The following is a 57,671-nucleotide window of genomic DNA, read 5'->3' as shown; positions in this document are numbered from 1 at the left end:
GTACCTATATTCGGAATCCAAATCCGTGATGACCTCCAAAGTTCTGGCCGCTGCCAAGTTTTGTATCAATTCATTACTTGGAAAACCCATTCCCCGTATGACCTCTTGATCCGAAGTTTCCCATTGAAAGGTGGCTCCCATGAGCATATCCAAAGAAAAGGCCCCCAACCCTTTTTTCCACTGTATCTGTGGCTCCACGATCCAGGACTGCCTTTGAGATCCATTAGTGATGAGATTCGAATAGCTTTGGGATGTATAGCCCAAACTTGGGTTCCTTGCAGAACTTGGTATGGTCCGGTAGCTATCCAATCGGTAGTCGGTAAATCCCATACTGGACCGGAATACAAGGTCTTTCAGAATGGAATAGGAAACAACAGCATTGGCAATAATGGTATTGGGCCTGGCCACATAATTTTCCTCCAAGGACGCAATGGGGTTATCCCATGTATTGTTCTCCCAATTGATGTTCCCTTCATCGTCATATAGTGCTGGGGCATTGGGCTCCAAGGAATAGGACTTGGAGGTGAAGTCCGAACCCGGCATCTTGTTCTTCTCATTGGAATAGCCCATCGACAGGTTCACCTTGAACTTGCCATTCTCTGAACTATGATCCAACTGGCTCCGAAGGGTTCCTCTCTTATAATTGGAATCCCCTGGGAAAACAGTTGTTTCCTTCTGATAGGCCCCACTGATCAAAAAATGGGTGTTCTGGCTCCCGCCGGAAATAGATAGCTGGGCATTGTTCCGATAGGCCGTGCCGCCGATCAGTTCATCTTGCCAATTGGTATATCTACTATTGTCCCATGATTTTATATCTGGCCAAACATAATCCAAGGCCGGGTTGTCCAAAAAGGAACCATACCCATCATTTATGACCCCCTCTCGTCTCACTTCAAGATATTGTTGGGTATTCATCAGTTCCAAAAAGTGGGACACTTTACCCAGCGCAGTACTCACATGGGCATCAAATCTGGTCTTCCCCTCTTTTCCTTTTTTGGTAGTGATCAGGACCACTCCATTGGCACCGCGTGACCCATAAATGGCGGTGGCATCGGCATCCTTTAGCACCTCTATACTCTCTATATCACTGGGATTGATAGCATTCAAGGGACTGACATTGGCACCCAATATTTCATTGGAGACCCTTAATGCACCAAGGGACTGGGAACCAAAGGGCACACCATCCACAATAAACAAGGGATCGGACACCCCGGAAAGAAAGTTCCGACCTCGCACCTCTACAGTAAATCCGCCACCTGGCACCCCTGTGGACTGAACGATGTTCACCCCGGACATGTGCCCTTGCATGGCTGCCAATGGATTGGCCACTGGTTGCTTGTCAATAACACTTGCTTTGATTGTGGCAATACTTCCGGTCCGCTCTTTCTCGGAAACTGTATAATAACCCGCATTGAGTACCACTTCTCCCAATGCAGTAACATCCTCCTCTATTTGTACAATCATTTCACCCCTTCCAGACACAGGAACGGATAATGTTTTAAATCCCACCATGGAGAACAAAAGGACATCGGTCGGACCAGCTTGGATACTAAAGGATCCATCCATATCGGTGATGGTTCCAATATTCTTGGACTCCACCACAATATTGACCCCTGCCATAGGCAAGCCTTGGGTGTCGGTCACCATTCCGGTGACAATAGTTTGATAAGGCTTCATTGCAAAGAGTTGCCCTGAAACCAGAAAAGACAATAAAAAATAACAGAACAAGTATGGATGTAACCTGCCCAAACAATAAGATAATTTCTTCATAATTTTGAGTTCGTTTGATTAAAGAGTTAGTTTTAATTGAATTCCCCTGGACTCTTACTACCCTGTCCCGGGTTTTTTATGCACACTGCCCAAGAAATCACCATAAAATCGTAACTTCCCTAGAGCATCAAGGTTCGGACAAAGGCCACCCTGCCCAAGTGGCAAATGCACTTGGAAAAAGGATTCCTTATCGAAAAAGACTATGAAAATGTGCTGGGGCCGGATACCCAAAAACGAATGCGTCAGTAATGGGACAAAGGATAAATCAAACCGAAAAAGTGTAGCATGTATCCCATAACTATAGTCAAAAAAGAAATCAAATGGGATTCTTGGGCTTTTTCTTGAACAGGATGTCGAACACCGAATGTGATGTCCCAAAAACAGGGCAAGTACACGGTGTGAACCCTACAAAAAAAAGTTGCCAAATGTTTCCCATAACCTAAAAGGTTAGCGACACATCGAATAACTAATAAACAAACGCTAAGAAAAAGTTGAAGAAAAAACCAATCACCCAAAAAAAGGCGCGGAACCCAACTTATCGCACTGGGGTACTGGTATACCTTGCACCGATAAGAGAGCCCACGCCCGGGTCGTGAGCCAATCTGCTTATCATCTCAGTGCAAAAATTACCAGTTTTCAGTGTGAGATTCAAAGCGATAGCTTCAAGTATGTTTTAAACGAAGAATCGCAAATATATTTCTAACTCCAAACATAAACAATCGAACTTAAAAGACAAAATTATATTATAAGTAATTTTTTGTCTCTAATTCTATTGCTCACTTTGGCTTATGTCTAGATATAAGAAGACAACTGCCCTTAAAGCAATAGGTAAACGGTTAAAAAGGCAGAGGGAAAAGGAAAAACTCCAAATTGAGGATGTTGTTGAAATGACCGGGTTTACTTATAAAAAAATTTCAGACGTAGAATCTGGGGAAGAAACTTCTTTGTCATATTTTATTGAAATTTGTCTTGCAATCAACATTCAACCAAAAGATATTCTTGATTTTAATGTCGGAACAAAACCTAGATTTAACCTTTCTTCGACAAGAAAAGAAAAAACAAGATTAACATCAAGGTTAATTGAATCCATAAACCAAGGCTTTTTTAAAAAACCAAGATATAACAGTGAAGTTGTCATAAAATTAAAAGAAGACTTTGGTGTTGTATCATCTTCCTCAAATGTTTCAGCAATTCTACGACGGTTAGTTGACGAAGGGTCTTTAAAAATAACTAAAGGCCAAAATCGTAATCAATACTATCAAAAATAGCAGTTTGTTTTTCCTTCCCACCTTTAGTTTTTTTTAGAAAATTCTTACATTTAAAATCATCTCCCCCAAAAATTTTATTGAATACTAGCAGATATGTGTTGCATTATAATGCAAAATCTGGGCATAGCCGATCCTTTTGGCTGTGTATGCTGAGTAAAGTTGGAGATAAAAACTAGTTGCCATTAATTATAAAAACCAATCACAGAAAATAAATGGAATATTGGAAAGAAGAACTTTTTAAAACTTTTTTGGTTAAGTTTCCAAAATATTATGAAGACTCAAGTGCTGATTATTTTCAAAGTCAAAATTTACCGAGTAAACTAAACAAAAAAGAGCAAGAACTATTGAACAATAAAATTAATCTTGCGGAACTTGTTGGTTGTGAGAAAAAATTGGTTTTAAATGAGCTTTTAAAAGATAAATCAAAAGATAACTTCACTTTTTACTTAATACAAACACTTGAATTAGATTGTGAAGTAAACGCATTTGATAAAACAAAAAAGACTGTATTTATCGAAATCGCTGGACGATATTTTGAGCAAGAAACTTGGATTTCGCCTTATTTAATTTCCAAACTATTTGAGCGTGGTTATAAAATAAAAGAAGAGGATAATCAATTCGTACTTGAATTATACAAAAAAATCCGAAAACAGAATGATTTGGATAAATGGGCAACATTAAGGTTTGCAACAAAATTAGATGATAAAAACAAATTTGAGATAGCCCAAACTCATACGAGAGAATTGTTTTCAATTTTATCATTCAAAATGGGCAAACCAGTTCATTTTAACTTCCCGAACCTTATTGGAGTTGCTAACAATGCAATTTCACATTATCGTGAAAGCGGAGACTTGATTTTAAAATCAATTGACAAATTTGGACTTACAGGAAAAATAAATCAATTGGATAGAAGGAAAGGAACTTTTAAAAGAAAAAGATTAGAATATTTAGAAAACAAACCAATTCAAAATAAAGAGTTTGAGGAAATAGCTATTGAACTTTTTCCTGAACTAAAATAACTAATGGTAACAAAGAACTGAGTTAAAAAACAAGTCTTTTTAAGCCAATCTCGACACATAGTTCTCATTATAGGGCAGCCCTGATTTTGCAATGGCAAATGCCTGCTTCAACAGTTTGTTGGATACCGCTATCAAAGCCAGCTTCTTGCTCTTCCCCTTCCCTGTCAAACGTTCATAGATTTCCCTACATGCCTTATTGTGCTTGCATGCCGAGAAGGCACATAGAAATAGAAGATTCCGCAATTTCCTATTCCCTACCTTGCTTATCCTGCTCTTTCCCCGTACACTGCTGCCCGAACGCCTGGTCGTAGGAGTTATACCGGCATAATTGCAAAGCTGCCCAGCATTCTCGAATTTCGTGAAGCCCTCTGTTAGCACGATCAGAAGAGCCACTGTTTTGTCCCCGAGTCCAGGTATGCTCTTCAGGTTGGTAAGCTGCCGTTGCTGCGTTTTCTTGACCAATCCGAGCAATCGTGATTGAAGGGCTTCCAGCTCCCTGTCCAGGCTTTTCAATGAACGCAACAAGGATGAATGGACCGCCCTTGAAGGGATGCCCAGTACCTTTTCACCGTGCAGCTTGTTCTTTACCTGTGTCCGCTGTTTGAGATAGATGTCCATCAAGGCCAATAATTGGAGGCTCTCAGCTTGGTCCTCGCCCTTGCCGTCGTACAGTGGAACATCGTTGACCTTGGCGTACTCCGCTATGGCCTTGGCGTCGCTCTTGTCCGTCTTTACCTTGGAAAGCTTCATCTGCACAAAACGTTTTACGGACAAAGGGTTGACGACCGATACGGCCATGCCCTGGCCATAAAGGAACTGGGCCAATAGATAATGGTAGTAACCAGTGGCCTCCATCACCACCAGACTGTTGGAATTTAAACCCCTGAAATAATCCTTGAACCCCTTCAAGGTGTTCGGGTACTGGTGGTGAACACCCTCATGGTCGAAAACATCAAATACATCCTTGCTGATGTCCACTCCGTGGATTTCTTTATCTTTATTCATAGGAAAATGTTTTGGAAAGGACGCTCCACTTAAGCTTCAACAACTTGAAATCGAGATCTAGGTCTCACAGAACTGAACGAATTCTTGAGTGGAAAAGAGAGGGGGTCATCAATGTTGACGGAATCGATACTTCCTATGGCTATATTGACCTTGTTCCTCTCTTTTGTTCTTTCTGATTTATGACTATAATTTAATCAGAATCAAACTTAAGATGGCTATAAGTAATTGCTTGTTCTCGCCTTCTTCTGAAAATCCTCGCAGATTTTCAGTTTGGTGTGTATTTAAAAGATTAAATGCCAAACCACACAACTACGCATAGGAAGTTAATTGCTATCACATATTGAGAAATGAACATTCAATTGACCAAAGAACAAGCCCTAAAGGGAGACAATTTTCTAAGAAAATTACTCTCTGATGGAGCATTACAAAGACAAGCGGTTTACGATTTTTTTAATGATCGTGATTTAGCTATTGTTGTTTGTAAAACTCTCGAACAAGTAGGAATTATATCTTTAAATGGACCCACTTATAATGATCCTTTTGCAATTATTGGTCCTGAAGACGGTATTTCTACATTTTTAAAAAATGGTGGGCTTACAAAAATTGCAATTGACCTAGAAAAACAAAATATAACAAAGGCAAAAGATGATGAAATAAGAAACCTAACTGCAAAAAATCTTCTTTTGCAAAATAAACAAATGAAAAGAGCGGTTTTCTATTCAATTATAGGTTTTATTGCTGGAGCCATAATCACCAATTTAAAGGACATTTTGATTCTGTTTAACCTAATTAGCTCTGATTAATTAAAAAACTCAGAAACAGCAAAATCGATTGAGTTGCACATTAGAAATTATTTTTATGTGTGAAACCCATCAAAGCTATTCAATAATTTTGGTGAAAAGTTGTGGACTTTCGGTAAGCGCAAGCTCTGAAGCAGAAATAGTCTCCCCCTCAAGGGTGATTCTTTGTCCATCCACAGATTTCCATAAATGATAGGATTTTGCGGTCCGATACATTTTATCATTAAAGGTGGAACCATACTTCACGCAAATAAGGATAAGAAACTGACCAGAAAACCCTTCATGTTCTTTCGCCTTTTCAAACAACTCACCATTAGCTTGAATATTTAATACTCCCTTTTTTGACTCATTTGGAAACAATATCTGTCCAAAACCCATTTTTACCCATTCTTTGTCTTCGGGAATTTTACAAATATTTTGCAATTCTTCTTCGATATTAGTTCCAGGTAATGGGTTACCTTGTGGGACATTGTTCACGATACTTTGTTTGGGATACACCGAAATATTAAAGGGTATCATTTGTGCATAAAATGACACCATAGTCCCCGGGCTTTTACCAATATTTATTAAACTGTAATCAATTGGAAAATACCAACCTTTTTCATCCGAATAACTCAATGGTCCCCCAATGCCAACCTTGTGATTTATCCAAGGACGTTGCTCGGCAATCATAATTTGCCTGCTAATACTATTACTTTCCACGGCCGCTTCGGAAGCCCTCAACGCAGCCTCTGAGGCCCGATTTGCCTGCCTATTGGATTGGATGAATAAGTAGATTTGAATGGCAGAGATTACTGCCAAGACTACAGTAAAAATAAATAGTCCTAGAGTATAAAGCTCAGTTGGGTTTGTTGGCTTCCACATAATGGTTTTTTTATTGCGTTTCTTAAGTGACTTATTTGTAAATCGCTTCCCTTGGTAATAATTAGGACTTAATTTTTGTAAAATCTTACTATACTGTATTTTGGACACCTTATTTGGAGCCATATTAAAAAAGTAAATTTCTGAAGTTATGTAAATGTAAGATTTTTCTATTTTCCGCCATTTCATATGGTTATGATTAACCACATGTCCAAAGAAAATTTAATTATGTCTCAAGCAAAACGCTTAAGGTGCTGAATTGGCCTATTGAACATTTCAAGTCTATTTTGATACATTGGTTCGACACAATATTGTAGTTCATTTGTTGGGTATCAAAACTTAAAAGACACTTTTGTTAAAAAAAAGAGTAATAAAAGTATCGAACTTTTCACGCCACTAATGGTTGTTTAGGTGTAGAAAGGGTTAGACCATATCAATACACTACCTTTTATTGCCGGTAGAAAAAGGCAGCCATTTGCCATTACATCTAATTTCTGGAAAATTCTTACATTTAGTTCCCATACCCCCCAAAAGATTTATTGAACCAATAATTAGGTGATGCTTTAAAAGCAGCATAAAAAGTTGGTCATCCCCCTCAATATGCTGAATTAATTTGGAGAAGTAAACTAGTTATAACCAATTAAAACAAACAATATGGAAATTAAAAATATTATTACCAGACTAAAGCAAGCAGATTATAAATATTCTGAAGCGAGGCGAATTAAAGAAGAATTAAAAAGAAGACCTCTTTCAGAGCAGTTCGAGATTGTAAGCAAACTTCGTGAGGAATCCCGAAAAAGCGATAATTCGGATATTATTGATGTCATTAATGATATAATAAATGACTTAGATAAAAAGTAATGTAGATGGATTATATTCTTGAAATAATCGCTTTGGTAGTTTCAGTATCCGCATTGATTATCACATATCTAAATCGGGTTGACAACAATAAACAGACAAAAGAATCTAACGATAAAGCAGATAGAGCAATAAAGTTATCAGAGGGAAATGTAGAAATGGGATTGCGTAATTCGATTAGTAATGCACGAACAAATGTAAACTCTGCGATTAGAGATTTAGAAAACTTTAGACTGCAAAACCCAGATGCTGACCTGAATATAATGACTAAATTATTTTGGTCCTCAGTAGAGGACTTATTAAATCAATATGAGAGAGCATGTATGCTGTATTTAGACGACAAATTAGATAAAGTTCGATTTCGAATTGAGTATTCGTCCGAAATCAGAAACGTGGTTGAAAAAGGCGAATACAAAGAGAAATATTTTCCGGCTCACACATCAAAGTACAAAGCAATTTTAAAAGTCTATGATGAGTGGGAAAATTTAGAAAAATAACTGGCTACAATAATGCTTCTAGAAAAATCATAGTCGAGTCCTTCTAAATTATATTTTATCCTTTACCTATCCCGTTTAAACTCCTTAGTAACTTCTTTGACTATGACCTACATTTCATACTAAGCTTTATATCAAAAACACTAATATTTCTACTAACCATGACCCTCATCCACGGCCAAATAGAATCCCTCAAACGAATCAGGAAAACTTTGGACGAAAAAGGAATCACCAGATTCAATTCCATTGGTGACATAAATCAGTTCCTTAAAAACTTCGATAATGAAAAAGAGGAACTGTTCTTTAAGATTGAGCGCGACTTTGACCTAGAACTGGAAGACCTCCAAACCAAAGGAGCCTATCTTCAAAAGGAACATGTAGAACTAAAGAATAAAATCGAAACCAACCTTAACAAAAAAATCTCCCAGTTAAAAACAAAATGTTTGACCCTATCCTATCCCGCAAAGAACGCAGTTTTGGATATCCTCAATTGGTACCAACTGCAGATTCTATTCGCCTACAGGTTCATTTTGAAAAAAACTTTTAACCGTATAGTCCATCTCCAGACCCGTGATTCTAAAACCAGACTGTCCACCGTCCTGGAACAGGTGAATGCGAACACTAGAAACCGCCAAGAGATAATCTCAGCACGTTGCGCCCCCAAGTTCCAGGAGTTAGAGCACATTAAAAAAGTAGCAGAAGATCTTTATCCCATCATTGCCGGTGCCATTGGTGAACATCTGGTGGCCAAAGAACTCAAAAAGCTTTCAGATGATTTTGTCCTGTTCAATGACTTTTCCCTAAAATTGGAGAAACCCATCTACAACAAAAGGCAAAACGACCTTATTCGGAGTGTCCAAATCGACCATCTGCTAGTCTCTCACACAGGTGTATTTATCATCGAGACCAAAAACTGGAGTAAGGCATCCTTGGAACGTTATGACCTCCGCTCACCTGTAAAACAGGTTCAACGGGTAAATTTTGCCCTTTATACCCTGCTCAATAGCAGGAACACTGCCAATAGTGTACTCAAACCACACCATTGGGGACAACGGGAATTGCCCGTATATAATATTGTGGCGATGATTCGCTATAGGCCTAAAGAAAGATTCAAGTATGTTGCCATCAAAACGCTAAAAGAACTCAATGGGTACATTAACCGTTTTGAGCCTGTTTTTGATAATTCGGAAGTACATCGGATTGCCGATTATTTGATAGAGATTAAAAACCAATGAAGTTATAGTTCCTAAAAAATACCAACTAACTTAAACTGACCACTCTTTTACCTCAATGATTTTCTGTACTAAAATTTGTACCTTGAAAAACAGATTGAAACAATGTCCACGGTCTTTATCAAAATCCCAATAATACATGATAAATGAAGAGCAGTTCTTCCATGTTTTACTGAAGGAAACGGAAGAAGCCTATATGAAATCCGAAGTGTACCATAAAAACAAGGACCGAAATTGGTATTACTCCATTTGTAATGGACCTATTTTCAAAAATAAGCCCATTGTATTCGGTCTTAATTGGGGTGTCGAAGGGGAGCATGAACCTCAACGGACTTACCCAAGGAACATAGATACAAATACTTGGAAATTCAAGACCCATGTCAATCGGTATCTTCCAAAATACTTTGGGAATACCTTTGACGAAGTAAACTATAGCAATCTATGTTTTTTCCGTACCCCAAACACAAAATATTTAAGCTATTCTGATTGGAGGAACGCCATACCGTTATTCAAGCGGTTTGTGGAATATATTGACCCTCCCTATACCATTATGCTGGGAAAACCACAATTTTTTGACCCAAAAGAGTTGACCGATATAACAACGATAGCATATCGGCCAGAGGGTAAAAAAAGAAGGGCGTTCGCCCACACCGGGCTCCTTTTCGAGCAATATCCTTTCGGCTCTGTTCCCCATAGTGAGGCCCATATTCCACCTTCGACCCATGATGTGCTCTGGAAGAAAATCTCCAACTTGCTATTACCTCTAAAATAAATCAAAACTATGGAAAAATGGAAAAGACAGCTAAAGGAAAGTCTCGAATCAAAGAGGCAGATTGATTTGGATATTCTATTTGGAGAAATGGAGGAGTTTCCAGGTATTTCAAAAGATGATAACATAGAAAACTATATGAAACAGCTCCACTCATTGGTCTATAACAAAAGATTGGTCTATTTGGAATCCTTTACAGAGGAAACTCCTCTAAAAGGGAAGCTCGAAGATTATCCGCAAAAGAATATAAAATTCATTTTGGAGGCCTGGGATATTCAGAGGAAGGTGAATCATTGTTTCTTGGAGAAGTTTGACGAGAATGTAGAATCATTCTGGAACAGAAAGATATTCCAAATCTAAAGAAACGATTTTAGGGAATGAAGAACAGAAATCCAGAAGTGCTCGAAAATCAAATTAAAAAATTGATTGAGGATGATTCACTCGAACAGCTCGTGAAGGACTACTCAGAAATTGGCTTGGACAATCTTATCCAGGATGAGTTATTGAAGGAAGTCCCATTAATAAAAAGTTTTTTTGCCATTTTTAAGTTCGGCAAAAAAGTGGAGGATTATTTTTTTGCCAAAAAACTGATTGCCTGCTTACAGGAAATATCGGAGGTAAATGTCGTAAAAAGAAAACGGTTTATTGAAGAAATTAACGGAAGTAATGACACAGAGGAAAAGGTAGGCGAGACCTTCATCTTAATAATCTCAAGGGCGGACAGCATCTCAAAGGCCAAATTGATAGGCAAGCTTTATAAGAGCTATATTTCTGGCACTATAGATTATACCCAATTGAGGAGACTTTGCCATCTTGTGGACAAGGCGTTTATAGCTGATCTGGAAAGCCTTTATTCTTATCATAAGAATCATCAAATTCCACCCATTGCAAGGGAAAGTCTTATTAATTCCGGAGCGATAAAATTGACTGGATTCGCTGGCCAAACAACCCATGGAATGTCGCAAGGAATGCCACATTTCGAAATAAGTGAATTGGGGATTCTGTTCATAAAAACCATTTATCAGGACACCCCATGTATTTGATAAAGGTATGGATTAGCAACAGTTTTGAAAAAGGGTTCCCTCTCCAAAAATCCAAATCGTGACAAATCAAACAACTTTTCCAATCCATTTAAAAGAAACGGCATTGTATCATTTAAAAATGGTCCCAATATCATGATGCACCTTCAAATAATGCTGCTCCAGTTCCAATTCTGAAATCTTCAATGGTTTTGGCAATCCCCTTTCAATTGTTGGTTTCTGAAACTGTACCTTTCTATCCTTGCCATCAGCAAACACCACAAACTCCCCCTGTCGCAACCGAAAGAACACTTCTGCCCTCCTTTTGGATACTTCCTTCTCACCTTCCGTTATCCGTCGTTCCAGGTTCAACCCTGAGCTCTTGCTCACACTACGAGTGGGAATCTTGACCAACTCAAAGAACCTTTCATAATATCTCGCCGTGTCCGGATCGTTCACCTTTCCAAAGAACTGATAAGACAGATTTGAGAGTATCGCTTTACTGGCCTTCTCTCCGTACATCATATCATTTTGGATCTTGTCCTGCAGCACATACACACTCACAATATCATAACTCCTTAGTGTGGCCGGTATCCGGTGCATGTTCAATAGCCGTAATGTCGAGGCCTCTTCCAACAACATAAAGGAAGGTTTCCGATGGCGTTGGCTCATCTGTTTGGAGATGGTATGGATTATTGTAGCGATCACGGGCGAAAGGGAAGCATCCTTTTGGGGATTGTTCACCAAGGCGATTACGGATGGGTGATCAGAATTATTGATATCCAAGGAAATCTCATCTGCAGAAAGCACCATAAAAATCTTCCGGGTACTGATCTTCTTAAAACCGTTGGCCAAGGTACTGAGCACCCCTGCCGTCTGTCGTTCCGACCCAATACCACTAATAAAGGCATCCGCCATTGCACGGGAGGTAATATTCCCCTTTAAAAACTTGATCAGGCTTTTGGTGGCCAATTGCTGGAAAACGGCCATTAAATGAGGCAAGGTACAATAGTGCGGATAATCCGTCTTCAACCGCCAAATCAACCCGCTGATCAAGCCCTCAGCAGCATCCTTAAAGAACCGGGAAGTACTGTTCTCATCCGAGTCCCTGTGTTCCATCAAATTCTCCAACAGCACCCGGGACACCTCGTGTACACTCTCCTCATCGTGTAGGTATCGGGAAGCGATGGGATTCACCCGATTGTAGATGGGCCCGAAGGAAACAATCTTAAAGGGAATCTCTTCACTATTCCATAAGGGATATGCCATTTCGGTGATCTCAAAATCCTTGTAATCATGGATGACCCCGGAGAAATGCTCCTTTTGAAAATGCTTTAAAAAATTATAGATGACGCTCTCGGTCTTTCCGCTCCCTGCTGAGGCCATAACCGACACGCCTCGACGAATATTACCCAACACCAGAGGCCTACCCCTTACCTTCATTTTCACCTCAAAAACTTTGGAGGGTTTGTTAATGTCTTTGTAGTGGTCCACCAAACCATAGATCACCACATGGACAAAAAACAGAGGTAACCAAAGAGTCAATGTCCCTTTAGATAAGCCATCCCATCCAAATACCAAACCATTAACAATCGCCATGGTGATAATCCCCATTAACCAAATCACAAGCCCATATTTGAGATACCGATTGACCACCAAGGAGATTCCTCCTCCTGTCACTAAACAAACTACTATTCCAATCCATCCAAAATGTTCCATATTCCTACTATTTATATTCCAATCGAACCTGATTCCATGGCCTTTCCGATACCTTTTTTAAGTTGCATCATCGCCTTATAGGCCAATTGTACCTTGTTGGTGGGAATGCTCGGCACTTTTATACCGGCCTTGAACAACAATTGTTTGGCTGCCTGTTTCTCATTGGTCGGCAGTCCCAAAAGAGCCGCAAAGAAATGTTTGGGATCCTTGTCGAGAAGGTTTCTGGCATGGTAGGTCTCCACAAAGTTCCTGCGGTAGCCGAACTGTTTGTCAAAGGCCTTTTCCGCAGCCCGGTAGAACTTGTCCCGGTCAAAGCCCTGTTTGACCTTCTCCCCATTGAGGGTGGTCTCGGAAGTACGGAACTTCGACCCTGGGGAAAGGCTATGGGAGTTGGTCACATCCTTGCGGCTGACAATGATATGGATATGGCTCTGGTGGCCTTCCTTGGCCATTCCGGGAACAATGCGTTTGCCATTCTGTTTATGGGGTGCTTGGCTTTCCAAGACTTGTATCTTTTCCTGAAGCTTGACCATGTCCCCTTGCTCCCGTCCTTCCTTGATAGCCCTGATCTGGTGCTGCAGTTCCAGAATCTTACTGGCAATGGCTTGGTTTTCCTTGACTTTCTTATCCTTTTCGGAATAGGTCCGCTCCCTTTCCAGCTTCGCGAAATACAGCACAGCATTTACTGAAACTTCCTTGTCCCTATAAAAGGAAGCCGCATAGGTCTTCATCAGTTCCCGGGTGTACTGTTTTAACTTTTCGGGATCATTTCCGATATGCTTGAGCTCGGCTTGGGAGGGGCTGACCATGATGGAATAGAACTTCGGATCTCGTTTCGAAAGTTTGGCCGTATTGGCATCGATCTCGGCAATGACCCTCTGGGCATCGATATCATTTTCCGTTTGGTTGAAAAAAAGTTCTTGATCTTCGGGGAGCTTGCCTTCGTTCTCCTTTTCGAGATACTTGACAAAATCACTGGCACTGCCGTGATAGTTATCTCCCAAGTGTTGTCTTGTGATGGCGATGTACATGCTTATAGATTTTTGAGTTTTGTGCGGTACTGTTCAATGGCGCCGGGTTTGAGTTCCACTTTGAGGTGGTCCTTTCCAAAGCGGTTCTTGGTCACGGACACATGATCCAGGACATGCCCAAAATCTTGTTTCAGTTCTTCCATTTGTTCCTTCAACCGATCATGGACGATCCTAGGTACCGTAGTCTCGATATCCAACAGCTCGGGATTGGTGGGGGCATTGATCTCGGTCAATTGTTTTTCAAAAAATTCAAAGTCCCCTTCCCATTCGTCCCCCTCCTCGGGGTCAAGTTCCTGTTGAAAGAGGGCCTGCATCATACTGACGGTGGGCAGGGTCTGTTCCTTTTCGATACTCCTCATGATGGCCACCATGGCATTGAAGCGTCGCTTTATGAACAATTTCATACTGGCGATAGTCTCCCCAAAATGTTGGTCCGGGGAAATCCCATGGCGTTCAAAAAAGTCCATCATGGCCAAAAGGGTCAGGGATTGGGACTTTCCAAAGAGCTTTGAAAACCGCCTAAATTTCCTGGCCACGGAAACTTTGACCTTCATGGCCGCAAACTGTTCTTTTTCGTATCCTTTATCCATTTTTTCACCAAAAAATCCTTGTTTTTACTGGCCTCGGGGCGCTTTTTCACCAAAAGCTGAATACCCGAAATCTTCAAGATTCCCCGAAACCCCCATAATCAGGGCCTTGCGGAGCAATCATGATCGGTAGCGCTGCGCCAGCACGCTATCCTCTTGCTTCTCCGATTTGTCCCGAAGGGACAAAATCGTATCGCACAACATGGGTCAAGACCCAGTTGCCTAATCTGTAAAAGCCAAATCGATGGGTACAGAACAAGGAAAGTCAAACCGATATGCTAGGCATATCAAAAGAATTCCGCACTTTAATTGCTGTTGAAAACCAACCCTTTAAAGATATAAAAACCAAGGTTCGGGACATAAAAAAAGCCCATCATAATGGATGGGCTTCGATGGTGTGTTTTAGGTTTTACATATTGAATACAAAATCATAATTGTATAGATTTCGCATGGCTTCCTCTTCCAAGAGGGCATCATAGTCCTTATCGTGGATTTCTGCAAATTGGCGCATTTCAGTCCCGGAACGGCTTTCCACATCTTCCTTGGAAACAGAAAGCAAACGTTCCTGGGTTTCGCTATCAAGGTTGGTAAAATTCAAATAGACCATAATTCAATGCTTAAAAATTTCATTGTTTATAAATCATAAAGGCTAGGGTCAAATCCATCGGGGTAATCCCCTAAGTCATGTTGTAGTCCTGACCCTATTTCAAGACCGTTCATTTCCGTATCCGCTTCCATCGCCATTGGATTATAAAATTCCATTATCGGCAAAACTGTAATACCGTCCATCGGGCGCAAGGATGATATGGTCCAAAACCTTGACATCAAAAAGCTGGGCGGCTTCTTTGATCTTTTGGGTCAATTGTTTGTCCTGATAACTCGCCTTGAGTTGCCCAGAAGGGTGGTTATGGGTGAGGATAATCCCAACGGAAAGGGTCTTAAGGGTAATGGCAAAAAGGATGCGCAGATCCACCATGGTGCCCGTGATACCCCCATGGGATAATGGATAGATACCCTTGACCTTGTTGGACTGGTTCAGCAGCACGATCTTAAAGGTCTCGTGCAGGCCTATGGTCTTGTTGTCCCAATTTTGGAACAATAGATTCGCCACCTCGTTGGAATTGGTCACGGAAAGGGATTTCAAGGTGCTGAGCTTTTCCCTATAACTGATCTGTATTTCATTGACACGGTGTTCCATTTCAATAGTATTAAGGATGAAAAAGAAAGGGATGCCCAAAAGTTGGACACCCCTATCCATTTTACTCGGTGGTATTGTTCTCGCCACCACCCAGGAGCAGGATCTCACTGGCCACCACTTCGGTCACATACTTTTTAGTACCCTCTTTGTCCTCATAGGAACGGGAGGTCAATTTCCCTTCGATGGCAACTTCCTTGCCCTTGGTCACAAAGCCTTCGATGATGTCGGCAAGCTTACCCCATCCAATGACGGTATGCCATTCGGTATTGGTCACCCGTTCCCCTTCGGAGTTCTTGTAATGTTCATTGGTGGCCATGGTGAACCGTGCCACACGTTTGCCTTTGTCAAGGTCTGTGATGGTGGGATTCTGCCCCACGTTTCCGATAAGTTGCACTTTGTTTCTCAATGTACTCATGATAAAAAGTTTTAAAGGCCTGCCGTCTTCCAGTATGGATAAATCAGCAAACAGGGTTAAAAATTTCCCCTCTATTTTTTGGTTTTTGTTTCCCAAATTTTAAGGGGCGTTTGTTTGCTTCTTACGTGCGTAGCACAATAAAAGAAGGGGGTTCTGTCAAGGCTTTTGGACAGAAATCGGGAGGCTCCGCGACGTAGCAAAACCTTAAGGTTTTCAAGGAAGTGGAAACCCTATTTATGGACAAAACCTGCCTTGGCCTTGACAGGTTCGATGAGGGCCCTAGGAATTCTTTCAGACCCATCGGCAAGGGAGTGTATGGGAAGTTAAGCAAGTGCAGTCGATGGTGTCCTGATTGGAAGTCCTTGGGCACTGCCCTGTTTTTCGATGCCCCGAAAAACAACCAGGGCTTCTTTTATTAAGGACCCCTTAAAATTTGATGGGCGGACGGACGGATTTGCGTCCTTTCCCGGCAAAGCCCCAAGAAGGGTTTGCAAAGGAAGGACGCACCAAAAATCCGTTTGGACGACTTCCGTTTAGGCTAAATGCCTATACCTCAACTATTGCGATGGTAATGGGTCAAAAGTACTTGGGTAATCCTAGAACTTGGTTTCCTTTTAGTCTTTCTGGAACAGCTCTCCCTGATTTTTGGGGGAAGTTCCGCTCAACTTGGGCATTGAAGTTTTTAAGCTATCCTTTAAGGCCTTTCTTCGTTTCTCATAGATCCAGACCCTTAACCTTTTCAAAAGACCCATCTCATATTCGGACAGTTGTTTTGGTGCCACTTCCTCCATGGCCTCGATTTGTCCATCCTTCTTAAAGGTCTTGGCATACTGGAGCCCACACCAGGTATAGATGTTCACCCATTCACTGGGCATGGGAGATTCGAAGGTCCTGGGCATCATATAGGCCACAACCTCGGTCAAGGAGGCCATGGGTTCCCCACGCATCTGGGTCAACATCCGGGCCATGGTAATATTGTTTAAAAGGTCTTTGGGAACGGCATCCTGCCATTGTGATGGATACACAATGATGGGACTTTGCAATAGGTCCATAAAGTCGGATTTAACCTTTTTCAAGGACTTGGGTCCTAAGTTTGGAATTGATGTTGTCGCTGGCTCCAGTTCAAAGCCAAAATCCAGTTGCACTACGTTTTGTTTTTCCATGATCTGCGTTTTAAATTGAACAATAGTGGCAGACCGCCAAACGCAAGGGAAAATTTTGGAGTGGGAAGGAAACGGAATAAACCTGCCTGCCGGCAGGCAGGAAGTGACATCGGCAACGGTTTTATGCCGTCCCTTGTCCGAGAAATATTTTCCGGGTTTATCTTTGGACAGTATTGATCGGAACAAACACCAGCCTCCTTCTTCAATTGGACTTGTATATCAAAAGAGTCAACTCAATGATTCAATCCATCGAAAATAAAACGGTCAATATAATCGGCTAACCGTCTTTGCTGATAGCGAATAATAAAGACCCCAATAATTTTTTTGAAGTATAGGATAAAATGAAAAAGGGGGCCTTGAGCCCCCTACTTTCCGATTGTTTTATCATAGTGTCATTCGATGACGACAGTGTGGGTCTCATCCACATCATTTCCAACAATCCTTAGGAAATAGATTCCTTTTGTTAAGGTAGAGATATCCATCTTCACATCTTGTGTTGGTTCATTGAAAGCCATTTCCTTTACAGGTTTTCCCGTAAAGTCCAACAAGGTCAATACGATATCCCGAGCTTGGGAAATGGATTCGGAACTGAGCGAAGGATAATAGACTTCCTTTTTCTCTTGTATCTGGGAAATCGTAATTTCCGAGGATGCTGGGTTTGGATATACCACCATTCGATGACCACTGCCACAATCCTCATAATAATACGCTTGATCGGAACGGGAGCCACAGGCCGTATTGGCAACTACACCAACATAGGAGCTTCCTGTTGAACAAGGATAGCGATAGCTGAACGAAGAAGAGGAAGTGGTAGAGATCAATTGGCCGTTTATGTACCAATTGTAGGGAGCGGATCCGCCAGTGGCATGGGCAGCTACATAAAACGCACTTCCCTCAAATTCGGCCGTATCAAGGATAATGTCCACCGTGGTTGTCAACGTTACGTTCTTTCTGAGCAATACGCCCTGGATGTTCGCTTGAAACCATCCGGTACTGCCACCTCCGATTTTCCTTACTGTTACGGAACCACCTGTATGGCTGACAATTTGGATATTGCTTGATGATGTCCAGCTTATACCCGTGAAATCACAGACCCCGTCAATGGTGTAGGTCACATTACCAGTGCCACATATGGTATCATCCCCTTGGATGGCAGTGTAATTGGTTACACCTCCGTAAATGTCCTGGATTCCCTGAATATCATCCAAACATAGAAATCTGTGCGACCCTGTATAGCCACCTACCATCAATGAGCCTGCAACCGTTGTATGTCGAAGTCCAAGGGCATGACCGATCTCGTGTGCGGCAACCGTAACCAGATCCCTTGGATTGCCCCCTGCTGTACGCGTGGCCGTGGTCCATGTTTCGTCTTCATCAAAATGTATATCACCGGTAAGGTCATGGGTCGTTCCATTTGCCGGTGGTTGAAAAGCATGTGCAAGGACCGTGCCCACACCATCAAATGGAAAATCATCACCATGATCTCCGGCCCCCCATGATATAACAATATCTGAATTGGACGCGGAAGTCCCTTCGACAAAATTCAGGTTGGTGAAATCCTCCCATATTCCAAAAGCGTCCCTAATTGCGTTCCGCTCTGCTGTAGTTCCCGAAATGTCCGGTGTGCCGTTCAAAAAATAGTAGGTAATGGTACTAGAGGCCCAAGACGTACCCCCTACTACAAAATTATCCTCCGCGTCAAGGGCATCGTTGTCATAAATCTGGGCATTAACAGCTAATACAGCCAGTAATCCCAATGATGTTAAAAGTAGTTTCTGTTTCATGATAAGATTTTTATGGGTTATGGTTTTAATTCCAGCTTTGTATGGTCCAGTACAAATAGTTCCGTTCCGGATGGAATGGGTTCAAAGAGATTGGTCTCTTCTTCCGTAAGGTTTTTAAGTGTTCCGGAAAAAACAACCACTGCGCCGGTGGTTTTCAAATCCTCTTCAAGGTCACACAGAATACCATAGATTACGGTATCAATATTGGTACCTTCTTCCGGTTCCGGAGCATATCTTACCGCGTAAACGTCAGGTCCATCAAAATAGCTGATGGTACCTTCAAGATCGACCACCTCTTGATAGGTCGTTCTTTCAAGTCCACATCCCTGAAATTTCCCTTCCCCGTCATCATCATTATTACATGATTGGAGGCCAAATATCATGACCAATGCATAAAAAATATTCTGTCCCAAGCTCATTACTGTTTTATTGTTTTTCATAATGTCAAATTATTAGATTACTTGTTATCAATCGTTAAGGATTTATTACTATAAGATTAATCTTACAACAAAGGTTTTGTGTTATGACTAGGAGATGCCCATTTTTTATCTGGGTTGCCCTTCGGAATATGACCAAATTGTTATCATCGAACCATAAGCAAGGGTTCGCCAATGACATATGATATTTATATTGTTCAATAGGGAAACCTTTACAAATCAAAAATTGGATGATTGTCGGTGGAAGTGTTTTTTGACGACCGTTCGAACAGGTGTTATTTCCAAACCCTATTGGAGCTAGATTGTTGTCGGATTTTGATCGGTTGTATCACTTTTGCACATGATATATCAACCAAGATCTATTTAATAGGCCCGTTGTACTTCCCATTAGATCATTGCATGATTCACAGCACATCTCAATACCCGAAACGTTTAAATACCAATAGAAACAGATTTCACCTGCCTCGGGTCGGGTTTCAAGGGCTGTTTGATGGTCGAGATCACCTCCAGACTGTAATGTCCGAACTCCTCGGTCACCGTTCCGTGGCACAGATAGATGCCCTTTCCATGAATGGGTGTGGATGCCATTGTTTGGGGAAAATGCACACAGTCAAAAAAGTGACCTTCGAGATCGAGCATGGTGGTAAAGCGCATGGTGTCCCCTTTGGATGTGGTGTTCTGTCGGGTATGTACCATGGAACCATAGATCCATATCTTTTTGTTGAGATGGGTTTCAAAATCACCGGCAGTCAACTGGCTCTTCATCTTACCGTCCATGAGTTCGTAATACCCACATAGTGGAAAACCCAGAAGTTCCATTTGGTCGTAGGCATCCTCAATGGGATGGGAAGGCAAATTCGGCAATGTAAAATGCCTGTGGTTGGGTTTAAAGAGCAGTTTCTGGACCGTATCCTTTCGATGGGCCTTGGCCTTGAACACGGCCTGCCATAACACTTGCTTCTTGGGCACCCCAAAGACACGAAAGGCATCGATACGCACCAAGATGGTCAACTGTTCGATGGAAATGGGGACACGATCAATAAAATCATCAAAATCCCTGAATTTGCCATGGAGCTGCCTTTCGTTCAAAATACGTTGAATGACCAAACGTTCCAGGCTCCGAAGCTGGCCCAGTCCCAAATAGATGTGTTTGCCATAAATGGCATTGATATGGTCACTGCGGTTGATACAGGGCGGATGGATAATGCCTCCCCACATCTTGGTCTCGTGCACATAGAGTTCCGTATCATAGAACCCTCCCCCATTGTTGAGCACGGCCACCATAAACTCCAAGGGGAAATAGCATTTTAGGTACAGGCTCTGGTAGCTTTCCACCGCATAGGAAGCGGAATGTCCCTTGGCAAAGGCATAGCCCGCAAAGCTCTCGATCTGTTCCCAGACCATTTGGGTCAGGGCAGCATCATGCCCCCTTTGCTTGCAGTTTTCAAAAAACTTGAGTTTCACCGCCTGGAATTCCTCCCGGGAGCGGAACTTTCCGCTCATCCCCCGTCTCAGGACATCGGCTTCCCCAAGGTCCAATCCTGCAAAGAGGTGGGCCACTTTCAGTACATCCTCTTGGTAGACCATGATGCCATGGGTCTCCGGCATGATCTCCAAAAGGATGGGATTGGCTTCCTTGCGTCGTTCCGGTTCACGTTCCCTTCGGATATATTCATCCTTCATTCCAGAGGAGGACACCCCGGGACGGATCACAGAGCTGGCCGCCACCAGTCCCAGATAGTCATGGGTCTGCAGTTTTTTCATCAGCCCTCGCATGGCAGGGGATTCTACATAGTAGGCCCCAATGGCCCTCCCTTGGCTCAACAGCAGGTTTATATGGGCATCCTTCTTCATCGCCTCCACGCTCTTGATGTCCCAAAGCACGGCATCGGGTTGGTTACCTTTAATGACGTCCACCGCTTCCTTGATCTTGGCCAATCCCCGTTGCCCAAGGATATCGAACTTGAAAAGGCCCACATCCTCGGCAATGATCATGTCGAACTGTACGGTCGGAAATCCTTTGGGCGGCAGGGTCGTGGCCGAATAGTAATGCTCGGAACGGTCCAAGATCAGGATGCCCGAGGAATGCACACTGATGTAATTGGGCATCCCATGGATATAGGTGGCGTATTTGAGCACCAATCGGGCCAGTTCGTCCAAGGCTCCTTGCTCATACCGACCTGCACTGAGCTTATCGATTTCCTCGGTGGGCAGACCGAACACCTTGCCCAGTTCCCGAACAGCGGCCCTGTACTTAAAGGTGTTGTAAGTACCCAAGAGGGCCACGTGCTCGAAGCGTTCAAAAATATAGGCCGTGACATCGTCCCGGTCCCAGGTGGAGAAATCAATGTCAAAATCTGGGGGCGAGGCCCGAAAGGGATTAATGAACCGTTCGAAATACAGGTCCAGTTCAATGGGATCCACATCGGTGATCCCGATCAGGTAGGCCACCAGACTGTTAGCCCCACTTCCCCTACCCACATAGGGATAACCCTTGGACTTGGCATAGGAGACGATATCATGGTTGATCAAAAAATAGGACACAAAATCCAGTTCCTGGATGGTACGCAGTTCCCTGAACATCCGCTCCCTGACCTTTTCCGTAGGATGGGCATAGCGTCTGGGCAGCCCTTCCAAGGCCAGTTCCCGCAACCGTTCCACATCCAATGCTTTCGACTCCAAAAAACGCGACTGGTTTTGGGAAACCCTATCACTTCCAAACCCAAAGGCAATGGAACAGGAATCCATCAGCCGTTGGGTGTTTTCCCAGATATGCGGTACATCGGCCAAAGCCCTTTTCAATTCCTCCATGGGCCGAAGGGTATCGGTAGGTCTCGCCTCTTCGGACTGGGGCAGTTTGCTCAATAAGGTGTTCAATCCTATGGCCCGAAGCAACCGATGGGTATTGAAATCCTTTTTGCTGCGAAAGCTCACGGGCTGTAACAGTACCAATTTATCCTTGTATTCCCGATAAAGTGAGAACCGCAATTTCCGAAGCTCCTCGACGGATACCCCAATATATTCATAGGCCTTAAAATCCGTTCGTTCCTCTTCCTGTATCTTCTCGAAAGGATAGATCACATGGACATGTTCAAATATTGGAGCCACGGGGGGAATAGGCGTTCCCTTGTGCAGGTGTTCGGATAGAAAGGCATTGATTTCCCGAAACCCCTCATTGTTTTGGGCCAGACCCACAAATTCCTGTACGTTCCCGTTGCGAAAATCGATACCCAGAATAGGACGTATCCCCTGCTCATTGGCCAGTCGCACAAAGTTCATCCCGGCTGAACTGTTGTTGATGTCTGTCAGGGCCAAGGTTTCCACCCCATGTGCACTGGCCAACTCCAAAAGTTCGGTTTCGGAGAGTACCCCGTAGTTCAAGGAATAATAGGTATGGCAGTTCAGGTACATGCTATTGTTGTCTATGGGCCAATAAGATGGGTGGTTGTCCGTCAAAGGGGTTTCCGCCCCTTCCTATACTGTGGGCCCCCATGGCCGAGGCCCGCATCAAACTGGATTCCCCAAAACGGTTCCGTACACGATCCATGGCCTGATAGAGGTTGAGCAGTTTTTCGTCATCCGCGAACAGGTCGATCTGGTAATGCCCCCCTACGATATGACTGTAGTTGACCCCCACGAGTCGGATCAACATCCTTCGGTCATAAAGGGAGGTAAAGAGTTCCTTCACCAAGGGTACCAACACATGGTCCGCAGAAGTATAGGGTACACGTTTCTGCTTGGTATAGGTCTTAAAGTCACTATATCGGATCTTCACACTCACACAGCCCGTCATCTTGTTGGCCCTTCGGAGTTGGTAGGCCAGGTTCTCCGCCATGGCGAACAGGGTGGTCTCCAGTTTGACCATATCGGTGGTATCCTTTCCATAGGTCCGTTCCGTGGAAATGGACTTCCGTTCATGAAACGGGACCAAGGGGGAATTGTCCAACCCTTGGGCCCGCATCCAAATGGTTCGTCCGTGCAGCCCAAAAGCACTTTCGAGCATTTCCAGGGGCAGCTCCTGTACCGTCTGTATGGTGGTCACCCCCATATTGGAGAGAAGCCCATAGGTTTTCTCGCCCACCGAGGGCAGCTTACGGATGTGCAGGGGTGCCAGGAACTCCTTTTCAAGTCCAAGGTCGATTTTCATCTGGTTGTTGGGCTTGGCCTCCCCGGTGGCCACTTTGGAGACCACCTTGTTCTGGGAGAGTCCAAAGGAAATGGGCAATCCCGTCTCTTTCAGAATCCTCTGCCGCATTTCAGAGGCGTACTTATAGCAACCAAAAAAGCGGTCCATCCCCGAGAGGTCGGCATAGAACTCATCCACACTGGCCTTTTCAAAAACAGGCACACTCTCCTTGATGATCTCGGTCACATTGTCCGAGAACTTCATATAGGTCCCCGCATTGCCCTTGATGACCGTGGCCTCTGGGCACAACCTACGGGCCACTTTCATGGACATCCCTGAATGCACCCCAAAACGCCGGGTCTCATAGCTACAGGCCGCGACCACCCCCCTATCCCCCAACCCTCCGACCAATAGGGGTCGCTTCATCAGACGGCTGTCCAACAGCCGCTCACAGGAGACGAAGAAGGTATCCAGATCGAGATGGAGAATGGTGGGTTTCATAAAAATATTGGATTTATTCCTATAACTTGGAAAATATCCAAATGTACGGAAAGGGATGAGCTGTTTCAAAACTTTAACAATTTTGACTATCTTAATACAGCATAATTCAACCTCAAGATGTGCTACTCGACCAGACAGACCCGGGAACGGAAGGAACTGGAGAAATTGCTCTCCGTCAAGGCCATGTACGGTGACTTGGACTCCGACCTGGAACTCATTTATTTCCATGCCAATGGATGGAGCCATCCTGTGATGTGGACCTTGGGCCAGGAAGAGCCCAACAATATGCTCCCGGCGATGTGGGGCATCATGCCCCCAAAGGAAAAGCAGGAAAACTATACGGAGTATTTTAAGAACCAAAAGACCTTTGGGGGACTGAATGCCAAATCCGAAAAGCTTTTTGACCATTTCGTGTACCGGTACAGTTGGGAGAACCAGCGGTGCATCATTCCAGTGGATGGTTTCTTCGAACCACACAATACGAAAGTGAAAGTCAAGGGCAAAGACTTTAAGGTTCCCTTTTACTTCCATAGAAAGAACGGTGACCCACTTTACCTAGCGGGCATTTATACCAACACCGTAGACGGAAGAAGGACCTTTGCGGTATTGACAAAGGACGCCACCCCTATGTTTGAAGAGATCCACAATGAAAAGAAAAGGCGGCCTGTCATCATTGATGACGAAAACTTGGATGCTTGGTTACATAACGGCAACAATGAATCAGACGTTCAAGATCTTATCGATGACGATTTATGGGAAGGTGATCTGGAAGCCTATCCCGTCACCAAGGATCTATATAGCAGAACTGTGGATTCCAACTATCCGGGCATCATTGACAAAGTAGAATACGAGGAAGTGTCGATTTCCTATGATTGACCAAAAAAATAGGGGACCTGTTTTCAGACCCCCAGTGATAAAAATCAATCCTTGAATACCTTGGCCTGCTGCTCCAGAACAACTACCCTTTCCTTGATCCGTGCTTCTCGCTTTTGCCGACTTTCAGCATATGCATCCTCAATACCTGAAATCTTATCCTTGTAGAAGGATTGCATTGCGATATAAAAGGATCGGTTGGTCAGGTCATTCGTGTGATTACTTTCCCCAAGGTGCACCTGCCGAGTCAATAGAAACCTTAGCAGTCTATGGAAAGTCTCTTTCTTGAAGTTTTCTTTGAACCGGGCCACCAGCTCTTCGTGGGATAACCTTGAATCATCCCCAAAGAAGTCCTTAAAATGTTCCCTTTGGCTATAAAACCCGATGTTGTTCTCGAACAATGAGATGGAAATGGCCACCATTTCATCCGTGGTCAATGGTTTCTTTCGATCAATATAATCCGTCTCCCTGATTATGTCCACCACCTCCTTGAACTGGTTATTGTTCTCGATCTGTTTTTTCCGCATTTCCCGAGCATTGATCTTGATGATCTGTTCCTCTGGGGTACATTCTGACATCTTACGTTTCTCCAAGGATTTGGCACCTGAGCTTCCACCATCTGTTTCTTCCCTGACCTTCACAAAAACAGGCTGTGTCAAATAGGTATCCGTTTCCAGCAGAATTCCCTTTTCAAATCCATGGTCCAAGGCATTGTCCCATACGTTCTTTTCCTCTGCAAAGGATTCTAGAGCCTCGTCCAAGAATTCAGTCAACTCTTCCTCGGTATATTCATAATGCCGGTGCTCCTCTTTAATGGCTTCCATGGTAGGCACTACAGGTTCCTTTAAAATATCCAGTTCATTGGTCAACCGACTTGTAAGACCTTCCTTTTCCATTTGGGCCAAAACCCATTGGTTGCGTTCCTCATCCACCCAGTATTTGCTGATGTTGGGCACCAGTTTCAATCCCTCTTTTTTTACTCTTTTCAGGAGTTGCATAAAGGTTTTGGTCTTTTTGTTCTCAAAACAGGATGTCCGGGTACAGACCATCTTCCCTTCCCCGAACAAGTTTCCTTGGTTCGCGGCATTGAAGGGACAGACAACACATGCCCCTGCTTTGGGCACCAAAGTTTTGTCCGTTACATCAAAGCAGGCTTTGGTCAGGTCAAAGGTCCGGCTTTCGATCATCCGTTTGATCCGATGCCCTTGGTATTCTCCTTCAAGACTTTCCAGCATCAACTGTTGTTCCCCAGGTTCAAAAAGGGCCACTGCCACCCCAAGGGAGATGGTCATTTCCCCATTTCGGACATAGGCCCTGAATCCTTCGATCAAACCGGCCAATTTGATGCGCTGGCGGATATAGTTCTCGGAACGGCCCAAACGTTTGGCAATCTCGTTCGGTTCGTAGCGTTCCAACAGAAACTGGATGGCCTCTGCCTCCTCTGTGGGTTCCACATCCTTCCGTTGCAGGTTCTCAATGATCTGCACTTCCAGGACTTTGGTATCGACATAGTTCCTTACCATGGCAGGGATAGTGGTCAATCCTGCCAATCTACTGGCACGGAACCGACGTTCACCCATGACGATGATATAGCCATCATCTGATTTTCGTACCGTGATCGGCTGTAACACCCCATGTTCGGCAATGCTCTGTGCCAAATGATGGAGACTTTGCTCATCAAAGGTTTTTCGGGGTTGTGTCGGATCTGGAAAAATCGAATCGATTTCCAACATCTGGATTTGGGGAACAGAATTCCGTTCCTTCTGCGGTGTGGGTCGCTTTACTTTTGATGATTGCTTGGCGTTTCCCTTGCGTGTCGCTCTTTGTTTTGTTTGTGCTTCCATGATTTTTGGATTTTGGTTAAACAATATTTGAGCATAGACCAAGCGGAAGACAAAATTTTGGAGTGGCAAGGAAACGGAATAAAAAGAGACTTACGGAACGGTTTTATGCCGTCCCTTGTCCGAGAAAATTATGCGAGCTTAACTTTCGGGAATATTGGATTAAATAGCTTTAATCTCTATGGAGATTACCATTTCTCCCATTTTTAGGAGCGTTTATTTCATTAACTTAGTAGCATGAAATTCATTGCAGTAATACTGTCATTGGTCACTTTGACGCTTTCATCATATCCATGTTGTCAGGAGACAAGTACCTGCTCCAGTATTTCTGATGTTTTGGACAATTGCTCGGATGATGACCGGCCAGAAGCCCCTCACGACAAGGACACTCCCTGTTCTCCATTTTACACTTGTGGTAGGTGTCCTGGTTTCACGATTACATATGAGACCTTGGAATTAATTTCCATGGATTGCGAGCTGCTGACAGCTCGCATTCCCTATATTGAACAACTGCCCAAGGAAGTATATTTTCATTCACTGAAGCCCCCACGCACATTTGAAGTTTAGTCAATCCTAATTTTTAAATGTTCTAGGTCAATTCCTTTTGGCCTGGATTCAACATATTCAAAAATCATAAAATGAAAGTAAAAGTAATCCTTATACTATCCCTTTTGGGGATGGTATCCATGCATGCACAGAACAGTCTTGATCTTGTGGTCAAGGATTCCCTTAATGATGAGCCTCTCATTGGGGTCACCGCAATGTTGGTCTCCCTGAACAAAGGGGCCATATCCGATGAGATGGGAAGAATACATATGGAGGATATCCCAAATGGGACCTTCCAGCTTAAGCTGAGCTATATCGGGTATGCCACTGTGGAACGCAACCTTACCTTTCCCTTGGATGAAAAAGCTCAAGGACAGGTCTTTTCACTGATACCTCAGACGGAAGAAATGGAAGAGGTGACACTTATCTCCACCAGGAGCAGCCGGACCATTGAGGACATCCCTACCCGGGTCGAGGTCATTGCAGGGGAAGAACTCTCCGAAAAGGGTAATATGAAACCTGGGGATATCCGGATGCTGCTCAATGAGAGTACTGGGATCCGTACCCAACAGACTTCTGCCACCAGTTACAATAGCAGTATCCGCATCCAAGGGCTGGATGGGAAGTACACCCAGCTCCTTCGGGATGGATTTCCCCTGTATTCAGGATTTGCCAGTGGCCTCAGTCTTATGCAAATTGCACCTTTGGACCTGAAACAAGTGGAGGTCATCAAAGGGTCAAGTTCCACCCTCTATGGAGGAGGGGCCATTGCCGGTTTGGTCAATTTGATTTCAAAAAAACCGGAAGAGGAACCCGAGCTCAGTTTTATGGCAAACGGAACCTCGGCCCTTGGTCTGGACCTCAGTGGCTTTTATTCACAAAAGTCCGACAAAGTTGGCACCACGGTATTCGCCTCCTACAATCTGGGGACACCTTATGATCCTGCGAATATCAGTTTGACTGCCATTCCAGAGTTTGATCGCTTAACCCTTAACCCCAAATTGTACCTCTATCTCGGGGAGGATACCGAACTCCTGCTGGGAATAAATGCTATTTGGGAGGACCGCCTTGGGGGAAACATGGACTATGTCAAAGGGGAGGCTGTGACAGATCCTTACTTTGAATCCAATGAAACAGAACGGCTTTCTACACAACTGGGATTCAAACATTCCTTTAATGCCCGAAATCGATTGGAAGTCAAGAATAGTTTTAGTTTTTATGACCGTACCATCGAGATACCGGATTTTACTTTTTTGGGATACCAACGTTCGTCCTTTAGTGAACTGAATTTTTCCACAAACACCCCAAATGATGTTGAATGGGTATTTGGAGCCAACCTTTGGACGGAATATTTCAACGATACAAGGGAAGATCAGACCGGGGCCTTGGACCAATCCTACCAGATTTTTGGCTTGTTTGCCCAAAATGTTTGGCCCATTGATGAAACGCTGTCATTGGAGACTGGTCTTCGGGCAGATTTCCATTCTGATTACGGAGCCATGGCTCTTCCTAGGCTTTCGGTGCTGTACGAACCCAACCGAGCTTTAACTTTTCGGTTGGGCGGTGGTATGGGATATAAGACTCCTACTGTGTTCACTGAGGATGCAGAGCGGGTGCAATTCAGGGACGTTCTGCCCATCAATGTGGATCAAGCGGAACTTGAACGCTCATTGGGAGGGAATTTCGATGTCAATTATAAGTGGGTTCCCTTGCCAGGGATGACGATGTCCATCAATACGCTCTTGTTTTATACCAAAATCAATGACCCCATGACTTTGGTGGCGAATGACAATGGGTTGTATGAATTCCAACAATATGGAGGATATGTGGATACTCGTGGAGCCGAGGTCAACTTAAAAATAAAATATGGGGATTTCAATCTCTTTACAGGGTATACACATGCCAATGTCAAACAGCATGAAAATGGGATGGTATCGGATTTTCCATTGGTGGCCAAGCACCGTTTGAACAATGTTTTGATGTTTGAAAAGGAAGACAATCTTTGGGTGGGCCTTGAGGCCTATTACTATAGTCCACAGAAACTGGGCAACGGGGATACCGGGCAGTCCTATTGGATCGTAGGCCTGATGAGCGAGAAAAGGTTGGGGGAACATGTTTCGGTCTTTCTCAACTTTGAGAATTTTTTGGATACCCGACAAACCAAGTTCGGTTCAATCTATTCCGGAAATCTGAGTGATCCACAATTTTTGGATATTTATGCTCCGGTGGATGGATTCGTGGTAAACGGTGGGTTTAAAATCCGTTTGTGATTTTAAAAGGTAACCCTGGCCAAACAATGAACCGAAAAAGGAAAATATAATAGGCTATTGATGTTTTTTTCATCATCAAACCAAAATTGGCTTATGGGACGGTAATTAGCCGTCCCTTGTTTAACAAAAAGTTTGCTGGCTTAACTTTCGGGAATATTGGAATAAAAAAATGCCCCATAATCAAAATTGGTGTCCCTATTTCTAAAAAATAGGGACAGCCTTTTTGGAATTCAAACTGTTACTTGGAAGATTCGCTTGGGAAGAAAATTTCAATATTCTTTACTACCTCCGAAATGATTTCATCGGCTCCTGGGATATGATCCTCGGTAATTTGATGCGCTACACTGGTCCTCCAAGCTCTTTTCACATTTGCAATCTTGGTGTCATCCACCAAATCCGAAGGATTGGTATAAGTTAGATTTTTATGCTCCATTTTTTTAAGGAAAAGAGGAATAATCCTTTCCCAGTCCTTTTTGGAAAATTTTTGGGTCAGATGGTACAAATCATAAAAATCCCGTGGTGCCGTGTATGAACGCTGCTTCAGGGCCCTTAGCTTTTCAGCGACCACCTCGTCAATGACATAACATGGGCATTGTTTTTCACCTTGCAACCCATCGGAATAAGGATGCATAATGGGCAAAATTTCGGGTTCCAAAATGATGACCTCGTCCGTACTCACTTCCAATTTAATTTTGGTCATCCAACGATCTGGTAGCGGGGGCTGTTGGTTTTTGGAGTGATTGGCCCCCCAATATTTTATGGATACCTGAAATCCTTTGGGCTCGTCATTAAAGACCAATCGGGAAATTTCACCTACACTGAACAGGATTCCGGTCCGATCTGTAGTGGTCTTGGCAATACCTTCCAGTTTTTCCTTTTCCAGTACGAAGTCCTTCTCCCTTGCCGTGAAATCCAGATCTTCTGAAAAACGATAATTCTTGATATAGCATTTACGCAGGCATGTCCCTCCCTTGAAAATGAGGTCATCCTTATAGGTTTCAAAAAAGACCGATAGAAAATGCCCCAGGACATAGTCCTTGTCCACGGTATCGGGAGGCACCTTCCATTCTTTTGATCGCTCTATGATTTCCTTTTGAAGAATCATCTAATATCCACTTTGGGCCATTTGCAACAGGTTATCCCTTTTGATGTTCAATCGCAACTTCCATTCACTTACAAATTCCCCTTGATCCAGTCCACCGGCATCGATCAAACTATACTTTTTGTTCACCTGCTTTCTGGCATATTGGATAAAACCCTGTAAGCTATCCGCATGGAAAAGGGTTGCCAAAAAGCCCAGTCTTTTTGTCAGGGCAATATTGCCATAGGCCTTCGTATAGGTAATCAACCTTTCATTGTCCCATTTTTCATTGGCGAACGCTTTGATCAAATCGTCCAGATTACCCCCATAGCGGGGTTGGTCAAAACAATCCACTATGGTCATTTCCCTATCGGTCACCAAAAAACCATTTGCTCCAAAGCCCTCCAACATGGTACCGATATGTTTGCTTTCCTTTACGGTAACAAACTTTACCTTGGAGCCCAGGATGTTTGTATCCCTTTTCCTGTAGATGGTCTTGACAAAAAGGGTATACGGAAATCGTTCTGTAAGGTTATGATGGTGCAAAGCTGACCAATAGGCCAAGGTACTACCAGGACTAATGAATGTAGCCAGTACATTGACATTGGAATAATTGGGTTTAGCATATACCCCTCTTTCTATTCGGTTCAACAACCCCTTTTGATGGAGGTTCTCCACCAATTCATTCACATTATCCCCCAAGCTTTTGGGCAATTGGATGGCCAGTTCCTTCAATTTGAAATAAAGGATTTCATGATCCTCCAAATACTTTACTAAAGCAATATGGCTTTCATTGAGATTTTCTGAGATGTATGTACTTTTTGCCATTACCTTTTATGACACAAAGAACCCTAAAAAATAGGGTCTATCGTTACACGACTGGTAAAGTTAGGGGATTCATTTGAAAAAATAAGACTAAATGTCTAAAAAGTTTGATATCAAAGAAACATAGCTCAAAAGTTAAACCTAGAACCATAGTGGAAACGCCAGACAAAGTATACCACACTCGCCGGATAAAATTGAGTACCTTTAGATGAAAACAAAACTCTGATTTTTAGATCACTAAGGCCATTTATTGGCTGGCTCAAATTTTCCGTATTTGGTGGTATCAACCAACCGGCTCATCCACTAGCCCATGGATTGGATCGAAACCCTATAAAAAAATGTCGCAAATATTGACAACATTTGCGACATTTTCTAGGAAGTAACAAAATGCAATTTCTTGACATAGTGTAAAATACTATTTACTATTACATATAAACATGTAAAATGTATTTTACGTTATTAAAAACCACATACTATATTAATTACATTGAAATGGTATTAAGCATTGCTATTCGTTGGAAATTTCCTCAATAGAACCATAAATTTCCAATCTTTAAAGTTGAACCCGTTATTTCCAAAAAGCCTTATCTAAATTTGACACTTTGATTTCATAAATAAGTTTTCCCATTATCTAACTGCAAACTTACTCCCCAGCATTTCTCTCGACCTCTTTACTCTGAAAGCGAATCAAAAGATTATCGATATCCTCACTTATCTTGGACTCCACTACCCTGGCGTAAATTTGTGTCGTGGAAAGTTTGGTGTGCCCCAGGAGTTTGGATACCGTTTCAATGGGGACATTATTGGAGAGCATTACCGTAGTTGCAAAAGTATGTCTGGCCACATGAAAGGTAAGGTTCTTATCAATACCACATTCATTGGCAATTTCCTTTAGATAGGCATTGGTCTTTTGGTTCGAACTTATGGGCAAAAGCCCTTCATTCGGCCCACCCAGATCATATTTTTCCAAAATCGCCCGCGCCTGGGGTATCAATGGAACCTTGACGGGTTTGTCGGTCTTCTCACGTTTGGTACTTATCCATTGGTTTCCATCGATTCCCTTAACAATATTATCCTTGGTGAGTTCCTTTACATCCACATAGGACAGCCCGGTATAACAGGCAAAGACAAAACAGTCCCGTATCTTCTCCAAACGTTCATTCTTAAGCTCGTAGCATTCCAAGTGTTGCAATTCCTCTTCATCCAAAAACGCTCTATCATATCTGTTATACTTCAACTGGAACTGATTGAAGGGATTCTTTTCCATCCACTCCAATTTTACGGCAAGATTCAACATCTTCTTGAATCTTTCCAGATGTTTCATGACACCGTTGTTCCCCAAGGAGAGTTTCTTATCCGAGCCTTTGTAATTTCTAAGATAGTGCTCGAATTCCGTGACAAAGGCATAGTTCAATTGCTTGAGATAAACATCGCCAACCTTCCTTTCCTTTGATAAAAACCTGTCAAGGTACCGAGCAGTGGTATAGTAGTTTTTCATGGTACCATATTTTAAGACAACGGACATCCTTTCATTGTGATAGGAGACAAGATCTCTAAGCGTCTTGTTCTTATCGTCCTCACCAAGATAATGTGACTTGATAGCCTCTGCGGTAATTACCCGATTCTCTTGTAAAAGTTCTTTATGGCACACCAACAATGCTCCGTACACGCTGTCCATGTAAGAATTCAGTTCCCTAATCGGTTGGGAACTTCCCTTGACCCGGTTTCTGGCATTGTCCCAATTCTTTGAGGCCACGTTGCGTTTGAGACTGATCTCTGAGCGTTTTCCGTCCACGGTAATACGGACATAAATGGATAATTGATTTGGAACGCTCCTTGATTTTCTGGTAAAGAAGACTACCGCGAAAGTGTTTTTTGCTTTCATGTTAAAATGACTTTGGTTAAACAATAATTGTTCATCGAAAGTCAAATCGTGCCCAAAAGCTCTTTAAAGATAGGACAATTTAAATAAAAGGTTGTACACCGAATTGCACACCTAATTGCACACCTACTATTTGGTTTCAAATGATATCAAATAAATGCACAAAACGAAAAAAGCACTGAAAATCAATTGATTAACAGTGCTTTTATTTTTATCTATTGCTAGATTTGTCGGGGTGGCAGGCCCATCCCCATAAACATAAATAGTTGATTTTCATTATTTTACACTGTTAACTTGGACCAGTTAACCGAACCCTGAACCGTGTTCAAATCGGCACATCCAGAGGCAAAACTTATGGGAGTTTTACACAGCTAATTTAGGCATTTTTTTGATAAGCAACGATTTGTGTTTCAATGTATCTTATAGATAATCAATTCCCTTATACCATGAAAAAGCTTGCCATATTGCTTTCAATGATTTCCTTAATGACAAATCAGTCATGCGATAGCCCGGATGAAGAAATTGACCTTGAAGGAAACAACCTGTTTGAACTTCAGTACATCAATGCGGGAATGTCGGGTGAAATCATCAAGAAGAAGGATTTGGAATTTAACGAATTCATTGAGTTCTCTTCTGACAATCACTTTGTCAAAAGAAGGGCTTACCCGGACAGTACCAGTATTGCCAAAGGCAGTTACCGTTTAATTCAATCAGAAGACTCGAAGTATTATGAATTTGAGTATGAAGAAGACAGTTATTTAATTCAAAACTGTGGAAGCTCGCTTAAAGAGCATATTTCAATTTTGAACAATGAGGAAATATTTAATGGAAGTTACCTTCCATGTGATGGTCCTGGTTTCGGATATACATTGGCCAACTAGCACGCTAATCTCTAATAAGGGTAGTAAAAGGAACAATTCTTCCCAGAAACGGACAACGTTAATGATAATTTATGAATTTAGCGATGTCCTAAAAACGATTTGCTCCCAATCTGCTTTGTTGTATCTACCATAGAATAACTTTTTCAAAATTGTTGTACAATTCCTGAAAAGGAAAAAAAGAATCGTATTTAATTATATATATGGCTTAATACGAATCATATATAGCTTAAAACGAATTGTTTGAAAATATATTAAACAACTAAATTTGTCTTAATCGCTATTCATGTAGTGTAAAACGATTCAAATGACATCAAAAAAGCAAATCAATAGAATAAGGGTAGTTCTTGCCGAAAAGGATAGAACAAATAAATGGTTATCTGAAAAAGTAAATAAAAATAGAACAACAGTATCAAGATGGTGTACTAATGATATGCAACCTTCTCTTGAGACTTTAGTGGAAGTAGCAGAAGTGTTGGACGTAGACATTAGGGAATTATTGGTTTCAACTAAAAATTATTAATGGGCACTAGCACTAACATATCTTTCGTTGATGCCATAGAAAAATTGGGGATGAATGAAACTTCCCAAGGTTTAAAATGGGTTTCTCAAAAAGAAAAAGAAAATAATGAATATATACGTTTAGCATTAGAACAAGCTGATAGCTTTGGTGCTATCGCAATCTATTTTAGATTCTTTGGTGACAGTAATAGCCCTCCCAGACCACAAGTTTACATTTACAACCTTTCCGAACTAAGCCTGAACCCGAGTAAAGATGCTGAAATCCATCATCGTTTGTGGAATGCAGGGATTGTGCCATACTGCTTTATTTTCAAGGCTTCTCAAATACTCGTTTATAACTGTGGTTTAAAACCAAATTGGGATCACGGAACCGCTGAGTTTATTACAAAGGCACATGACACGATTAGTTTATTAAGTGACGTCCAAGAAAAAATAAAGCAATATCATGCAAGGCAATTTGATTCAGGATTGTTTTGGGAATTAGAAGTAAACAAAAATTTTAAATACGGCCAAAGTGCTTATGAGCAATTATTAAATCAACTTAAAAATGTCAAAGCTCATATAATTGAACAAGTTGGTTATGAAAGAGCAGGGTTAGTGAAGAGAGTACTTATGATGCTTATCCTCATAAAATATTTGGAGGAACGAAAGGATGAAAATGGTAAAGGGGCATTAAACCCAGAAGAATTTTATAAGGGTTATAATCTTGAAAATCCAACCCTTGAAGGTGTACTGAAAGATGCTGATACATTTGCGAATATGCTACATGATCTTTCTAGCAAAGAGCATTTCAACGGACAGATTTTTGATATTAATGATGATGAACTAGCAAATTTAAGACAAGTTGATTTGGTTGTATTTCAGCATTTTGTTAAAGGAGATGCATCCATTTTACCTTCTTCTAAATATGGTTTAGGCCAAATGTCTCTATGGAGATTATATCAATTCAACTACTTGCCCATTGAGTTGATCAGTCATATCTATGAGGATTTTTTAGCTGATGAAGATGGTAAAAAGAAAAAAGGGGTTGTTTATACACCTCCATACCTCGTTCAATTCCTTATAGATCGTTGTATGTCTTTGAATGAGCCAAAAGAGGAATTCAAAGTCTTAGATCCTGCTTGTGGTTCAGGAATTTTCCTTGTGGGAGCTTTTAAAAGAATCATTCAATGGTGGCGTGTAAGAAATAATTGGGCTAAGCCAACTAAGGATAATATAGATGAATTAAAAAAGCTACTTAAAGAAAATATCTATGGTTGTGATTTAGAAGATGAAGCTGTTACGCTTACTTCTTTTAGTTTAGGTTTAGCTCTTTTGGATGCCCTTTCACCAAAAGAGATTTGGAAAAATGTTCATTTCGATAAGTTAGTAAATAATAACCTTTTTAGTGGTGATTTTTTCAAAACATTGTATGAGGAGAAACTGGCAAATGATTTTGATCTAATAATTGGTAATCCTCCTTTTGAAGAAAGATTTACTAAATGGGCGGATATTGTGAATACCTCGTCAAAAAACAATAATGCAGGTCGTCCAGAGGTTCCTCAAAAACAAATAGCTTTACTTTTTTTAGAGCAATCCTTTGAGCTCCTGAAAGAAGGGGGAAATACCTGTTTGATATTACCTTCAGGGCCAGTTCTATATAACACCAAGGTTCAAGATTTTAGGAAGTATTTATTTGAAAGAAATTATTTCAAAAAGATATTTGATTTTACACCTTTAAGAGCTAAGCTTTTTATTGGCAGTAGTTCTAGTGCCAAACCTCCTGTTGTAGCTGTGTTTGCTGAAAGAAAAAATCCAAAGGGTGAAGTTGTTCAACATCTTATTTTTAGAAGGACCAAAGCATCAAGTGAAAAAGTAGAGTTTGAAGTAGATCATTATGACATTCACCCTACTTTATATAATAAAGCACTATCCGTTCAAGGAATTTGGCAAGCCAACTTCATGGGTGGGGGAAGACTCCATAGGGTTATTGAAAAAATAGAAAGAGCAACTACTTTGAAATCATATTTAGAAGATAAAAAAGAAAAAAATGGTTGGAAAGTAGCTGAAGGATGGAAAGAAGCGCCAAACATACCGGGAATAGAAAGAGCTAAGGCCTTATCGAAACGCGAATTTCTTACATATGAAGAATCGATAGAATTAGAAAAATTGAATTCCAAATATAAGGCAGACTGGATTACAGGATTTAATTATATCGTTACAAGCTCTTTCGATGAAAATGGAATTAAAGAAACAGACACTTGCACAATCGAGTATTTTCAAACTTCATCAAAAAAGAACAAAGAGATATTTCGACCACCACACTTGCTCATTAAAGAAAGCGTTTCAGGAACTAAGATTCCAGTTGAATTTAGAGAAGACTATATAACTTTTAAAGATAAAATAATTGGAATCCATGCACCCGAAAAGGAGAAAGAGGAATTACAGAAACTCGAAGGTTATTTGAAAAATGATTCTTCTGTTCCATTGATTTGGCTTTCAAGTGGACAAGTTATTGGAAACAGAGAAGGAGTGCCAATTAAGGATGATATCCTTAGCTTACCTTTTCCTCAATTGAAATATAATCAAATTGATAAAATACTATTAGATGATATTTCATTGTATTATTCTGATTTTAGAAAAAGAGGAGAAAAAAGCAAAATACTTAATCCTGTAAATGAAGACGATTTAAAATCCTTTGGAGAAATTTACTGTAAAATCCTTAATTCCATTTATGATAATTTCAAACCTCTTGATGCTATTATTGGAAAGGAGTTTATTGCATATCCATTCATCCTAGGAAGTAAGCCAGAAATCGAAATTCCTGAAACATTAGAAGGAGTGGAAGAAAAGTTAAAGAAACTTATTGACCATCAAGCTTCCTATAACCTTTGGGTGAAGCGGATTATTAAGCTTTATCATAAAAATATTATTCTCCTATATAAGCCCAACCAGAAGAGATATTGGTTGAAATCAATAGCGATTCGTGATGCAGACGAAACATTTAATGACCTATACAAACAAGGAAAATAATGGAGTACATCAGCAATAATACATTTGGCGCTTTAAGTAGTGCTCCTGATGGAAAGATTATTTCAAAAGTATTTGATTTTGTTACATCTGTCTTGCATGATTTAGGAGGAAAAGAGATCAATAATGAAAACCATCTTACAAACGAATTATGCAAGCAATTAGGCTTCAAAAAGCCTCCTGAACTCCCTTTCTTTTTTCAACATCAAAACATAGAGGATGCTAAAGAAAACACTTCAACAGATTTTGCTGCATTTGGAACCTATGCGTATGCACAGGCATATAATTATGAAGGCGAAGAATTCCCTTTGGTGAAATTTGAAGCAAAACGACTAAACTCAACTCTTCCGAAGAAAAGAGAACGAGAATATGTCATTGGTGAATACAATAAAAGAAAGCAAACTAGAAATTCAGGCGGAATAGAACGTTTTAAAAACCTCAGACACGGAAAAGATGTAGTACATGCAGCGATTATAGGGTACGTCCAAACAGATACTTTTAATCACTGGAATGAAAAAATAAATAAATGGATCAAGGATGAGATTGATAGTCCAAGTGATTTTACCTTAACATGGGATGCAGATGATTATCTTCAATCAAATTGGACGAATGGAAACCTATGCAGCTACTTGTCCAAACCTAAAAGAAAAGGAGGAGAGTGCTTAAATATGAAGCATATTTGGATAAACCTCGTCTCAAAGAAAACTAATGAAATGTAATATCATTGGAGGAATATCAAAAAAGGACTATCTCATAAAGTGTATAAACAAAAAATAGCTCATTATGAAGAATAAGATGTGATTAACCATTAAACTAACCATTGTGTTAGAGTTTTTCCTTCACAAACCATTGCATTCTTTAAATCATCCAATGTGATATTTGGGACACCTTGATCCGTGAAAGTAATATTTATTGAATCGAGGATTTTATTAATTTCATATGGTCCTTTAGAAAGAATATTCAAAAAATCTGCTTTAGTATATCCTTGTGGAGGGTTACCTGTCATTTTTGCATTGTTCACAGCCAATCTAGACCAGCCTATAAAAGTGAAATTGGGAGATGAAAAAGTTATTAAACCATCATTATCAATTTTATAAGCATTATTGCCTGTGATTATTTCAGCAGTATAAGAAATAGCTGGTAAATTAATTGTAAAAACTTTGTTTTTTTCAACTACCACCTCCCTTTTAGGTAGATTAATTCTTTGCAAATCATCAACAACCTTAAAAGCTGCCTCTATGTCATTTTTATATATTGGACTTTCGACATCATCGTGCGACATTGGGTTCAATAAGACAGTCTTATATGTTTTCAATCCCTCAACCAAAGAATTAGGTATTTCAATTTCTAAATCTTTATAATAGGTTTTTAATCTATTTATTAGAACGTCCAAGCTCGGCGGTTTTAATAAACCTTTTACTTCTTCTCTTAATGTATAAGTATCTGGCAACTTATCTTTAAGAGTCTTTTCTAATACCTTTCGTAAAGAATTGGCGGCAGCTGGATAATCATAACTATTTTTATATAAAATAGCTTTTTCCATATCTGTTTTTACTTTATCGTTTATTTCTGGACCATTATTTCCTTTATAAAATTCTAAGAATTTCCAACCAGATAATTGTAATTTGGCTACCTCATACCAGTGTCTATCATAAGTTGTAATGAAGATTTGAAAATCTTGAAAATCTTCCCCTTTCAAAAGTTTAATCAGTTTTAAACGATGTTCGTTGTCTAAACCTATAAGAATATCATCTAAAAAAAGAAATTTTATGTCCTGCGAAAAACTTGATTGGCGTAATATGGCCCCTAAAAAGATACTTATTGCAATAGCGGATAATTTTGCCTCATTAAGTGAAAAGTGAGGATAATGAGTATCTAAAGCAGTTCCATCACTAGATATTTGCAATGCTATTTTAGGTTCACTTAACTGCCCTTTTGAATCAACATTTATTCTGTGTCTTAAGAAATTAATTACTAAACCGGGAATTAAAGTATCTAAAATTCTATTTACAATAGGCCCCAAGTAATCACTCCCACCCGAAAAAAACAATCTATCTAATGCATTATTGAATACAACAGCTTTTGCCTCTACAGCCCTACGTTTTTTAGTTGCGTGATAATATTTGCCGCTACCGTAAGGAATTTTACTTTCTGCCAACAAATCACCCCATAACTTTCCAAGCTCAACGCCACCTGTAACTATTTGGGATTTATAATGCTTTAAAACCCCTTTAATTACTAAGTCAAAAATGTTAAGTTCATTATCCAACTTTACATTATGAACTCCCAAAAGATGTTTATACGTCACAAAACTTTTAAGACGATTTGCATCTATTATACTTGGAATATTTGTGTTTCTTCCTGATTCCGATAAAGAATTACTAGTATCATTATCAAACTCAACTTCAATACCACAATCGGCTTGCCCATCGGCTAGGTAAAGGTTTCGTAAATTTGCCATATTGATATTCTCCACACTAGATTGAAAGAAATCCTTAAGCGCATAGTAAACTGAACTTTTACCACTTCCATTCTCACCATAGATAAAAACATTTTTACCTCCAACAGCAATACTCTCTGAACGTTGAAACGCCTTGTATTTATTTATGGTTATTTTTTTAATTTTCATACCAAATTCTTTGTTGGTATTTTAACACCTATTTTATAGAAATTTTCAAATTGACTTATAGGTTTGAGAAAAAGTTCAGCATCAAGATTTTCCAAATTGTCGGAAGATTGATTAGGATAGACTATCAAACAATTTAACAGCGTTGACTTCCACAACTCCTCCTTTATTTTGGTTCTTGCCAGTGTCTTTTTGTCTCTCGCATAACCACTTAATTGTCTAATGTCATTAATTTCATAATTATTACTCGCATATAGGTTTTTGTATTTTGCATCAATCACAAGCTCCTTACCTTCTGTAACACGTAAGTAATCCAATTCTCCATAATGTGCGTTGAACTGAAAAATAATATCCTTTCTACCAAATTTTTCCTTGAGAATTCCTAATACATAAAATTCAAATAGTTTAGGCATATCTATCCAATAAGGGTAAACATTTACTTCTTGATCAGGAGTAATTGAATTTATATTGTAACCGAACCTTTTAATTATCATTTTCGCTAATTCCAGACCTCTATTGTATTCTGGAAAAAAATTATCAGTTTTAAAGTGCTTTATTTCTGGTATTGTTATACTTGAATTAACCGTTCTAAATGCTGGAGATATGTAATTGATTAAGGGTTCAAATCTATTTTCTAAAGTATTAAATGACTTTAAATACTTTATCGAAAACAATAATGCTTTTTTTAAAATTCGGTTTTCTAGATTATCAACACCAAATTCTTCGAATGTACAATGGGTATATAAGTTTTTATTTCTAAGGAGGTTTTGCTTGGTGGTTTTAGACACCAATATTTTGCCTCTCACATTCCCGTAAATATTTCGCTCAACTTTGTAATAACTCTTCATTAAACCTTTTTTCACCAAAATGGTTAGTAATTGTAAAAAGCCAACAATTATAAAGGGGGTGATTAAGTCTTGCTCTCGTTTAACTTTTATAGGCTTAGCATCTAAATCAACATAAAATAAATCCTTCCCAAAACTTACCATTTCAGGATGTTGCATCCCTTTTGACAACATAGATAGGTAATTGATTTTAGTTATTTCTGTATCTAATTTTGGTGTCACATTAAGAATACTATCGGTAGAACCTAATCTTGTTAAACCAATAAAGTACCCTGTTTTAATATACCCTCTTTCCAAATCAACTTCCTCTACTAATTGATTTGGATTTTTTAATAAATCGATTAGCTCTTCCTCATTTAAGTCAAAAGAAATAGAATGCTCCTTAATATGTACCTTCTTAGCATTCATCAAAAATTATTTGACAATAAAGCCTTTATTTCATCTTCAGCTGAAGGAAGCAGAATACCATCATTCACATATTCCTTTAATAATGGTATAACCTCATATTTTGCTTTAAAATATAGGTCTTTTCCTTCTACCAGAAAATAACTATGTCCAACTTGGATATCATCCTCATTAAATTCAGGAGAAATGTTATTTTTTACAATATTTCTAATAGTATTGAATAAATTTTTAGATTCGACATTAGTTATTACCTCATCATTTACAGATACAGGTATAAATGTAAACCTTCTACGTATTGCATAATCTATGTGGCTCACACTTCTGTCTGCTGTATTCATAGTGCCAATGACATACAAGTTATGTGGTATGGTTATTCCATTACCATCTTCTGTTTTGTACATACTATTTACCATTTTGCCTCTGTATTCTAAAGCATAAATCAACTCACCTAAAACGCTGTTTAAGTTTGCTCTATTTATTTCGTCTATAATGAGTACAAATGCCTTATCATGGTTTTCTGGTTTAGCCGCTTCAAATGCCATTTTTCCAAGAATTTTATTCTCAACATCATAAGATATTTTTTCATCAACTACATTTACCTTTACTCCTCTTACAAAATCATCATAGGTATATGATGGGTGAAACTGGATAACTTCGACAAATGGGTTGTCTTCAACTTCAGGTTCTTTATTGAATATATTGTTTTCAATTGCTTCAAGAATTGACAATTCTTTGGTTGAAGTTTCATCAGTTAACCATTCTGCGATTTGTTTAGCTAATCTTGTTTTTCCTGTACCGGGTGGCCCTTGAAGAATTAAATTCTTAAAGGTCACTACTGAATGATTTACCATAGTTTTTTGTTTATTTCTTATGTAATCTAATATTTTGAAAGTTTCAGGATAACACTCTTTAAACCTTTCAATAGTATTTGGTGTTGCGTGACTAAAACCATCCCATTGCCCTAATGCTGTAGTTTGAATTTTACGATTATCTTTAACTATCCATATAATCTGAATCATTAACTCATCTTCGTAACCATTAGGTACATATTCGTTATTTATAATTATGCCAATACCTCCTAACCATTTAGTACCTCTTCTTACCAAAACCACATCACCTGTTTTATAATCTTGTAGTGGATACTTGTCATTTTCATTTAAAAATGCACTTCCTGTATACACCCCGTTTTTATTTACAAAATCATCAAAATGATCGCCTTCATTTTGACCTTTTGCATTACTACTGACTTGACAATAGGTATTAGTAATTCTTAATTGTCCTTGTGTTGAAGTATTAAGCAAATAGTTAATTAAATTTATTTCGTAGAAGTAACAACCAGGAAAATTTAACTTCAATACAGTTAATATATCCTTATAAGCCTCTATTCCTTTTTCTTCAATTTGTAACGTAGCAGATTTTAAATTTTCTAATACATCTACAGGCAGGGAATTCATGCGTGTATCAAAAGGCATATACATATTGGGATTTATTAAAAACATTGTTTGTGTGAGCTTTGTTACTCCAACATTTTTTAAAGAAAGAACTTTTAAGAAATCACCATTATTAATTTTTTCACCTAAAAAGACTTGCTCAAATAGATTCCACAAACAATCGTTACCAATTACCTCATCTTGATTGTTTATGTATTTACCCTTTTTAAAAAATAGGCTTAAGGTATTAGGTGTAGGCGTAGGAAAGATATAATCAGTTGGTAAATTTTCCTGAAGACTGCATGCCTTTTTTATGGACTCAAAAATATGCTTTCTTTGGTTCTTAGTATTCTTCTGAGCTAACGAATAGATAAGTGAGAATGGGTCTGTTATGGGATAATTTAATATTGCTGAACCTTCTTCGAATAATTCTTTTACTAGGTTTAAGAGCAAGGAATTTCGGTTAACATTGTCTTTGCCTATCTCAAACATCTTAGAAGCTACTGCCTTAAAATAGGGTATCCAATCGTAGTAGGTGATTTTAGATTTCATTGATTACGATTTTAAAGCCTCTCTAATAATACGAACCTCTTCTATACTATCTAAAGTTTCTATAGCGTAGCGTACGGGATGGTCTGGGTGATATAAACGCTCATACTCGCTTTGTATAATACCTAACTTTTCTTCCTCGCTTATACCTACTATAATAGGTTTGAGGTCTGAAATGTGTTTTAGAATCTCTTTTTTATAAAATTTCAGTTCAGTAGGAAAATATAATTCAAACACCATCGCATCGATTAATTCTTCAAAAAAATCAAATTGCGACCTAAAACCTTCTTTATGAGCAAGTGTTTTAAGGTATAAATAAGGGATTTCAAAAATGTTAACTGTCTCACTTGTTGGTAGTAGCACAGGTATTTTGTCGAAATAATCTCCAAACCATTTAATTCCATCCTTACCCCATATTACTCCACCAAGCACAAAATAGAAATAGACTATTCTTGAGTTGAGGATTGCGCAATAATATTCAAGATTTTTTCCGACAGCAAAGGATGTAGAATCAATAGAAAATTCACCGTTTTCTGAAATAGCAAAGGAGTTTATATTCGAAAGTCGCGTCCAGATAATTTTTCTTTTTGCAAAAGAATCATAATACCTACATTTCCTTAGTTCATACCATTCCTTTTTCCCGTTTCTAGCCTCATAAACATTACTGAGCTTTTCTTTATAATCAGACAAATACTCAAATACTTCTGGATAGTTTCTTATTTTTATTCCTGAATAAGTGTAAAACAAGTAATAATTATGCTCTTTGCATTTCCACCTTTTAATCTCTGCGCCTTTGAAAACTGGCTTTAAAATTTCAAAACTTTTTTGGTTTTTAAATACAGAAAATGCTTTTTCTACAGGTATTAAAAAGACATTGTTTAATCCAGTAGTAATGCCTCTGTTTATTGATAAGTCTTTCACTTGATTTAAGGGAGTCCCTTGCCCGATTATTTTTTCCCTAAGATTTAAGATGGTTTCATCATAAAATGCCCATTGTGAAGAATTATAATACTTACTATCAATTATTTTAGATTGTTCAAAGAGTTGATCAATAAATGAAACGTTTGTATTGTAGCTAATGAATTCTCCAGCTCTTAATTTTCCTTTCCTACATTTATTGTTTTCTACAATCGTAATTATGGTCCCCACATTGGCCTCTTTAAATACCTCTACCTTGTTAAGATTTATAATTTGTTTTAAGTTATATTCAGATAAAAATTTTCTCGTTGACTCCCCATAATTTGTAAAACAAAATCGATTTGAAGTTATATATGACAATATTCCTTTTACAGGTGATGACAATTTTAAGCCTTGCTCATAAAATAAGCTATAAATATCTCCAGACCTTACAAATGTTCTAAAGTTTTGTAACCCATAAGACTTCAATAAATTGGAAGAAATTCTTTCTTTATCCTGTAACTGAACATATGGTGGATTACCAATCACCACATCAAAACCGCCTTTGTCACGCCATACTTCAGAAAAGTAGAGTTTAAAATCAAAATCAATTTTATAACCAGCAAAAGTTTCGGCTGTATCTAAAAGTTCTCTTATTTTAGTGTTTATCTTGTTGCGTAGCGTTTTTTTGCGTTGCTCGTTAGTAACTGTATAAAATTCCTCTTTCAAACCTTCTAGTTCTTTCTCTACCTCTAAATCTCTCATTGTACCATCTGGCATACCAATTAACGAGTTACCACAAACAATTTTATAATCGAGATTCGGTAAGGTTTCTATGGGCTCTAAATCGTCTTCATCTACTACCAAAGACAACCATAAACGTAAACGTGCAATATCTATGGCTGAGCGGTCTATATCTACCCCATAAATACTTTCTTGTATAATGTGCTTTTTTAAACGATATACATAACGGCTTTCGCTAATGCTTTCTCTTTCGTGAAAGTCAAACTCCTTTAATTTATTATTTAAGTAATTGTAGCTTAAATGTGGTTTTAATATTAACTGTGCCGTTACCAACTCGTGCAATAAACCTACAGGAAATGCCCCAGAACCAATAGCAGGGTCACAAATGCGTATTTCGGTTAATTTTTTATCTATAACATCTGCATTATTACGTACACTTTCAGGCAATAAAAATTTATAGGTTTTGGTCTCGCCACGTTCTGCGACACGCACATCGTTTTCTAATGCTAAATGCCCTTCACGAATGTAATGCTCTATATCCTCTTTTAGTACTACTGTGTTATTGTCTTTATTTAATGCATTTTCCAAGTAATGTATCAAGCTTTCTTGACACATATAGTGTACAATTTCACGCGGCGTATAGAAGGCTCCTTTACTTTTACGTTCTTTAATCTCCAACATATTTTCGAAGACCTTACCTAACATTTCAGGGTCAACCGCTACTTCTTTATCGAGTGGTTCGTCTTCTTTAATGGTAAAATTGTAACGGTCAAACACATCTAGAATCCCTGTACCTTCGTCCCCAGAGTTATTTTTTTCGTCGTTACGGAATAGTTCTGTTGGAATGCTAATATTTGCGTTTTTCCAATCGTATTGTGCTTCAAACAAACCACCATTTAAAAATGGAATACGACAGTTGAAACGTGGGTAAAACGAATTATCGTTATCACGTTCTTTGGCCAACGCCTCATAAAACAAGTATTGCAAATAATCTTTAAAGAAATTGACATTTTCTTGTTGTGCCTTTTCAAAAAGTTTTTGCACAAAGTGTTTATCACCAAATCCCCAACGCTTGTTTTTTGGTACACCTAACCACCCTTTTTTCTGTAAAAAATACAAGAATACAATTTGTCCTAATAGCTTTTTGGTAAAGCCTGATGCATCTAATTGGCTGTCTTGAAAAATAGATAAGTCTTGCTTCTTAAAATATTCATAGACTTTAATGTACAAGCTTTTGTACTGTTCAAAAAACTCATCGGTTACACGTTCTATGCTAAACGCTTTTTCTAACTCTGAAATAGTTGGGTTATTTGCAATGTTTTGTAAAAGCGGTAACAATTGTGTTTTTGCGGTATACGATTTCTCATATTTACCTACCAGAAAGGAATAACGCTTCGCAGGTGTAAACTCCTTACGCATTTTTACTTTTTGCTTTTCTTTGTCTAAATAGGATTGATGCTCCATTTTTATAAAAGAAAAACGCCAATCGAAGCCTTCATCTTCTTTAGAATAAAACGCCACTAAAGCATAATCTTTCTCAAAATTATTGAGATGCTTGATAACAAAGTTTCGTAATGCTGTTCTGGCTCTTTCCAGTTTAGAAACATTCTTTACCTGAACAATCAAGACATCCAAAGCTTCCCCTTCTGGGTCTATGTATTTACCAATGCGTTTGTAGTAGCTTACGTGGTCGCGTTGGTCTTCCCAAATGGTATTGCCACTATATTTATTGGGTTTTATTTCAAAGTCGTTTAACAAGTTTTGGACGAAGTATGTGAACTGTGCTTCATCAAACGCATTGTTAAACGTTTTGTCTATTAGGTTTATAGCTGAAATTTTATCCATAATTACTTATTGATAATATATCCTGAAAGAATGACTTCTCTTTTCTGAAGCTTTTTATTGTCCTTGTTGGTAATATCCAACTGAATGCGACCATACTTACGTAATACTTGCAACACATGTAAAGGCTCTATCACTTTTTCCAATTCTTTTTTTACAATTTGAGCTGTTTTCTTCGCCATTTTACCTTCTTTAAGCGTTGCCTTTACAGCTGCAATAAATTCTTCATCGGTTTCAGTAAAACCTTTAAAGTTTTTAAATAGTTTATCTTTTATAATACGGTCTTCAATGTATTTGGCATTAGAACGTCCTTTATTTCCGCCTGTCTCTTCTTTAGATGTGGTATCGAGCGTGAATTTTGCCCGGTTGGTTTGCAACATTGTAAAGAAATTTCTTGGGACTTTAGCTCTTGGCGTTTTTGGTGTACACTCTAACTCTTGTACTGCATCAAAAAAAGTGACCTCATTGGATTTATCGCTTTGAAACCGATAGAACTTTTTAAGCTTACCTATACGGAAAAAGGTCAACATTTTTTGCAACTCCACTTCTTTATCATCAAAACCACTACGTGCTTTTTTAGGCAACCTTTTAATACGCTCAAACAAATCGGCTTCGTTGTCCCTTATGTTTCTAATGATTTCTAAATATTTTAATTCGGAATCACCTATCTCATCTTCTCCTGAATATGCTTTTTTATTATTTAAAGTATTGAATAACTCTTGACTACCAAACTCCTCACCATCACTTAAGTATTTGGCGTCTTCACCTAAAATATCGTGAAACATTTGGATTTTATTCGTGATATTCACTTCTAGACCTAAATGGGCATCGGAATGTGTTGTTGGGAAAAAGTTGTAGATATATACATAAGGAAAAGCACTACCTAAACGATTTACACGACCAGCACGCTGTAATACTCGGGTAGGATTCCAAGGCAAATCGTAATTTACTAGTACGTTTGAACGGTGTAAGTTGATACCTTCTGCTAATACATCAGTCGTAATTAAGAATTGGATATCATTAACCCAGTCCTTCTTTTTTCGGTTTGGGTCGTAGTTACATTGAATAATATCTCTTGACACATTGTGATTAGATAACAAAGTATTGTTAGTATGTCTACCTCCTTTACTAGAGAAGAACATTACTTTCTCTGGAAACTGCTCTAATAAAGCTTCGTATAAATAATCGCCTGTTTCTTTGGATTCTGTAAAGATGACAAGCTTATTCTTTTTAAGGGTTTTATCGGTTTTTAAATCTTCTATAAACTTTTCCAGTTTAGGGTCTTCATCAACTTTTGACCATAACTCGTTTATGCATTTAAGAATATCAAGGTCTTTCTGAAGTAAATCAGGGTAATTTTTGGTAAAATCATCTGATTTGTATTTATGCGCTTTATCTTCATTAACCAGCTCTTCCAGTTTATCAATATCATCGTTTTCTAATAAATCATATACATCTACTTTTTTACTAATGTAGATTGTGCCTGATTTATACATATCGATAAAATTCTCATAAGACTTAATAAAACGAGTAATACTCATTCGGAAAGCGAAAAAACTACTTTCTAAACGTTTTACGAGAATACCTTTCATAAAACCGCCAACGTTACGCTGTTGTTGCTTTTCAAATTCTGTTAATTGCTTATTCCCTTTGTAAAACAGTAATGGTGTATAACGTGCATAAGTAAACTCCAACAGTTGTTGAATGGTAGATTTAAAGATATTTTCTAAATCCCCTTCATATTCATATACAATTTTACTTGGGTCGTTTAGTGTTGGGAATACTAAACCCTGTTTTTGCATATCGTTTTTAAAATAGGTCATAACATCATTACGCGTACGACGTACCATTACATAACGCAGTACGTTGTTACGAATGTCATCTGATATTTCTTTAATAAGATGTTTGTATTCTGGGTCTGTTTTATCTACTTTATTCAAACGTGTACGTAAACCAGCAAAATACTTTTCGAGATTTACTACTCCAGGAATGGTTGAGTTTTTTGGGGATTGGAATAGTTTTAGTTGCGCAAAAATGTCGTTAATGGTATTGTTAAGCGGTGTAGCCGTAACAAGAATTACTTTTTTGTTGTTACAAATCTCTAATAAATCTGCGTAGGCTTGAGTACCCTCGTTTCTAAACCTGTGCGCTTCATCTACTACGATATAATCATAACGCTCTGTGCCTTTTTTTAGAATGTGAGGTAGTTTACCTAGTGATTCTACTTCAAAGCTTCTGATTCCAAAATCAAAAAGAGAATTCTTCCAATATTCTTTTAATACAGGTGGACAAATCACCAATGTTCTACCTATTAACTGTTGTAACAATAAGGCTGTAATAAACGTTTTACCTAAACCTACTACATCAGCTAAAAAAACTCCGTTATACCTATCTAGTATTTTTTTTGCTTGAATGGCCGCTTGACTTTGATATTTGAGTTTCATAAACCCATCAGGTAAAAATGGGTCGAACTCATCTTCTAGATTTATATCTTCTTCAAGATATTCATAAATTAACTTTAAGTACAATTCATAGGGCGTGATATTTTCACTTAACCACGTTTTATTTTCAATAGTATCAATAAAATCTTCTGAAATATCTACAGATTCAGCCCACAGTTTATTGAATTGGTCTTCTGCGAATAACACATCTCGCTTTGATCTTAACTCTACATTAAATTCACGATTTGCAATTAAACCGGATTCAGAGAAATTACTTGATCCTGTAATCACGAATCCGTAATCCCTATCTTCAGGTTTAAATTTTCCTATGTAAACTTTAGCGTGAATGTTTTTAGAAGGATATGCTCTTATTTCTAACTTTTTACCATTGCCGTGATATGCCTTATCTATTTCTGGGTCTGAACAATCTGCATTTAGAAACTCAATAAACTTTTCAATACCTTCTTGCAGTTTGTTTTCGGGTTCTTCCGTGTCTTCGATTTCTTCGAGTAAGTTTTTTTGATATACTTTCTTGGTTCTTTTATGGGATTCTAAATCCAACATCGCCATTTCTTGTTGATGTGAAATAATATCAAAAGAATCTTTATCCACATTTAACCCAACTAATATTCTTATTTTCTCCAAAGGCTCTAGAGAATCATATAATCTATGAAAACCGCTTAATCTGAAATAACCAACTAATACATCGAACAATTGTGTATCTCGTAAAGTTGACTTAAATCTATTTAACAAACTATGGCCATCCTCATTAGTGAAAAATGTTAAGTCTGTTTGATCTATATTTGACATATTATTTCTTCTTCTATTAATTCTCTATTAAAAGATCAGTCACCTTTACGTTTAATATCTCTGCTATTTCATAAAGTACCTCCAAACTTGGTTGAGTACGATTCTGGACATAGGCATTTACCGAGTTAAAGCTTTTGCCGAGCTTTTCCGCCAACCATACTTGTTTAATGCCCTTTTCTTCTAAAACTTCTTTAATACGATTCATAGGAGAGTTTAAATTCTAAATATAGAATTTACTTTGTATAAACACACCGTTTTACTTTGTGTTTTTATCAAGACAATTTACCTAACCACTCATTTGCACAATGATATTTAAACTTTGAAGTGATTTAGTTGTGGAAAGTAAGCTTTAAAAGGCCTTCAATTTTTTAAAGTTATAAATTTATTTTCGTGGCCTCCAATTCAAGCACCGTCTTTAAAATAAGAGAGCCCACGCGTTGTATATGCAGTTTGCATTTAGTGAGTGCCCATGACCTCACCTTACGGGTGTACAAGCACCCTCAATCGGTTTTGTCAATCAATTATAACTTCGAGACCTGCTTTATTGGCCTTATATTTTATTTTGGTCATCAAATCACAATAGCTCCAATTTCTTAATACAAATCCCTCTTCTTTAGCAATCTCAGTTTTTTCCTCCTGATTCAAAAGTATGAGGGTTCCTGCTCTATGTTTAACACAAAAATCAATCAACCTCCGACTATAGACATGCAAACGGTTATGGACATATTTACGTTCCGTTTGACCAAGTCTGTCAACTGCCTTCAATTTTCTTTTGATGCCTTTACCTGATTTGGAATAGGTTGCCCCGATCTTTGCCCGTCTGTGTGCCGATTGTATCGCCAGTCTTCTGTATAAAAATTCTTCCTTTGTACCAATGGTAAGCCTTGCTTTGCCAACCTTTACAACAATGGGATATTCAAGGGACAGAGAAGCCTCTGCAATAATCTCCGGTCTTAATTGATTGCTCTCTTTTTCAATTTCAAATACTGCCAATAAGAAAATCTTGCCATCTTTTAGCTTGATGTGTGATGTGCACAGCTTAGTCTTGCCCTCCACTACCCGCTCCAACAATGTCCGTTTATCCGTAAAATCCTTTCCCAAGTAGGTTTTAAAGGGAATCCGAAATAAGCGGAAGCAGAAAGCTTTTTTCTCTTCGTTGTAGTGTAATCCACTCATACCCTCCAAGTCAAAAGGGAAGGCCATATCCCTCCTGAAGTTTTTCAAAGATCGTTCACCGTTCCAATACTCCGGTCGGTTCTTTTTAAATGATGAAATCAAGGTCTGGTTCAAATTGGACAATATGTTTGTAGGGATTTCTCCTTTGAAACGGTCTGATACGACCCGATAGGTGGTGTTGATCCTAGAACGGTTTAGGATTCCTTGTTCATCCTTCTTTTCATCTGCCAATTTATATTTTATTCCTTCCGAGAGATAAAAGAATTCCCTTATCATTTCCTGAACATAAAGATGGGTCACTATTAGGTTGGCTGCCCTAAAGCATCGATTCTGCCACTGGTACAGTTTATCCAAGGCCTCTTTTTTCTCTTCTTTTGTAGGGAGGTCGATCAGCAGTTGGATCTTTCGAGTGAGTTTTAGCGTTGACTTTTCCATGTTAGGACGATTGTAATTGATGTTTTGCCTCCATCAGCCTATAAGCTATCATGAATTCCTGATGAACCTCCTTTTGAGTGAGGTTAAGCTCATTCGCTATTTCGGAAAAGGAATATTTTAGTTCACAACGCATTTTAAGCACACTTGCCTGTTCATCGGTCATCTCACCTGTGAACTTGATTTCATCCGTCTTGTTATTGCCGGAATCGAGCTTATTTCCTTGATTAAGGATGGTTTTAATATCTTCAATAGCTTCTTTGATTTCTCTACAAGTTTCATTGATGCCTTTTCCCATTGCTTTGGAAATGGCTTTATACTGAAAGCCGTATTTCAAACAAAGGTTGATTACATGCCTTTTACTATCATCCAATAATGGCAGGACGCGTTTGATACTTTCGAACTTCTCTTGTTCCCCTTCCTGTAGTTTAATATTGTCTTTGTGCTCACTAGGGTCATACCCTACCATATAGTCTTGGTAATTCTCATAACTCTCCAACGAGTGGACTTTCCTGAAAAACTTGTTCTTTGGGCGTGTATAGTAAGAAATACACTCCCTTTTCATAACAAACCGCAAGAAAAAATAAATATGTTTCGGTGATTCCAATGTATCTCTATGTACCCACAACTTCAAGAATACATCCTGAACCAATGTTTCCACAACAAAACCATCACCAAGAAAGCTCTTTCCAAGCCAGAAAATCTGTCTGTGGTATTTAGTATAGATTTCCGTAAAAGAGTTGGAACAACCCTTTTTTAGGCCTTCATAGCATTCTTCTAGGGTATGGTAGCTTTCCATGCGTTTGTTCTTTGGTATTCCTTGGTGTCGGTCAACTCCTCATTCTTTGGCTTGGAATTTTTCCAAGCTGAAATTTTCGTTTAAATTAGTCGTGTAGAAAAGTGTAACCCACCATAATTGCTTGTAAATTACCCGAAGTAGCTTGTATTTTACCAAAAGGAGGGGACAACAGAATATTATCAATATCTTTAAGTTATGCCGACAGAAACAAAAACCAATCATATAGGACGGAAGATTGCTCGAATCAGAGAACTCCGGGGAATGAAGCAAGAAACCCTTGCCGAAGAACTGGGAATTAGTCAGCAGAGTGTCTCAACCTTGGAAAAAAGTGAAACCATTGAGGATAAAAAACTTGAAGAAGTTGCAAAGGCTTTGGGAGTTACAAAGGAGGGAATTGAGAATTTTTCAGAAGAAGCTGTTTTTAATTACTTCAACAATTTTTATGAAAACAGTGCTCCGCAAGGCAATAGTTTTAATCAAGGGCCATACCCTACTTTCAATCCTTTGGAGAAAGTAGTTGAACTCTACGAACGTCTTGTTCAAGCTGAAAAAGATAAGGTCGCTTATTTGGAAAAGCTATTGGACAAGAAATAGCCCTATACTTTGACCAAATCTTCTTATAAAAGTTTCATTCAAAAAAGCGAACGAAACACAGTGAAGTGCTGCAAGTGTCCCAAATTCTTACCCCAACTTTTGCGCATGGATCCTATCGGGTTTTTGTAGTGTTCAGGTAGATAAGCGTGAAGCAAAAACCCGAAAGGGCGCAACCTACATGTTGAACTTCAATCTCAATTCCCCTAACAATACCCCTTCCAAGTGTCTTGATAATCTTGGTCGCCACTTGATAGAATAAAGTAATTATATTTAAGAGCAGGGCAGATTTGTTCAAATCACATAATAATTTAGTCCGCATTAAATATTCCAAGACCTTAACTGTGAATACGATGTTGATAGCTAGTATCATTTTGATTACAGGACTGTTGTTGTTTTTTCAACAATGGTTAGAAAAGAAAAAATACCAAGGCCCTGAATATTTAAGAAATCTAAAGAAGGCCACTAAATTTCTTGCACATATACAAACATTAAACGACTACGTAACTTGGGTACAACGCGACCAAATAAAATCAGAATATTCAACCGTAGGACAGTTCTTCAAAAACAAAACCAACTTTTACAAAAAAGAAGAAACCGTTAAACGTTTTAATGAAGTTTTTGGCAGTTTTGACAACTATATAGTCAGTTACAACCAAAATTATGTCACAGTCCAGAAAGAAAAACTAAAACACTATTTAGACAATATCGAAGGAAAAAAACTGGATGACCAGCAACGCAACGCATTGATTACAGATGAATATTCAAATTTAATAATTGCAGGTGCAGGTTCCGGAAAAACGTTGACAATCCTTGGAAAAGTCCAATATCTTATTGAACAGAAAAACATTAGCCCAAATGACATTTTATTACTATCATTTACCAAAAAAACAGTTGAAGAATTAAATGAGCGACTAAAAAAGATTGAACTTGATACCGAGGCTACCACCTTTCATAAACTAGGTTACGACATAATCAAAAAATATCATCCTGACACTCCTGCCGTTACCAATGAAAATACCTTAAGTGAAGTAATCAAAACGTATTTAAAATTCGACATTTTTAATGATCCGGAAGCATTGCAATCATATATTCAATATGTGGCTTGCTATATGAACATTCCAGAAGAGCATGACGCATTCGATTCATTCGGTGAAAAATTAGACACAGAAAAAGGAATTGATTTCCATACACTGAAGTCAAAATGTGAACCATTGAATATAGTTGAAAACCCCACACTGGATACGCTACAAGGTGAAAGGGTAAAAAGTGTGGAGGAACTCACCATAGCTAATTTTTTGTACCTCAACGGTATCGAATATGAATATGAAAAACCGTATCCCTATGGACAAACAATGTACCGTCCAGACTTTTATCTAACTGACCATGAGATATATTTAGAGCATTTCGGTGTGGACGAGCATAACCAGGCAAAATGGCTCACCTCTTTTAATGAGCAAAAATATGTGGAGGAAATGCATTTAAAAAGGGAAACGCATGTAACACATAATACCAAATTATTAGAAACGTATTCCTACTACAATAGAGACAACATTTTGTTGGAAAAGCTTAGGGAGATGTTGGAAATGGAGAACATTACCTTAAAGCCAAGGGATGCTAAAGATATTTATGAAAAAGTATCCGATAATGGCAAAAAATTCGGCGAAGAAATAAACAAGCTAATTGAAAGCTTTATAAACCTGAGCAAATCAAGGCAATTGAACCAGCATTCGCTGATGAATTTATTTTCTCATAAAACTAAAATCAAAAGTGATTTTATGCTAGAACGGCAGGACATGTTCTTAAAATTCGTGATTCCAATTCTTGAAAAATATAATAATGTCCTAAGTGAAAGAAATGAGATTGATTTCAACGATATGATAAATAAAGCTACTGATGTTATATCAAGCAACAAACCTCAATACGCGTATGAGTATATTATCATTGACGAATATCAGGATATTTCGTTTTCACGTTTTAATTTGATTAAAGAAATTCGGGCTTTATCAGGAGCAAAATTAGTTTGTGTAGGAGACGATTGGCAATCGATTTATCGTTTTGCAGGAAGCGATGTTTCCTTGTTCAGCAATTTCGGGAAGTATGTCGGGAAGTATGAGCAATTGGTAATCGAACAGACCTATAGAAATTCACAATCGCTTATTGATATCACTTCGAAATACATACAGAAAAACACCAAGCAGATTCCCAAAAAACCTAAGTCCCGGAAGGAACCTTTGGATGACCCCATTAAATTTGTTCATTACAAACCAGAAGAAATTGAGCACGCTTTCATTGACCAAATACAATTACTGGTAAACAGATATGGCGATAAATCAATCTTGGTCTTGGGCAGGCATGGTTTTGACATCAACGACTTGATAAAACTAACTCCAAACAGCAAAGTAAAATACTTTGCAAGATCTGGAAAACTAGAAGTAAAGGGCTTTGAGGATGTTGACATTAAATACCTTACCGTACACAAATCCAAAGGTACGGAAGCAGAGAATGTTATAGTGTTGAACCTTAGAAATCATTTGCTAGGTTTTCCAAACAAAATGACGGACGACCCTATTTTATCCCTTTTGCTCAGTGAGGATGAAGGATATAGATTTGCGGAAGAACGTAGATTATTCTATGTTGCATTGACAAGGACCAAAAATGAGGTTATATTATTAATTCCGTCCGAGGCTTCCCTATTTGTAGAAGAATTAATGATGGATAACAATTATTTATTATCCAATTCAGAAGGAACATTAAATCCTACAAATTGCCCTTATTGCAAAACAGGAAAACTAGTTATCCGACAAAATAAGGGAAATGGTAATCAATTTTTAGGATGTTCTCATTATCCTAGCTGTAGCCAGACGTTTAGCGATATAGAGATTTTAGAGGATAAATTCCTTTGTCCCGATTGCAAAAGTGGTTTTATGACAAAGAGAACAGGGATATACGGGAACTTTTTAGGGTGTACAAATTATCCCAAGTGCAGAAGTACAATAAAATTATGACACTTATTGGATTTCAATACCCCATGTCCTCACCTGTGCCCCTGGCCTTATCGATACCCCTTCCAAGGGCCTTGATGATCTTGGCCGCCATTTGTATTTTATTAGTCGGTATACTGGGAGCTTTGACACCCATCGTCTTAAGCAGTTTAAAGGCCATATCCTTTTCCTTCGTGGGCAGTCCCATGATCTTGGCAAAGAACTTCCCCGGTTCCTTGGAATGGGCCTTTTTCCCCACATAGGATTCCACATAGTTCCTCTTGAACCCTGTTGTCCTGTCAAAGGTCTTTTCTGCTGCTTGGTAAAAGCCGTCCCGGTCAAACCCCCTTTTTATGGTCTTTCCGTTCAGTTCTACTTCGGATGCTTTATGTTTTGCCATTGGTGAAAGGGTGTGGGTGTTCGTTACGTCCCTTCTACTGACAATAATATGGATATGTGTCTGTGGCCCTTCCTTTTGCATCCCTGCGGCCACCAACTGTCCGTTCTGTTTGTGTGGGGCCAATCTTTCTTGCTCTTTGATTCTTTTTTCAAGCTCATTGACATTCCCGATGGATTCGCCCCGTTCCACTTTGCGAATCTCGTTCCTGAGCCTTGCTATTTCCCCTCGATATGGTGCATTCTCCTGCACCTGTTTATCAAATCCCCGATAGGTGCGTTCATGCTCTATCTTGGCATAATATTTCAAGTTTTCGGCCTTGACCTCTTGGTTGCGATGGAAGCTCTTGGCATAGTCCTCCATGAGTTTCCTTGTGTATTCCCTTAGCATATTGGGGTCATTCCCAATGGCCTTCAGCTCCCTTTTATTAGGGCTGACCACAATGGAATAGAATTTCGGATCCTTCTGCCTTAGTTTGGCCGTATTGGCATCTATTTCATCGATGACCGTTTGAGGGCTTACGCTGTCATTTTCTTGGTCAAAGAATTCCTCCCTTTGTTCGGGCGACCTGTCCTCGTTCTCCTTTTCCAGATAGTCCACATAGTTCCCTACACTGGAGTTGTAGGTACTGCCTATTTTCTGTGCTGAGATGGTAAGGTACATGGCTGTTATCTTAATTGGTATTTCAGGCTTTCAAAATCCCCAATGCCCATGTTGATTTTTAAATAGGGCTTTCCCATCATAGGCTCCACCTTCTCCACATTGTGGAGCATTTCATTGCAGCGTTTTTTATTGGACTTACTATATTTAACCGGACATAGAGTTAAGAGCGTTTTAGTTATTAAAATTAACTTTGAAAAATGTCAAGAGAAAAAAGAAATTACACTGCAGAGTTTAAGGAAAAAGCTGTAGAACTTAGT

General features: G+C 39.3%; 47 protein-coding genes (1 of these 47 running past the window's edge). 19 read left to right on the top strand and 28 right to left on the bottom strand.

What is annotated here, in order from left to right:
• A protein-coding gene (locus ACQQ5U_RS11285) for a SusC/RagA family TonB-linked outer membrane protein (protein WP_437397584.1) crosses the window boundary here: on the bottom strand, nt 1-1,770 show its 5' portion. It extends 1,254 nt beyond the left edge of the window; the window shows 1,770 of its 3,024 coding nt (coding positions 1-1,770); the start codon lies at nt 1,768-1,770; the stop codon falls past the left edge of the window.
• Nucleotides 1,771-2,558: 788 nt separating this feature from the next.
• On the opposite strand from ACQQ5U_RS11285, the gene ACQQ5U_RS11280 reads away from it, so the two are divergent.
• Entirely contained in the window at nt 2,559-3,038 is a 480-nt protein-coding gene (locus tag ACQQ5U_RS11280; RefSeq protein WP_437397582.1) for a helix-turn-helix domain-containing protein, read from the top strand.
• Nucleotides 3,039-3,250: 212 nt separating this feature from the next.
• Nucleotides 3,251-4,057, top strand: coding sequence for a DUF7829 domain-containing protein (locus tag ACQQ5U_RS11275; RefSeq protein WP_437397581.1), 807 nt, complete (start codon nt 3,251-3,253; stop codon nt 4,055-4,057).
• Between the two features lie 39 nt (nt 4,058-4,096).
• Here the strand turns inward: ACQQ5U_RS11275 and ACQQ5U_RS11270 are convergent, their stop codons facing one another.
• Nucleotides 4,097-5,062 (bottom strand): IS110 family transposase, encoded by a 966-nt coding sequence (locus ACQQ5U_RS11270; RefSeq protein ID WP_437397579.1) that lies wholly within the window; start codon nt 5,060-5,062, stop codon nt 4,097-4,099.
• A gap of 347 nt (nt 5,063-5,409) precedes the next feature.
• Between ACQQ5U_RS11270 and ACQQ5U_RS11265 the strand changes: the two genes are divergently transcribed.
• Nucleotides 5,410-5,865: a hypothetical protein gene (locus ACQQ5U_RS11265; protein ID WP_437397577.1), complete on the top strand. Its 456-nt coding sequence runs from the start codon at nt 5,410-5,412 to the stop codon at nt 5,863-5,865.
• Nucleotides 5,866-5,940: 75 nt separating this feature from the next.
• Here the strand turns inward: ACQQ5U_RS11265 and ACQQ5U_RS11260 are convergent, their stop codons facing one another.
• On the bottom strand, nt 5,941-6,726 hold the full coding sequence (locus tag ACQQ5U_RS11260; RefSeq protein WP_437397576.1) for a hypothetical protein: 786 nt from the start codon (nt 6,724-6,726) through the stop codon (nt 5,941-5,943).
• 651 nt (nt 6,727-7,377) lie between these two features.
• On the opposite strand from ACQQ5U_RS11260, the gene ACQQ5U_RS11255 reads away from it, so the two are divergent.
• The 6 genes from ACQQ5U_RS11255 (at nt 7,378) to ACQQ5U_RS11230 (ending at nt 11,119) form a co-directional block, all read left to right on the top strand.
• Complete coding sequence (locus ACQQ5U_RS11255) at nt 7,378-7,584, top strand: hypothetical protein (protein WP_437397575.1); 207 nt, start codon at nt 7,378-7,380, stop codon at nt 7,582-7,584.
• A gap of 5 nt (nt 7,585-7,589) precedes the next feature.
• Nucleotides 7,590-8,078 (top strand): hypothetical protein, encoded by a 489-nt coding sequence (locus ACQQ5U_RS11250; protein WP_437397574.1) that lies wholly within the window; start codon nt 7,590-7,592, stop codon nt 8,076-8,078.
• Between the two features lie 158 nt (nt 8,079-8,236).
• Nucleotides 8,237-9,310, top strand: coding sequence for a nuclease-related domain-containing protein (locus ACQQ5U_RS11245; protein WP_437397572.1), 1,074 nt, complete (start codon nt 8,237-8,239; stop codon nt 9,308-9,310).
• Nucleotides 9,311-9,446: 136 nt separating this feature from the next.
• Nucleotides 9,447-10,079, top strand: coding sequence for a hypothetical protein (locus tag ACQQ5U_RS11240; protein ID WP_437397571.1), 633 nt, complete (start codon nt 9,447-9,449; stop codon nt 10,077-10,079).
• Nucleotides 10,080-10,088: 9 nt separating this feature from the next.
• Nucleotides 10,089-10,436 (top strand): hypothetical protein, encoded by a 348-nt coding sequence (locus ACQQ5U_RS11235; protein WP_437397569.1) that lies wholly within the window; start codon nt 10,089-10,091, stop codon nt 10,434-10,436.
• Between the two features lie 17 nt (nt 10,437-10,453).
• Entirely contained in the window at nt 10,454-11,119 is a 666-nt protein-coding gene (locus tag ACQQ5U_RS11230; protein ID WP_437397567.1) for a hypothetical protein, read from the top strand.
• 108 nt (nt 11,120-11,227) lie between these two features.
• On the opposite strand, the gene ACQQ5U_RS11225 is transcribed toward ACQQ5U_RS11230, so the two are convergent.
• The 7 genes from ACQQ5U_RS11225 to ACQQ5U_RS11195 form a co-directional block, all read right to left on the bottom strand.
• Nucleotides 11,228-12,814 carry a type IV secretory system conjugative DNA transfer family protein gene (locus tag ACQQ5U_RS11225; protein ID WP_437397566.1) on the bottom strand — a complete coding sequence of 529 codons (1,587 nt, stop codon included), beginning with the start codon at nt 12,812-12,814 and terminating at the stop codon, nt 11,228-11,230.
• 11 nt (nt 12,815-12,825) lie between these two features.
• Nucleotides 12,826-13,845, bottom strand: coding sequence for a MobB family relaxase (gene mobB, locus ACQQ5U_RS11220; protein WP_437397565.1), 1,020 nt, complete (start codon nt 13,843-13,845; stop codon nt 12,826-12,828).
• A 2-nt stretch (nt 13,846-13,847) separates the two neighbouring features.
• Nucleotides 13,848-14,435: a BfmA/BtgA family mobilization protein gene (locus ACQQ5U_RS11215; RefSeq protein ID WP_437397564.1), complete on the bottom strand. Its 588-nt coding sequence runs from the start codon at nt 14,433-14,435 to the stop codon at nt 13,848-13,850.
• 406 nt (nt 14,436-14,841) lie between these two features.
• Nucleotides 14,842-15,039, bottom strand: coding sequence for a hypothetical protein (locus tag ACQQ5U_RS11210; protein ID WP_437397562.1), 198 nt, complete (start codon nt 15,037-15,039; stop codon nt 14,842-14,844).
• Nucleotides 15,040-15,065: 26 nt separating this feature from the next.
• The gene (locus ACQQ5U_RS11205; protein ID WP_437397560.1) at nt 15,066-15,194 is read right to left on the bottom strand and encodes a hypothetical protein; all 129 of its coding nucleotides are present in this window, start codon (nt 15,192-15,194) and stop codon (nt 15,066-15,068) included.
• Nucleotides 15,181-15,630 carry a JAB domain-containing protein gene (locus ACQQ5U_RS11200; RefSeq protein WP_151890963.1) on the bottom strand — a complete coding sequence of 150 codons (450 nt, stop codon included), beginning with the start codon at nt 15,628-15,630 and terminating at the stop codon, nt 15,181-15,183. Before ACQQ5U_RS11200 ends, ACQQ5U_RS11205 begins: the two co-directional genes overlap by 14 nt.
• Before the next feature lie 61 nt (nt 15,631-15,691).
• A complete protein-coding gene (locus tag ACQQ5U_RS11195; protein WP_437397558.1) occupies nt 15,692-16,045 on the bottom strand; it encodes a single-stranded DNA-binding protein in 354 nt (117 codons plus the stop codon).
• A 236-nt stretch (nt 16,046-16,281) separates the two neighbouring features.
• Here ACQQ5U_RS11195 and ACQQ5U_RS11190 point away from each other — a divergent pair, with 236 nt between their 5' ends.
• Nucleotides 16,282-16,464, top strand: a complete 183-nt coding sequence (locus ACQQ5U_RS11190) for a hypothetical protein (protein WP_437397556.1) — start codon at nt 16,282-16,284, stop codon at nt 16,462-16,464.
• A gap of 195 nt (nt 16,465-16,659) precedes the next feature.
• On the opposite strand, the gene ACQQ5U_RS11185 is transcribed toward ACQQ5U_RS11190, so the two are convergent.
• The 5 genes from ACQQ5U_RS11185 to dinB form a co-directional block, all read right to left on the bottom strand.
• On the bottom strand, nt 16,660-17,208 hold the full coding sequence (locus ACQQ5U_RS11185; protein ID WP_437397554.1) for a hypothetical protein: 549 nt from the start codon (nt 17,206-17,208) through the stop codon (nt 16,660-16,662).
• Between the two features lie 392 nt (nt 17,209-17,600).
• Entirely contained in the window at nt 17,601-18,992 is a 1,392-nt protein-coding gene (locus ACQQ5U_RS11180; RefSeq protein WP_437397552.1) for a matrixin family metalloprotease, read from the bottom strand.
• A gap of 17 nt (nt 18,993-19,009) precedes the next feature.
• Nucleotides 19,010-19,432: a hypothetical protein gene (locus ACQQ5U_RS11175; RefSeq protein WP_228237681.1), complete on the bottom strand. Its 423-nt coding sequence runs from the start codon at nt 19,430-19,432 to the stop codon at nt 19,010-19,012.
• A gap of 429 nt (nt 19,433-19,861) precedes the next feature.
• Entirely contained in the window at nt 19,862-22,840 is a 2,979-nt protein-coding gene (locus ACQQ5U_RS11170) for a DNA polymerase III subunit alpha (RefSeq protein WP_437397550.1), read from the bottom strand.
• A gap of 1 nt (nt 22,841) precedes the next feature.
• Nucleotides 22,842-24,056: a DNA polymerase IV gene (dinB, locus tag ACQQ5U_RS11165; RefSeq protein WP_437397549.1), complete on the bottom strand. Its 1,215-nt coding sequence runs from the start codon at nt 24,054-24,056 to the stop codon at nt 22,842-22,844.
• Between the two features lie 117 nt (nt 24,057-24,173).
• Between dinB and ACQQ5U_RS11160 the strand changes: the two genes are divergently transcribed.
• Entirely contained in the window at nt 24,174-24,932 is a 759-nt protein-coding gene (locus ACQQ5U_RS11160; RefSeq protein WP_437397547.1) for an SOS response-associated peptidase, read from the top strand.
• Between the two features lie 44 nt (nt 24,933-24,976).
• Here ACQQ5U_RS11160 and ACQQ5U_RS11155 read toward each other — a convergent pair whose 3' ends face one another.
• Nucleotides 24,977-26,773: a ParB/RepB/Spo0J family partition protein gene (locus tag ACQQ5U_RS11155; protein ID WP_437397545.1), complete on the bottom strand. Its 1,797-nt coding sequence runs from the start codon at nt 26,771-26,773 to the stop codon at nt 24,977-24,979.
• Between the two features lie 234 nt (nt 26,774-27,007).
• On the opposite strand from ACQQ5U_RS11155, the gene ACQQ5U_RS11150 reads away from it, so the two are divergent.
• Nucleotides 27,008-27,337, top strand: coding sequence for a DUF6660 family protein (locus tag ACQQ5U_RS11150; RefSeq protein ID WP_437397543.1), 330 nt, complete (start codon nt 27,008-27,010; stop codon nt 27,335-27,337).
• Between the two features lie 71 nt (nt 27,338-27,408).
• The gene (locus ACQQ5U_RS11145) at nt 27,409-29,586 is read left to right on the top strand and encodes a TonB-dependent receptor (RefSeq protein ID WP_437397542.1); all 2,178 of its coding nucleotides are present in this window, start codon (nt 27,409-27,411) and stop codon (nt 29,584-29,586) included.
• 238 nt (nt 29,587-29,824) lie between these two features.
• Here the strand turns inward: ACQQ5U_RS11145 and ACQQ5U_RS11140 are convergent, their stop codons facing one another.
• The 3 genes from ACQQ5U_RS11140 to ACQQ5U_RS11130 form a co-directional block, all read right to left on the bottom strand.
• Entirely contained in the window at nt 29,825-30,691 is an 867-nt protein-coding gene (locus ACQQ5U_RS11140) for a nucleotidyl transferase AbiEii/AbiGii toxin family protein (protein ID WP_437397541.1), read from the bottom strand.
• Nucleotides 30,692-31,495 carry a type IV toxin-antitoxin system AbiEi family antitoxin domain-containing protein gene (locus tag ACQQ5U_RS11135; RefSeq protein WP_228237673.1) on the bottom strand — a complete coding sequence of 268 codons (804 nt, stop codon included), beginning with the start codon at nt 31,493-31,495 and terminating at the stop codon, nt 30,692-30,694. It lies immediately after the preceding gene.
• A 640-nt stretch (nt 31,496-32,135) separates the two neighbouring features.
• On the bottom strand, nt 32,136-33,377 hold the full coding sequence (locus ACQQ5U_RS11130) for a site-specific integrase (protein WP_437397539.1): 1,242 nt from the start codon (nt 33,375-33,377) through the stop codon (nt 32,136-32,138).
• Between the two features lie 443 nt (nt 33,378-33,820).
• Here ACQQ5U_RS11130 and ACQQ5U_RS11125 point away from each other — a divergent pair, with 443 nt between their 5' ends.
• The 4 genes from ACQQ5U_RS11125 to ACQQ5U_RS11110 all read left to right on the top strand — a co-directional run bounded on the left by ACQQ5U_RS11125 (nt 33,821) and on the right by ACQQ5U_RS11110 (nt 38,502).
• Nucleotides 33,821-34,255: a hypothetical protein gene (locus ACQQ5U_RS11125; protein ID WP_437397537.1), complete on the top strand. Its 435-nt coding sequence runs from the start codon at nt 33,821-33,823 to the stop codon at nt 34,253-34,255.
• Nucleotides 34,256-34,559: 304 nt separating this feature from the next.
• Nucleotides 34,560-34,775: a helix-turn-helix transcriptional regulator gene (locus ACQQ5U_RS11120; RefSeq protein WP_437397536.1), complete on the top strand. Its 216-nt coding sequence runs from the start codon at nt 34,560-34,562 to the stop codon at nt 34,773-34,775.
• Nucleotides 34,775-37,786 (top strand): HsdM family class I SAM-dependent methyltransferase, encoded by a 3,012-nt coding sequence (locus ACQQ5U_RS11115; protein WP_437397535.1) that lies wholly within the window; start codon nt 34,775-34,777, stop codon nt 37,784-37,786. The genes ACQQ5U_RS11120 and ACQQ5U_RS11115 overlap by 1 nt, the downstream gene beginning before the upstream one ends.
• Nucleotides 37,786-38,502 (top strand): hypothetical protein, encoded by a 717-nt coding sequence (locus ACQQ5U_RS11110; RefSeq protein ID WP_437397533.1) that lies wholly within the window; start codon nt 37,786-37,788, stop codon nt 38,500-38,502. Before ACQQ5U_RS11115 ends, ACQQ5U_RS11110 begins: the two co-directional genes overlap by 1 nt.
• Nucleotides 38,503-38,591: 89 nt before the next feature.
• Here the strand turns inward: ACQQ5U_RS11110 and ACQQ5U_RS11105 are convergent, their stop codons facing one another.
• The 8 genes from ACQQ5U_RS11105 to ACQQ5U_RS11070 form a co-directional block, all read right to left on the bottom strand.
• Nucleotides 38,592-40,412 carry an AAA family ATPase gene (locus ACQQ5U_RS11105; protein WP_437397532.1) on the bottom strand — a complete coding sequence of 607 codons (1,821 nt, stop codon included), beginning with the start codon at nt 40,410-40,412 and terminating at the stop codon, nt 38,592-38,594.
• Nucleotides 40,409-41,662, bottom strand: coding sequence for a 5-methylcytosine restriction system specificity protein McrC (locus ACQQ5U_RS11100; protein WP_437397530.1), 1,254 nt, complete (start codon nt 41,660-41,662; stop codon nt 40,409-40,411). Before ACQQ5U_RS11100 ends, ACQQ5U_RS11105 begins: the two co-directional genes overlap by 4 nt.
• Complete coding sequence (locus tag ACQQ5U_RS11095; RefSeq protein ID WP_437397529.1) at nt 41,662-43,641, bottom strand: McrB family protein; 1,980 nt, start codon at nt 43,639-43,641, stop codon at nt 41,662-41,664. Before ACQQ5U_RS11095 ends, ACQQ5U_RS11100 begins: the two co-directional genes overlap by 1 nt.
• Nucleotides 43,642-43,644: 3 nt before the next feature.
• On the bottom strand, nt 43,645-47,124 hold the full coding sequence (locus ACQQ5U_RS11090; protein ID WP_437397527.1) for an Eco57I restriction-modification methylase domain-containing protein: 3,480 nt from the start codon (nt 47,122-47,124) through the stop codon (nt 43,645-43,647).
• 2 nt (nt 47,125-47,126) lie between these two features.
• Nucleotides 47,127-50,372: a helicase-related protein gene (locus tag ACQQ5U_RS11085; RefSeq protein ID WP_437397525.1), complete on the bottom strand. Its 3,246-nt coding sequence runs from the start codon at nt 50,370-50,372 to the stop codon at nt 47,127-47,129.
• 16 nt (nt 50,373-50,388) lie between these two features.
• Nucleotides 50,389-50,577: a helix-turn-helix transcriptional regulator gene (locus ACQQ5U_RS11080; RefSeq protein ID WP_151891647.1), complete on the bottom strand. Its 189-nt coding sequence runs from the start codon at nt 50,575-50,577 to the stop codon at nt 50,389-50,391.
• A gap of 308 nt (nt 50,578-50,885) precedes the next feature.
• Complete coding sequence (locus ACQQ5U_RS11075) at nt 50,886-51,983, bottom strand: hypothetical protein (protein ID WP_437397523.1); 1,098 nt, start codon at nt 51,981-51,983, stop codon at nt 50,886-50,888.
• Between the two features lies 1 nt (nt 51,984).
• Nucleotides 51,985-52,779: an RNA polymerase sigma factor gene (locus ACQQ5U_RS11070; RefSeq protein WP_437397521.1), complete on the bottom strand. Its 795-nt coding sequence runs from the start codon at nt 52,777-52,779 to the stop codon at nt 51,985-51,987.
• Nucleotides 52,780-52,974: 195 nt separating this feature from the next.
• Between ACQQ5U_RS11070 and ACQQ5U_RS11065 the strand changes: the two genes are divergently transcribed.
• The gene (locus ACQQ5U_RS11065) at nt 52,975-53,373 is read left to right on the top strand and encodes a helix-turn-helix domain-containing protein (RefSeq protein ID WP_437397520.1); all 399 of its coding nucleotides are present in this window, start codon (nt 52,975-52,977) and stop codon (nt 53,371-53,373) included.
• A 350-nt stretch (nt 53,374-53,723) separates the two neighbouring features.
• Nucleotides 53,724-56,378: a UvrD-helicase domain-containing protein gene (locus tag ACQQ5U_RS11060; RefSeq protein ID WP_437397518.1), complete on the top strand. Its 2,655-nt coding sequence runs from the start codon at nt 53,724-53,726 to the stop codon at nt 56,376-56,378.
• A 13-nt stretch (nt 56,379-56,391) separates the two neighbouring features.
• Here the strand turns inward: ACQQ5U_RS11060 and mobB (ACQQ5U_RS11055) are convergent, their stop codons facing one another.
• Entirely contained in the window at nt 56,392-57,414 is a 1,023-nt protein-coding gene (gene mobB / locus ACQQ5U_RS11055) for a MobB family relaxase (protein ID WP_437397516.1), read from the bottom strand.
• Nucleotides 57,415-57,671: the final 257 nt, after the last annotated feature.

This window comes from Flagellimonas lutimaris (assembly GCF_051494225.1).
Lineage (GTDB): Bacteria > Bacteroidota > Bacteroidia > Flavobacteriales > Flavobacteriaceae > Flagellimonas > Flagellimonas lutimaris_A.
The sequence above is the reverse complement of the archived record's forward strand: the minus strand, read 5'-3'. Positions and strand labels throughout refer to the sequence as shown.

Coding starts and splice junctions, on each gene's coding strand:
- ACQQ5U_RS11120 (WP_437397536.1), top strand. CDS start 34,560: ATGACATCAAAAAAGCAAATCAATAGAATAAGGGTAGTTCTTGCCGAA.
- ACQQ5U_RS11185 (WP_437397554.1), bottom strand. CDS start 17,208: ATGGAAAAACAAAACGTAGTGCAACTGGATTTTGGCTTTGAACTGGAG.
- ACQQ5U_RS11250 (WP_437397574.1), top strand. CDS start 7,590: ATGGATTATATTCTTGAAATAATCGCTTTGGTAGTTTCAGTATCCGCA.
- ACQQ5U_RS11280 (WP_437397582.1), top strand. CDS start 2,559: ATGTCTAGATATAAGAAGACAACTGCCCTTAAAGCAATAGGTAAACGG.
- ACQQ5U_RS11255 (WP_437397575.1), top strand. CDS start 7,378: ATGGAAATTAAAAATATTATTACCAGACTAAAGCAAGCAGATTATAAA.
- ACQQ5U_RS11260 (WP_437397576.1), bottom strand. CDS start 6,726: ATGTGGAAGCCAACAAACCCAACTGAGCTTTATACTCTAGGACTATTT.
- ACQQ5U_RS11060 (WP_437397518.1), top strand. CDS start 53,724: ATGTTGATAGCTAGTATCATTTTGATTACAGGACTGTTGTTGTTTTTT.
- ACQQ5U_RS11070 (WP_437397521.1), bottom strand. CDS start 52,779: ATGGAAAGCTACCATACCCTAGAAGAATGCTATGAAGGCCTAAAAAAG.
- ACQQ5U_RS11225 (WP_437397566.1), bottom strand. CDS start 12,814: ATGGAACATTTTGGATGGATTGGAATAGTAGTTTGTTTAGTGACAGGA.
- ACQQ5U_RS11095 (WP_437397529.1), bottom strand. CDS start 43,641: ATGAAATCTAAAATCACCTACTACGATTGGATACCCTATTTTAAGGCA.
- ACQQ5U_RS11180 (WP_437397552.1), bottom strand. CDS start 18,992: ATGAAACAGAAACTACTTTTAACATCATTGGGATTACTGGCTGTATTA.
- ACQQ5U_RS11235 (WP_437397569.1), top strand. CDS start 10,089: ATGGAAAAATGGAAAAGACAGCTAAAGGAAAGTCTCGAATCAAAGAGG.
- ACQQ5U_RS11110 (WP_437397533.1), top strand. CDS start 37,786: ATGGAGTACATCAGCAATAATACATTTGGCGCTTTAAGTAGTGCTCCT.
- ACQQ5U_RS11100 (WP_437397530.1), bottom strand. CDS start 41,662: ATGAATGCTAAGAAGGTACATATTAAGGAGCATTCTATTTCTTTTGAC.
- ACQQ5U_RS11175 (WP_228237681.1), bottom strand. CDS start 19,432: ATGAAAAACAATAAAACAGTAATGAGCTTGGGACAGAATATTTTTTAT.
- ACQQ5U_RS11150 (WP_437397543.1), top strand. CDS start 27,008: ATGAAATTCATTGCAGTAATACTGTCATTGGTCACTTTGACGCTTTCA.
- ACQQ5U_RS11145 (WP_437397542.1), top strand. CDS start 27,409: ATGAAAGTAAAAGTAATCCTTATACTATCCCTTTTGGGGATGGTATCC.
- ACQQ5U_RS11125 (WP_437397537.1), top strand. CDS start 33,821: ATGAAAAAGCTTGCCATATTGCTTTCAATGATTTCCTTAATGACAAAT.
- mobB (WP_437397565.1), bottom strand. CDS start 13,845: ATGTACATCGCCATCACAAGACAACACTTGGGAGATAACTATCACGGC.
- ACQQ5U_RS11210 (WP_437397562.1), bottom strand. CDS start 15,039: ATGGTCTATTTGAATTTTACCAACCTTGATAGCGAAACCCAGGAACGT.
- ACQQ5U_RS11200 (WP_151890963.1), bottom strand. CDS start 15,630: ATGGAACACCGTGTCAATGAAATACAGATCAGTTATAGGGAAAAGCTC.
- ACQQ5U_RS11265 (WP_437397577.1), top strand. CDS start 5,410: ATGAACATTCAATTGACCAAAGAACAAGCCCTAAAGGGAGACAATTTT.
- ACQQ5U_RS11155 (WP_437397545.1), bottom strand. CDS start 26,773: ATGGAAGCACAAACAAAACAAAGAGCGACACGCAAGGGAAACGCCAAG.
- ACQQ5U_RS11135 (WP_228237673.1), bottom strand. CDS start 31,495: ATGGCAAAAAGTACATACATCTCAGAAAATCTCAATGAAAGCCATATT.
- ACQQ5U_RS11230 (WP_437397567.1), top strand. CDS start 10,454: ATGAAGAACAGAAATCCAGAAGTGCTCGAAAATCAAATTAAAAAATTG.
- ACQQ5U_RS11115 (WP_437397535.1), top strand. CDS start 34,775: ATGGGCACTAGCACTAACATATCTTTCGTTGATGCCATAGAAAAATTG.
- ACQQ5U_RS11270 (WP_437397579.1), bottom strand. CDS start 5,062: ATGAATAAAGATAAAGAAATCCACGGAGTGGACATCAGCAAGGATGTA.
- ACQQ5U_RS11075 (WP_437397523.1), bottom strand. CDS start 51,983: ATGGAAAAGTCAACGCTAAAACTCACTCGAAAGATCCAACTGCTGATC.
- ACQQ5U_RS11170 (WP_437397550.1), bottom strand. CDS start 22,840: ATGTACCTGAACTGCCATACCTATTATTCCTTGAACTACGGGGTACTC.
- ACQQ5U_RS11195 (WP_437397558.1), bottom strand. CDS start 16,045: ATGAGTACATTGAGAAACAAAGTGCAACTTATCGGAAACGTGGGGCAG.
- dinB (WP_437397549.1), bottom strand. CDS start 24,056: ATGAAACCCACCATTCTCCATCTCGATCTGGATACCTTCTTCGTCTCC.
- ACQQ5U_RS11105 (WP_437397532.1), bottom strand. CDS start 40,412: ATGAAAATTAAAAAAATAACCATAAATAAATACAAGGCGTTTCAACGT.
- ACQQ5U_RS11140 (WP_437397541.1), bottom strand. CDS start 30,691: ATGATTCTTCAAAAGGAAATCATAGAGCGATCAAAAGAATGGAAGGTG.
- ACQQ5U_RS11160 (WP_437397547.1), top strand. CDS start 24,174: ATGTGCTACTCGACCAGACAGACCCGGGAACGGAAGGAACTGGAGAAA.
- ACQQ5U_RS11205 (WP_437397560.1), bottom strand. CDS start 15,194: ATGGAATTTTATAATCCAATGGCGATGGAAGCGGATACGGAAATGAAC.
- ACQQ5U_RS11240 (WP_437397571.1), top strand. CDS start 9,447: ATGATAAATGAAGAGCAGTTCTTCCATGTTTTACTGAAGGAAACGGAA.
- ACQQ5U_RS11190 (WP_437397556.1), top strand. CDS start 16,282: ATGGACAAAACCTGCCTTGGCCTTGACAGGTTCGATGAGGGCCCTAGG.
- ACQQ5U_RS11215 (WP_437397564.1), bottom strand. CDS start 14,435: ATGGATAAAGGATACGAAAAAGAACAGTTTGCGGCCATGAAGGTCAAA.
- ACQQ5U_RS11245 (WP_437397572.1), top strand. CDS start 8,237: ATGACCCTCATCCACGGCCAAATAGAATCCCTCAAACGAATCAGGAAA.
- ACQQ5U_RS11130 (WP_437397539.1), bottom strand. CDS start 33,377: ATGAAAGCAAAAAACACTTTCGCGGTAGTCTTCTTTACCAGAAAATCA.
- ACQQ5U_RS11065 (WP_437397520.1), top strand. CDS start 52,975: ATGCCGACAGAAACAAAAACCAATCATATAGGACGGAAGATTGCTCGA.
- ACQQ5U_RS11090 (WP_437397527.1), bottom strand. CDS start 47,124: ATGGATAAAATTTCAGCTATAAACCTAATAGACAAAACGTTTAACAAT.
- ACQQ5U_RS11080 (WP_151891647.1), bottom strand. CDS start 50,577: ATGAATCGTATTAAAGAAGTTTTAGAAGAAAAGGGCATTAAACAAGTA.
- ACQQ5U_RS11275 (WP_437397581.1), top strand. CDS start 3,251: ATGGAATATTGGAAAGAAGAACTTTTTAAAACTTTTTTGGTTAAGTTT.
- ACQQ5U_RS11085 (WP_437397525.1), bottom strand. CDS start 50,372: ATGTCAAATATAGATCAAACAGACTTAACATTTTTCACTAATGAGGAT.
- mobB (WP_437397516.1), bottom strand. CDS start 57,414: ATGTACCTTACCATCTCAGCACAGAAAATAGGCAGTACCTACAACTCC.